Consider the following 57671-nt stretch of genomic DNA (forward strand, 5'->3'; position numbering starts at 1 on the left):
AAACTACCTAGGTAGTTTTCTTTTATTATTGATAACATATTGGTACACATTCTTCTGTACCTATGTCTGTTAATATTGCCTTTCCTTGATTCGTTGGCATAGTCCATCTCTGTGTTAAATATCTTATTCCTGCTGATAATTCACCATCTGGTCCTCCAAATTGTTCTAATATCATTGCAGCTAGTGCTGGATTAGTTGTATCCACCCTTACCGGATATTGTAATTTTTTTTCATATACCCACATAGTTATCCTCCTTTAAAAATTAGTAAAGTTTATTTCCCAAGGCCAAGGTCCATCAATATAACCCCAAGGATATTTACTCATACCTGTATTTCTTAGAGGACCATATTTTGATTGATACATAGTTTCTAATTCATTATATCTTTGAGATGCATTATTATGAAGTCTCAAAGCTTTTTCATCATTGGGATGAGTATCTAAATATAAAGCTGTCTCTACTAAAACAAAAGATACTTCCATTAGTTCTACAAGAAAATCCATTTGTGTCCTATCCATAATATCTACACCCGCCTTCTCTATCATCCTTTATTACATATGGCTGATATAATTCTGGAAACAATGTTCCCTTCTGTAGTGCCTCCTTAGGGCTGAATACTTGATCCATAATTTGAAAAGGAACACAAGCCCTCGCCAATGCACCAGGACAACATGGTCTTTCTTCTATATCATACTCTCTATACATCTTATCTCCCTCCTAAAAAACTGTTCATTATATATTACGTAAAAAAGAAAATATGGTTACAAGTGAAAACCTTATATATGTACAAAAAAAACCCCCAAAAACTGCAGGGATTTTCTTTTATATCTATGTGAAAAGGAGGATAAGCTGTTTTTAAAAATTTGATGTTTATGGTAGAACTGGAAGCTAAATTCAATAATACATAATATTACATGATTATTAAATTATTTTCTACACATAATACTACTACACCAAAGTTTTACAAAATCAAGATTGAAAGGAGATAAAAAAATGACTACAAATACTAACAGTAACAAAATAGCTGTTCCAGGAGCACGTCAAGCTCTTGACCAAATGAAATTAGAAATCGCTTCTGAACTAGGTATGGCAAACTATGATTCTCTAGATAAAGGTAATTTACCATCAAGACAAAATGGTTATGTTGGTGGATATATGACTAAAAAATTAGTTGAAATGGCTCAACAAAATTTAAGTGGAAAATAATAAGTTCTAAAAAAGATAGGTCAATATGACCTATCTTTTTATATTCCTCTTACTGTCTTGCTCCTAACTCCTTATCTAATAGATATAGTCCTTGGAAATTATCTTTAATTCCTTCCAACTTAAATATTATATCTTTCATGCTATTTTCTTCCTCTAATTGTTCTTCAACAAACCATTGTAAGAATTGAATAGTTGGATATGATTTTTCTGCTTCCGCTATTTCTAATAGATTGTGGATTTTTGAAGTAACTAATTTTTCATGTTTTAATGCTTCCTCAAATACTTCTAAGAATGAATTATAATCATTTTTTGGCTCACCTATAGCTTGAGTTCTAACTCTTCCATCCATATCATATATAAATTCATAGAACTTCATAGCATGTGAATATTCTTCTTTAGCTTGTGCTACAAAAAAATTAGCAAAGCCATTCATATTCTTATCAGAGCAATATGCTGCCATTCCCATGTAATAATACGCTGATAATATTTCAAAATTAAACTGATCATTTAGTTCTTTTAATAATTTTTCTGATGCCATAATAAACCTCCTATAATTTTACTATTTAATTTTTATATTTATTAATTTTTATTTAACTTCATTACAATATTATAATACCCAAAGATTTTCCATTTAATCACAAATATATTATTCCATTAAAATAATATCTAAAATATTATATACTTTATAGTCTATCTTATCAGTAAGCATAATATCATTATCCTTTAAATATCTGATTAATGATGCTTTCATACCTTCTCCATAAATTCCATCTAGACTTCCTTCATAATATCCTTTCTGTGCTAATCTCTTTTGGACTTCTAAGACATCTGCGCCTCTATCTCCAGGTCTTATTTCTCTAAATCCTTGACCAAAAGGTCCATATATTCCATTAGTTATAATAACTTTTGTATTATGCTTTACCATGGAATAAAGTTCTTCTACATCACTATTTCTCATACGAATACATCCTGCCGATAAATTTCCACCAATAGAGCCTGGTTTATTTGTACCATGAATTCCATATTTACCCCATGGTACATTAAGTCCCATCCATCTAGTCCCAAATCCCTCACCCCATTGTGCCTTTTCTATTATTTCAAATGTACCTAGAGGAGTTGGTGAATTGGGTCTTCCAGTTGCTATTGGATAAACTTTTATTATACTTTCATTTTCTATATCTATTAATTTAAGTTGCTTTTTATCTACTTCAACTAATATTGTATAACTTTGGGTTTTATCCTTGAAATATACATCCTCTAAATTAAACTTTTTAATAGTTGAATATCTGTGTATATGATTTCCTAAAATTAAAAAAATAGTTAATAATAAAATTATTAAAATAAGCATTACAAGATCTTTATTCATCGTATCCCCCCTTCTAACATTAATATGCTATAATTTTATAAATTAAACTTATAACTTAATTTCAATCTAATAAAATTATAATAAAATTTTAGGGGAGAATTTATTAGCTATTTGAATATAATTGTAATCTTTTTAAATCCCATTCCTTCTAATAAAGAAGTAATTATTTCCTTACCATTTTTTTCTGCATCATTTAGAATTCCCTTATCTATTACTTCATCTTTCATTTTTTCTTTTTCTTGTATAAGAACTACATAAAGATCCTTAAAGCTTAGCTTATTAAATACAGAATCTCTTTCATCATAAAAATAAACTTCCTCTTCTGGAATTACATTTTCAAATATTTTTGCTTTATCCATTTTTATTTCTATAGTTTCCTTATCTTTCAAATTAACCTCTATAGAATCTAATTCTATGCCAGCTTTAATATATCCACTATATTTTAAAATGAATTTTTTATTAGTAAAAGGTATACTTATACCACTTAATTCTATTTTATCTTCATACTCCACTATATTAGTATAATTATATTTTACAGTTGATAATTCAACTAATCTAAGAATATTTTCTTCAACCTTATTTGATAGAAGATTTGTCTTTCGTGTCGTTGAAATTTTAGCATATCCAATGATTCCTAATACCATGATTATAACTATTGCTATTAATATTAATTTCCATTTAATATGTTCAAAACGTTTCATCCTATCACCTCGTTAGTCCCCCTACAATTTAGAAGGATAATATGCTATAAATCCGGATTGTAAAACTGATAAATACTATATATGGAAATGTTCTCATTACACAAAAGCCTTACTATACTTGGTATTTGCTGTGTTGTAATATTCAATTCTATTCCGTTATATTTTAAAACTATATCATTTAATCCTATTAGTCCCGATTTATGTAAAACATCAATAATCTTATTTTCAATAGTAGGTATATTCATTCCGCCTAATGAAAAAAATATTTTTTTCTTTTCCTCTGTATAATCTTGAGGATTTAATTTGCTAATTAACATAATCTTATTCATTACAATAGCTCCTTTTTGATTTTATAAAAAACATTGTAAAATATAAAACAGGAAAAACTCTCTAAGTCATAGATAAACCTCCTAAGGGCTTCTATTATCATATATTTTATATAACAATAGACAAATACTTTTATTCTAATTGTATTTACCCATTTTTTAATAAAAAATTCATTTATAATCAATTTTTTATTATTTATTTTATTTATATACTCTAGTGAAATTATCTTTGTTTTTATTTTTCATTTTCTTTAGTATATAATATAATCAAAACTTAAATAATTTATATATAATGACTTAGAAAGGATGTTTTTATGAATAAATATCTAGAGAGTTTAAATAAATCTATATTATTTAGAAGTTTAAGTAAGGATGAAATAAATCATTTAATATCTACAGTTCCTTATAATATAAGTAATTATAAAAAGGATGATGTAATTGCAATAGAAGAAGATGATTGTAACAGTTTAGGAATAATATTATCTGGAACTATTGAAATTCATAAACCCTTTCCCTCTGGAAAAATTGTTACAATAAATAATTTCGAGGCTGGAAATGTCTTTGGTGAAGCCCTTGTTTTTTCTGGCAGACATAAATATCCTGCTACCATAATTTCTTCTAACGATTCAGAAATAATGTATATAAAAAAAGAAGATATTATTAAACTAATGAGTTCTGATGATAGAGTACTAAATAACTTTGTATCTGTATTGTCAAATAGAATATTAATGTTAAATGATAGAATAACCAACCTCTCTTATGATACTGTTAGAAAGAAAATAGCTAATATCATTTTAGCTGAATATAGTAAGCAAAAAACCAAAATGATAACTTTACCAGTATGTAGGAAAAAGATGGCAGAACTCCTAAATATTCCACGACCATCTTTATCTAGAGAATTAATTAAAATGAAAGAAGATGGTATTATTGATTACCATAAAAATAAACTAAAAATTATTGATATTGATTTATTAGAAGAATGTTTATTGAAATAATAAATATCTATAACCAAAATTTGGTTATAGATATTTATTATTTTTCTATCTGAGAATAATTATATATAATCTATTTAGATTGATAATTATTTTTCAAAGGAGGTTTTATAAATGAGTAGTAAACGTAAAATGTTTATCTATGGTGGTATTATTGGTCTTATAGGTGCTATTCTTATGAAACTTGGAAATCCTGGCAATATGGGAATATGCATTGCATGCTTCTGGAGAGATATTGCAGGTGCCTTAGGACTTCATAGGGCAGAAGTAGTACAATATATACGACCAGAAATAATTGGTATTATATTTGGTTCTTTTATTGTTTCCTATATGACTGGAGACTTTAAGGTAAAAGGTGGCTCTTCTCCTTTAATAAGATTTGTTTTAGGTTTCTTTTTAATGATTGGTGCTCTTGTATTTTTAGGTTGTCCCCTTAGAATGCTTCTAAGATTAGGAAATGGCGATTTAAATGCCATAATAGGATTAATTGGATATGTGGCAGGAATCTATATTGGTGTACAATTTCTCAAAAAAGGTTATACACTTGGCAGAAATATAGATCAACCTAAATTTGTAGGATTTATTTTTCCGATTATAGCCGTTATTTTACTTATTTTCTTGGTTGTTAAGCCTGCATTTATACTATTTAGCACAGAAGGTCCTGGCTCTATGGCAGCACCTATCATTGCAGCATTAGTAGCAGGTGCTGTAGTAGGAGTTGCTCTTCAAAGAAGTAGAATATGTACTGCTGGTGGATTTCGAGATGCTATTCTAATTAAGGATTATCATTTTTTATGGGGATTAATTGGTATTTTTGTATTTAATTTAATTGGTAATCTTGTATTAAATTTTAGTACTTTTAAATTAGGTTTTGAAGGTCAACCGGTAGCTCATGCTAATCATATTTGGAACTTCCTGGGTATGACTCTTGTAGGGCTTTGCTCTGTTTTACTTGGTGGCTGCCCTATTAGGCAAACGGTATTAGCAAGTCAAGGAGATGGTGATGCTGGAGTTACTGTATTAGGTCTTATAATTGGTGCTGCATTTGCACATAATTTTAGCTTAGCATCTAGTCCTAAAGGTGTTACTTCTAATGGTAAAATTGCTGTTATCGTTGGTATTTTGTTTGTATTATTTTTAGCTTACAGTGTCGTAATAAATAATAAAGAATCCAAATCTCAATCTAAGGAGGTAAAAATCAATGGCTAACATTATTGATGCTAGAGGTAGATCTTGTCCTGAACCTGTTATTATGACAAAAAATGAAATTGATAAAAATTCTAACAAAGATTTACAGGTTTTAGTTGATACTCATGTTGCAGTTGAAAATATTACTAGATTTGTAACTGGAAAAGGGTATAATGTAAATGTAGAAGAAAACAACGGAGAATATAAAATTAATATTAAAAAATAGGTGATTTAATGGAAAACTTTTACTGTGTAATTACATTTCATGTTACCCAACATGCATTAATTTTTGAAAAGTTTATGAATAATAAAGGTATTCCTGTAAAACTAATGCCCGTACCAAGACAAGTTAGTTCAAGCTGTGGAACTGCAGCAAAGGTGCCTTGTGAATTAGAATATAATATAAAAAAATGGTGTATTGATGAAAATATACCTATAGATGATTTTCACAAGGTTGAAAATAAAAAGGGAAATAATTGGTTTTCTAAATATATTAATAAATAATAAAACAAATAAACAATTTATTAAATTTAATAAATTGTTTATTTGTTTCTTAATTTAAGTTTATTATTTTACAAAAATAACTTGATTTTTCTAAATTTTAATATATAATTGAATTATTGGTAAATATAAGAAAGGAGGTCGTGAAGATGATGAACATGAATTTTGTACTTAAAAATAATGAAAACTTAATAATCTTAGCAACACGACCTAGGTACAGATTCTAATTTTTTGTCGCTGATTTTTAAACCATAGGTGTGTTCACCTGTGGTTTTTTTATATTTTTATAATCCTCACTAGGATATCCGTGTCTCTATATAAACATAATTAACCATAGGTATATGCCTATGGTTTTTTTAATTAAGGAGGGAGAGAATGAAAGATTTTAAAAAACTACTAAAATTTATGGAAGGGTACAGAATTATTTATTTATTTGGAATGATATCAATTCTTATATCTCAAATACTTACTACTGTTACTCCTCTAATACTAAGAACAACTATTGATAGTATAATTGGTGATGAAGTAATAGAATCTTCAATTATTCAAAGGATTGTTTACTTCTTAGGAGATAAAGAATTTTTAAAACAGCATATATGGCTTATAGGACTTTTGCTTGTTTTTATAGCTGTTTTAAGAGGTTTGTTTTTATATCTAAAAAATGCTTTATCTAGCCAATCTGCTGAAAATACTACCAAGAAAATAAGGGATAAACTATATGACCATATACAAAGACTTCCCTATGAATATCATGTAAAAGCAGAAACTGGTGAACTTATACAAAAATGTACATCTGATGTAGACACAATAAGAAGATTTTTAGCTATACAGCTTGTAGAGGTTGTAGGGTCAATATTTATGTTGGTATTCATAATTTTTGTGATGTTTACTATGAATATAAAGATGACCATGGTATCTATTATAATATTACCTATAACATTTTTATTCTCATTTATATTTTTTACTAAAATTAAAAAAGCATTTGAAGCCTCTGATGAAGCAGAGGCAAAAATGACCACTACCCTTCAAGAAAATTTAACAGGAGTAAGAGTTGTAAAAGCTTTTTCCAGACAAAGATATGAAGTTGATAAATTTGATAAAAAAAATTTAGAATATCAAAATTTAACTTATAAGCTAATAAAAAACTTATCAGCCTATTGGGCTATATCTGATTTTCTTAGTATGTGTCAAGTTGGTTTTGTTGTTATAATTGGTAGCTATCTTGCGTATAAAGGTGAATTATCCCTTGGATCTTTTGTAGCCTTTATTAGCTATATTAATATGATAATCTGGCCAGTTAGACAAATGGGCAGAACCTTGACAGATATGGGTAAAGCTTTTGTTTCTTTACAAAGAATAGAAAAAATATTTGAAGAACCTATAGAATTATTAGATGAAAATAATAACAAACCTGAAATTAAAGGAAATATAAAGTTTGAGAAGGTTTACTTTGAATATGAAGAAAACAAACCTGTTTTATCAGATCTTTCATTTGAGGTTAAAGTTGGAGAAACAATCGCTTTAATTGGACCTACAGGTTCTGGTAAATCTTCTTTAGTACATTTGTTACCAAGACTATATGAATACAATAAGGGATCTATTAAAATTGATAATGTTGAATTAAATATAATAGATAAATCTTGGATTAGAAAAAATGTTGGATTAGTGCTTCAGGAACCTTTTCTCTATGCTAAAACAATAAAAGAAAATATTAAACTTGCTAATCCATCAATGAAAGATGCTAGGGTTTTTAACGCTGCAAAAATTGCTTCAATTCATGAAGATATAGAAACCTTTGAAAATGGATATGAAACTCTTGTAGGAGAACGTGGCGTTTCCCTGTCTGGTGGTCAAAAACAAAGAATGGCAATTGCAAGAACTATTATTAATGACTGTCCAATTGTTATATTTGATGACTCTCTATCTGCTGTAGATACAGAAACTGATATCTCAATTAGAAAGGCTCTTAACAATAGAAAAAATAAATCTACTACATTTATTATTTCTCATAGAATTTCAACTGTAGCAGAAGCAGATTTAATATTGGTAATAGATAAGGGAAAGATTGTACAAAGAGGTACTCATAGTAATCTAATCTCTAAAGAAGGACTATATAAAAGAATATATACCTTACAGAACTCTTTAGATAATGAAATAATAAATGCATAATAGGAGGTGTTAGTTTGATACAAACAAATAATAATCAAGATAAAATAGAAATCAGTACATGGAAAAACTTTTTTAAATATCTAAAACCATATAGAAAGCAGTTTTTTATTCTATCTATAATGATGATATTTCTAGGAATACTAGATTCCATTTTTCCATTAATGACAAAATATGCTATAGATAACTTTATAGAAAAGAATACTTTAGTTGGTATAGAAAGATTTGGTATAGTATATTTTTCTGCAGTAATTATGCTAGCTCTCACAGTCTATTTATTTATATACTTAGCTGGAAAACTAGAAACAAAAATGGCCTATGACATTAGAAGAATTGGGTTTGAAAAACTTCAATTATTACCTCTGTCTTATTATGATAATAAAGCTATAGGATGGTTAATGGCAAGGATGACTTCTGATATTAGCAGACTATCTGAAACCATATCTTGGTCATTAGTAGACCTTGCATGGGGTTTTTCTATGATGCTTTTTATAACTATTGCAATGATTAGATTAAATTTTAAACTAGCTTTAATTACATTATCTGTGATACCTATTTTAGCCTTTGTTAGCTTTTATTTTCAAAATAGAATATTAAAAGCTCAAAGAGATGTAAGAAAGATAAACTCCAAGATTACAGCTGCATATAATGAGGATATTCAAGGAGCTAAAACCACAAAAACATTAGTTAGAGAAGATATAAATCTTCAAGAATTCTCAGAAATAACAAAATCCATGAAAGATAAGTCCATAAGGGCAGCTATCATTTCTTCAATTTACTTACCTATTATACTTACCTTAGCTAGTGTAGGTACTGCCTTAGCATTAAATTACGGTGGTAAAGGAGTATTGTTAGGTACTATATCTTATGGAACCTTAGTAGTATTTATATCATATACTGCTCAATTCTACGAGCCAGTGCGTCAAATAGCCGTAATATTTGCAGAGTTATTGGCAGCTCAAGCTTCAGCTGAAAGAGTCTTTTCTTTGCTAAATGAAATACCTGAAATAGTAGATAGTGGGGAAGTTGTAGCTAAATATGGGGATTTATTGAATCCTAAAAAAGAACTTTGGCCTGAAATTAAAGGAGCTGTAGAATTTAAGAATGTATCCTTTTCTTATAAAGATGGAGAAACTATACTAGATAATTTCAACCTAAAGGTTAACCCTGGTGAGACCATAGCCTTAGTTGGGGAAACTGGCTCAGGAAAATCAACTATTGTAAATCTATTTTGTAGATTCTATGAACCAACAGATGGTGAAATTTTAATTGATAACATAAATTATAAAAATATGCCTCAAAACTGGATTCATGAAAATCTTGGATATGTACTGCAAGCCCCTCATCTATTCAGTGGTACAATAAAAGAAAATATTAGATATGGTAATTTAGAGGCTACAGATGAAGAAATCATAGCTGCAAGCAAATTAGTCGATGCCCATGATTTTATTATGGATACTGAAAAAGGATATGATACAGAAGTTGGCGAAGGCGGAGGATTACTTTCTACTGGACAAAAGCAACTTATATCTTTTGCAAGAGCAGTTGTCCGTAATCCAAAACTATTTGTACTAGACGAAGCTACTTCATCTATAGATACTGAAACTGAAAAGATTATTCAAGATGCTATTCACAAGGTACTAAATGGCAGAACTTCCTTCGTTATAGCTCATAGATTGTCTACTATAAGAAACGCAGATAGGATTTTAGTTATAAGAGATGGTAAAGTCCAAGAATCAGGAAATCATAAGGAATTAATTAAAAAGAAGGGTTATTACTATAATCTATATACTAATCAATTTATTGAAGAAAAAAGTATGGATATATTTAGGTAATAATAAAAATAGATGTTTCTGGTGTCTGATAAACATTAGAAACATCCCTTTTATTTTCAAACTATTAAACCATTAATTCCCTTTTTATTCCTTCCCTTAATTTAATCTTATTTTCTTTATTTCCATTTAACTCTATTATCTTCTTTACTTTAGTAGGCTTTTCCGTTAGAATTATAATTCTATCTCCTAAGGTTAAAGCTTCTTCTATATCATGGGTTACTATGATACATGTTTTGTTTTCAATTATCTTTAATCTTTTAAAAAAGTCTATTAATATCTGTTTGCTATTAATATCCAGGGATTTAAAGGGCTCGTCCATTATAAGTAATTTTGATGGATAAGAAAAGGCTCTTAATATACTTATTTTCTGTCTCATTCCACCACTTAGTTCTTTAGGATAATAGTATTTATATTCCTCTAATTTAACTAATTTTAAATATTTATCTATGGTAGCTTCAATTTGCTCTTTATCCATTTTCTTTTTTAAGACAAAAGATATATTTTCCTTTATATTCTTCCACTCAATAAGTCTATCCTCTTGAAAAACAAAAGATATATCTTCCTTAAATCCAATTATTTCTCCTGAATTTTTCTTTATTATACCCACTATTATATTTAATAAAGTTGTTTTTCCACAGCCAGAAGGTCCTAAAATACATGTTGTTTTATTTTTAGGAAAATCAATACTAATGTTCTCTAATACTTTTAACTCACTAAAGTTTTTATTTATATTCTTGATTTGATACATATAAATTTTACCCCTTCTAATATATAATGAACTATCTTAGCAATAAGAAGAATTATTATTATCCAAGCAAAAACTCCTGAGGTGTTTAAATACATTTTCTGCAATTGAAGATTACTTCCTATGGCATATTTAGGCTGTGACAAGACTTCTCCTGCAATTACCATCTTTAAATTAATTCCTAATGTAGAAGAAAAAACATTACTTAAATTTATAAAGATACTTGGTATATAGATATCCTTTATAATAGTCAATTTATCTGCCTTGTATATTTGTGCCATGGCTATAATATCTTTATCTATATTTAATATCCCCTTTAAAACAGTTTCATATAATATAGGAAACACCATAATAAACCCTACAAATATTGGTACAAACTCGTTATTTAACCATATAAGGGCTAATATAATAATAGCCATAGTTGGTACTGAACTTAAAAAGTTTATTATAGGAATCATTAAATAATATATAGTTTTCGAAATACTGGAAAAAATCCCTATTATAAACGCTAAAACTAATGAAATTATAAATCCAATCAAATTCCTAAGTACAGAATAACTAATAATAGTTATAAAATTTGGATTTTTAATTATCTGTATAAAATTAGCAAAGGTATCCTTTATGGTAGGGAATATTATTTCATTATCTATAAGCTTTGATAACAATATCCATACGGATATTATTAAAATCTTTGAAATAATAGATGGTTTTCTATCTTTCAAAATATATTCCTTCATCAGGTATTTTTCCTCCTATAAAATCTGGTGCAAAATCTAATATAGCATTGTAATATGCCTTATATTCTTCTTTACTATCTTTAATATTAAAAGATTCTATATTTATCCATATAATCCCTTTTTCTAAGGTTTCTTTCTTCACACTAATCTCTAATACTTCAGCATATTCACCTAGCTCTTTTGGATTATCAGCTGCCCATTTTCTACTTTCTTCATATGATTTAATGAACTCTTCTACAAAATCTCTATTATTATCTATTAAATCTTTTTTGATTATTAAACTCGCTTGAGGATAACCCTTTTCAGTTCCTGCTGCTTTAGCCCATTCTTCATTTAAGTCCAAAATTACCTTAGCATCTGATTTTTTCATCATTGCTGTGGTTAACAGAGGTTCTGCTAAAACTGCTAAATTGGTTTTTCCTCCTATAAATGCTGGGCCAACTTCTGATGCTGCATTTAAATATGTAATCTTTACGTCTTTATTTAAATCAATACCATTTTTTGATAAAATAAAATTAAGAACTAAATCTGGAGTAAGTCCTTTACCAAAAGTATATATTTCCTTCCCCTTTAATTCTTCAAATCCTTTTATATCCCCTGTACTAGCTAAATAAAGGGAACCCCATATAGAAGTACCTGCTATTTCATATGAAATATCTTTATTAAAGGCTTGAGCTGCTAAATTAGATGGAACTATTGCGATATCTGCTTCCTCTTTTAATATCTTTGAAACTAATAAATCTGGAGATTTTTGTATTTCATATTCAATTGTTATATTTTCATCTATAATTGGATTTTCTTTAGCTAACTTGGCAACTGTTAAAGCTGGTGTTACATCTTGATAGTAAAATTTAATAGTCTTGGACTCCTTTTGCTGATCATTGTTCTTGCTGCATCCAGTAGTTCCAAATAATACAATAGTCAATACTATAAATAATATTAAGACCTTTTTCACTGTCCTACCTCCTATAATTTTAATTTTGTTCAATAATATATTATACCATATAACATATTATTGAATATCCTCTTTATATTCAAATATAAAAAAGGCTGGATTTTTAGAATAAATAAAAATCCAGCCTTTTAATTACATTATGAACATTGCAACTATTGTAGTTACAACTAAACCTATAGCTACAGGTTTAAAATTTCTTCTTGTTAATTCAAATGGGTCTACACCACAAATAGCTGCTGCTGGGATTACTGCCCAGGGTATTAAAGTTCCTCCTCCTACCCATATGCCAGCCACCTGACCTAAAGCAGTAAGAGTGGCCGTACCTTTGCCTATAGCTGCCCCAAATAATCTAGCTATAGACCCAGCTAAAGATATGCCTGAAAACCCTGAACCGTCTAATCCAGTTATTGCTCCTACTGTTGTCAATGTAACTGCTCCTACTCCAGCATTTAATGGTACAGTATTAGCTAAAGCAATACCCAAATCATTTACCAAACCTTCAGAACCATATGGTAGAAATTCACCAATAACCTTGAAAAATCCATCATCTCCCAAATAGAAGAAGGCTGCTATTGGGATTACTGGTCCAAATACTTCAAATCCAAATTTAAATCCTGAGACTAGATATTTTGTTATTTCTTCTAAAGCTTTTCCTTTATGAGTCAATAAGGAAACCATAATGAGTATAAATATAGCAGTTCCCCCTATTAAAGCCGTAGCATCTCCTCCTTGTAGTTTTGCTACAGACATAATTAAAATATCTATGGCAAATAACACTGGAATAAATAATGCTAGATTTTTTTTAGTCTTATAACTTAAAATATTCTTTATACTTTCATCTTCCTCCATTAATCTCTTGCTTTTCCTTTCATTATTAGCTTTAAGTTTTCCAGTTTTTAAATCCTTTTTCAATATTATAAATGCAATTACAGTTGTAACTATTCCCATTACAGCCACCAATGGAATACTTGCAGAAATAACTTCTGAAACTGGAATGCCAGCTGCATCTGCCGTAAGCTTTGGTGCTCCTTGAATGATGAAATCTCCTGATAATGCTATTCCATGACCAAATAAGTTCATTGCCATAGCTACACCTATTGCAGGTAACCCTACACTTACTGCTATTGGTAACATAACTGCACCTATTAAGGCAACTGCTGGTGATGGCCAAAAAAACCAAGATATTATCATCATAAGTATTCCTATAACCCAATAAGCTAGAGCTGGGCTTTTTATTAATTTAGTAAAAGGTGAAATCATTATCTCATTTACTCCTGTTTTAGTTAGAATTGTACTCATTCCTACTATTACTGAAATAATTAAAATTGTTCCCATTAATTCAATTATTGCATAGATAAAAGAATTAAATACTCCAATTAAGGCTTGCGATAATGAAGATGTTGCCATAATCCCTAATATAAATATTCCCAAAATACAAACTAAGGAAGTATCTCTCTTTCTAAGCATTACTCCAAGTATCAAAAGAGTAAATAGTAGGTATACATAATGTAAAGCATTTAATTGAATATCCATAAAACCCCTCCCTACATTTCCTTTGGTACTTTAGAATATGCAAAGAAGGGTATCTATGGTTCCCATTATTTATATTTCTTTAAATATATCTATTTCCTTTTCCCACCCTTTAGATGTCCATCAAATCCAAATAATAGTTGACCTTCACCATAAATATTAGATGAAAATAATATTTGAGTAAAGTGAACCCGATTATATAGACTTGATAAATAGTCTATTTACTTAGGTTCAGTTTCTTATATTCTATTATTTAGTGAGCTATTTTTCTTTCTCTTAAACTAATAAATTCTTTTTTTAACATAACTATAGTAAATAAAACTATAATTATATCAATTCCAAGAGTTCCAAAATAAACTCCCGACACTCCAATTTTCTTTGGCAAAATTAACATTACAGGTATAAAGAAAACAAGTTGCCTTATAATACCAATTATAGCTGCCGGCTTTCCTTTATCAATTGAAGGGAAAAATGTCATAGCTGTAAAAATCAATGATAGTATAGGTAGTGCTGCCATATATATTCGAAAATACATTATTTGGGTTCCTGTAAATAGTTGTTCCGTTAACATTAATCCTAAAATTGCTTTGGGAAATATCATTGAATCAATCCAGAAAGGCAATGTTAATATCATAGAAGCTAAAGTAAATATCTTATATGAACTAATTGTACGATCATATTTTTTTGCACCGTAATTGATTCCTGCCACAGGTTGCAATGCACGCATCAAACCAAATATTGGTGTAAGAAGGAAAGTAAATACACGATATACCGCCCCATAAAAAGCCACATCTTCCATTGTGCCATATTTAGATAATGTATTGAAAATAATCACTGCTTGTACTAAACTCATAATACTCATAATAAGAGAAGACATACCAAGATCTATAATAGATTTTATTATATTCTTATCTCGATACAATACAAAAATCTTAGTTTTAAATGAAGCAAATCCTTTCCCAAAATATATCCAAGCAAGTAAGGTATAGACAAACATTCCTATATTCGTTCCCCATGCAGCGCCTTCTACTCCCAAATCAAAAACTACTATGAGAATATAGTTAGCAATGCAATTTACTACTAAACCTGTTCCCATCATTATTGCTGCTGATTTCATTTTTCCTTCAGATCGTATCATCATATTCCCTGCTAATCCATATATCCAAAAAAACGAACCTAAAATAGTAATTCTAAAGTAGTTATTTCCTAAAACTAAAGCCTCTCCTTTACCTCCCATAACTTTCATTAAGTGGATTGAAAAGAGTAACCCTAATATCATATAAACAACTGTTATTACAAGAGAAAGCCAATTAACATTACCTAATAGACGCTCCTGTGTTTTTTTATCTTGTTTCCCTAATGAAATACTTAAAACTGAGCCAGCACCAACACCAATTAATGAACCAAAGGCTACACTAATTTGAGAAAGAGGATAGGCAACTGAAACTCCTGCCAGAGCAGTCTCTCCTATATATTTGCCGACAAAAATAGCATCTAAAACTGAATTAAATCCGTATAAAACCATGGCTATAACTGCTGGCCACGACAGTTGAACCATAACCTTCCATAAGTTGTTTGACAATATAAATTGTTTTTGTTTCTCCTTTTCATCTATTATAGCTTGTTTCATATAAAATCCTCCCTAAATTTTGTCTATTAATTTGAATGTCCTAAATTTATATGGCCCATGACTTTGCCCTTTCCATCTCTTGAAGCATATTATAATATCTCTTCTTATTTTTCATTAACTCCTCATGATTACCTTTTTCTTCGATTTCACCTTCGTCTAACACTATTATTTGCTCCGCATCTTTAATAGTATTTAATCTATGTGCTATTACAATTACAGTTTTATTCTCTGTAAGTTTATCTATAGATTTTCTTATTTCCATTTCATTATCTGCATCTAGAGAAGCTGTGGCCTCATCTAATAAAATAATTTCAGCATCTTTAAGTATTGCCCTAGCAATGGATATTCTCTGCTTTTCTCCTCCTGATAATGTAGAACCTCCTTCTCCTACCATGGTTTCATACCCCTGTGGAAGTTTTTTTATAAACTCATGGCAATTTGCTATTTTTGCAGCTTCTATTACTTCATCATAACTGGCATCTTGATTTCCTATTTTTATATTATTATATATAGTATCATTTAAAAGATATACATCTTGAAATACCATGCTTATGTGGTTTAAAAGAGTTTCTGGATTTACATCTTTTATATCCTTATCACCTACTGTGATTTCTCCCTTATTTACATCCCAAAATCTTGCTATAAGGCTTGTAATCGTAGTCTTACCTGAGCCTGATGGTCCTATCAGAGCTGTCATAGTACCTTCTTTTGCAGTAAAGTTTATATTTTTTAATATGCTTTCCCCTTCTTCATATTCAAAACTTAAATCTTTAAACTCAATATCATAATTCTTAAAATCAATATTCTCATATTTATAATTTATTTTAGATTGACTATAGGTATTATTTAGCTTCTGGGCTGCTAATTTAAAAAATTTAAATTCAGCATAAACTCTGGAAAATGCCTTGAGAACATTTGTTAAAGTTAAACTTATTATCATAAAAGTTAAAAAGGACTTACTACCTATAGTTCCGGCTAAAAGCCTTTTGGTTGCCAAAAATAATACTATTGGGAAACTTATGTCTATAACTATCATATATGCAAATATAAAAGGAACTACTCTGATTTCAAACTTTATACTCTCTTTCTTCAAACTTCTGAATGAACTTTCCAGTCTTTCAAACCTTTCTCCAACTAGATTATATGCCTTAAATAGTTTTATTCCATTTAGATACTCTACCATTCTGGAAATGACCTCATTCATTGCTGCTTTTTTCTTTTTTCCTATACTATTAGCCTTAAGTCCTGCCATATATAATAAAGGTGCTCCAGTTATTAAAATTGTTAATTGAGTCAATGCTAATCCCCTATCAATTACAAAAGAAATAAGTATTATATAGATACTTAAAGACATTGTCTTAATTAAATCTCCAACATTGTGAGTTATAACCTTCTCAAAGTCTTGAATATCATTAGTCATTATATTACTTAAATCTCCAATACTATTTTTATTAAAATATCCAAGGTTTAAATGTCTTAGATGATCTCCCAAGTTTAATCGCATATTCTTTATAATCTTTGCACCTTCAATATTAAATTCACTATATGATAAACTAACTACTGTAGCCCTGGCTAAAAAGCCTATTATCATAATCAATCCATAGATTTTAATTTTCTCTAAAGATAATTTTCTATCCATTAAGTCCATTAGCACTTTATATAACATCCCATAAATAAACATATTGAAAAAAGAATCCAATATTGTAAAATATATAGGTCTTCTTAATTTTTTTCTATCTTCTCCCAATAAAGCTTTCACTTCTTTAAACATGTTGTACACCTGCCTCTACTCTTATGGCTTGATTCCCTTCAAGCTCATACATATCCCATAAATGTCTATATAAATTTCTATTTTTCAATAATCTCTCATGTGTTCCTTGCTCTACGATTTTCCCATCATTTAACACAATTATATTGTCTGAATTTTTTATAGTATATAATCTATGGGCTATTATTATAGTTGTCTTATCCTTTAACAAATTTTTTAATGCCTCTTGAATCTTAGATTCATTCTCTATATCTGAATAAGATGTTACCTCATCTAATAACACTATTGGGCTATCCTTTAGAATTGCTCTTGCTATGGATATCCTCTGCTTTTCTCCGCCACTTAATTTAGTTCCATGCTCTCCCAGCTTGGTTTCATATCTATGGGGCAATGTCATAATAAATTCATGAATTTGTGCCTTTTTTGCTGCATTTATAACTTCTTCTAAAGAAGCATTGCTACCCATCCTTATATTTTCTAAAATCGTATCATGGAGCATAAATACATCTTGAAACACAAAAGACATATTATCCATTAAGTTATCTATGGAAATATTCCTTATATCTATTCCATCTATAAGTATTTGTCCTCTATTTACATCCCAAAACCTGCCTATTAATTGGGTTAATGTAGTTTTACCACTACCAGAAGGTCCTACTAATGCTATGGTTGTATTAGGTTTTATCTTCAAACTAAAATCTTTAAAAATTTCATTATTGTCATATTTAAAATCCACATCTCTAAATTCGATTCCTTTTTCAAACCTTCCATTTAGCTGTAAATTTCCATTTAATTGAACAGGTTCTTCTAATATTTCCCTTACCTTACCAGCACCTTCTAATAAATATGCAAAACTAGAACCAAGATCTAATAACAGTCTAAAGGAATCTAGAAAGTTCATACTCAATATCAAAAATAGTAAATAAGTAGCTATATTCATATTTCCATTAAGATATAAAACTCCACCTGCTGGAATCATAAATATTAATCCAGAATCTATTACAACTGTAAATATTCCATATGGTGCTCCCATTTGTTTAGCTACTTTTTGCCAGTATTTTTCATACTCTTCTGTCGCATTTTTATACTGTTCAAAGGATTTAGTTGATAAATTAAAGGCCTTTATAACTGGCATTCCATTAATATATTGAATAATTGTAGAGTTAAGAGTTTTAAGTACTTCATGATACTCTGTCATTCTTTTATTAAATCCTGAAATCATAATCCATTGAAGTGATAATCCTAACAGTACAGGAATCAATAATATTAAAGCTAATTTCCAATTTAAAAATAATAAATAACTAAAAACCACTAAAGGAGTAACAGCCGCAGCGGATAAATCTGGTATTTGATGAGCTATAAAATTTTCTAACTTTTCTATATCCTCATTTATAGTCTTTTTAAGTTCTCCAGTAGTATGACTAGTGAAAAAACCCATATTAAGTTTTGAAATATGTTCTATAGATTTCATCCTTACTTCATAAAGAATAGTAAAAGCTGCTATATGAGAAAGCGTTCCTGATGTTAAGAAAAGTGCAAACCTTATTATAAGAGTTATAATAGTTGTAATTACCAAGTGCTTAACCCTATTTAAATCCATGGCATCTTTAAATAATTCTAATATAATATTATACATCAGAACATAAGGTACTATTGCTAGTATAGAACTTAAAATGCTAAATAAAGCGGAAATATATAATTTATTCTTTTCAGTTCCTGATAATTCCATCAAGAACTTAAAGTTTGATTTCCTTTTCATCTAAATCATCCCTGCTTTCTTGAAATGTTTGTTCAATATTTTTTTACCCATTGTTTGAAATTTTGTTGATTCTATTGCTTTCATTACCTATTCCTCCCTCATTTTTAATTTTCTATTGTTCGTTTTTATCTTTAATCATATCCTCAAAAGAATCCTTTAGTTTTGTTATCATTACTATATCAATGATAACTGATAACGATTATCATTATCAACTCTGAGAAATACTTTATTTAATCCAAAAAACAAAAAAAGATTATTTTATTTAAAAATAATCTTTTTTATAAAGCACACCTCCAAATATTAGTTTTTTGTCTAACATTTTGGGTGTGCATCACAACAAGTCCCAAAGAAAGCTGCCTTATAATGTTTCTATAGAAACATCTTTTACTATTTAATCTCTATACTTTTTATTTCTATATTCTGTTGGAGTCATATTAGTATAACTTTTGAATGCATTGGAAAATTTACTGGGGTTTTCATACCCTATTTTGTTGGCGATACAAATAATAGGAATATCCGTATCCTTTAAAAGTATCTTGCTCCTTTCTATCCTTGCTCTTCTAATATATTCATATACAGTGCTTCCCATTATTTCTTTAAATCCTTTTTGTAACTTATAAATTGTGATATTTAAATCTTTAGAAAGTCCCTGTAAAGATGGAGGTTCCTGTAAGTTCTCTAATATTATAGATTCTGCCCTATATATTATATCTACTTCTTCTTTAGTAAAGTTATCAATATTATAATTTCTGCCTACTTTAAATTGTAAGCATAGCATAAATAATTCCAATGCTTTAAATTTAATTTTTATATAATCCATCATATTAACTATCTTCATATCCCTTATTTCTTTTGCAGCTAATTTTATATTATAAGGTGCCTTCTCTATATTTAAAATATCCTTGGAATATATATTATCTATAAGTTCTTCCCACTCCAATATAACTTTTGCTCCCCATATAGGATTTAGAGAGCCTTTTATTTTATTTAAATCTATATGCATAGAAATAGCCCCAAAGTCTTCATAAGAAAATTTAAACTTTTCTATATAATTTTCCATTCTGTAAAAAGCCATATCACCATTTTCTAAAAAATATTTCTTTTTATTGGGAAATGTTTCAATTTCCACTTTACCTTTATAACAATATGATATTTCTATAATATTTGATCCATATTTTTCATTGTTAAATGACCATTCCATTGTAGCATTATTATCCCAATATGCAATTTCTAACCCTTCATCAATTATTATTCTTGTTATTGTACCTTTCCCAATGTTTTTAGATATACTATATTTAGTACCAATCAATTCATCCGATAATTTACATGCACATTTTTTCTCCATCTGCTTAAAGTATGTATCTATTATATTAATTCCATTTCTCATAGTACCCCACCTTATTGATAGTCATTATCACTATAATTATATCAGATTGCAACTTAAATAACACAATCTTCTAATGTTTATTTTTTATAATACATCAATAAGGATATATAAATTCATTCTCTGGTTTATCTACCCCTTTTATACTCTGAATATCTATCACAGGAATTCTATCATCATCATTATCTATGATATTTATTTCTCCATTAATTTTTATCCATGAGCCTTCTTCTAATTGAGAAGTATTTTCATAATTACATAAAAAACCTATGGCCTGTGTATCAGCAGCACAGCATACCATCATAGATCTAGCAATTACAAATTCATTTTGCTTAAATTCATTATTCTTTAATACAAACCCTATTAATTCAATTGTGTTCCCTTCATACCTATCGGAATTTATATATAGTTCATCAATCCAATTTATAAAATTATCTTCATTAAGAATTATTTTTCCATCTTCTAAATAAATAGAACTTTCTTTGTCATCGATTATATCACTATATATGCTAAATATTTCCGAAGATGTACTCTTATCAGTTTCATTTTCTTCATATGTTTTTGAAATCTTTCTATCTACTGACTTAATATTACTTAATTTATCTGATGAAAAAACTATGGACTTAGGTGGTAATATAAATGCTGTCAGTACTGGTAACAAAAAAATAATATATCTGCCTATTTGAGTATTCTTTTTTCTAATTCTAAAAATTTCACTTACCATAAATAAAGCAATAAACAAAAAACTAATCATAGCAAAGCACATATATGGTATTATTCTCGGGTGAACATAGTTACTTACTGTGTTTTCTTTAATTGTAATAAAATAAAATGCAGTAAATCCAAATAAAAACACCAACTTCAAAATAATTTCTAAATTTATTCTATGGTTTATTTTAATCCTCATATCTAATCATCCTATAAATTTAATATGGTGAAAAAGCAAATAACTGAAAATGTTATATTAAATACAATAAAAGTTAATTTTATGATGAATCTTTTACTAAAGCTATCTGATAACATAATTAAATTTTTCATATCTATCATAGGTCCTAAGACCATAAAACTCATTATACTGCCTATTGGAAATTGGTTTAGAAAGCTTCTTGCAATAAAAGCATCTGATGATGAACATAATGAAAAAAGAAATGCTATAAGCATCATAATTAAAATGGATATTACATTATCTCCACTTAGTTTTACAAGTAAATCTTTAGAAATCATAACTTGAAAGAAGCTTGTTAACAATGCACCTAGTATCAAAAATCTTCCAACATCAAAAAATTCTTCACCTGCATGTTTAAATATCATACTTATCTTACCTTTTATACCTATATCTTTTATATTGTTACAATAAATACAACTGCAAACCTCATCTAATTCATTGTTTTTAATAGATATTTCTTTTTCTGGAAATATCAAAAATAAAATACCTGATATTATTGCAACTATAATCCCTATTATTATTCTAAATATCATAATTTGAGGCTGGTTAGGAAATGCATAGTATGTAGAAATTATCACTATTGGATTTACAATAGGTGCTGACAACATAAAAGTTACTGCCACATATAGGGGAACTCCCTTTTTCACTAACCTAGATACAACTGGAACTATGGCACAGTCACAAACCGGGAAAAATATTCCTCCTACTATGGCAAATAAAAAGGATATGATTTTGTTTTGAGGAAAATACTTAACTACCATCTCTCTTGTTATAAAGACTTGAATAATAGACGATATAAACACTCCAAGAATTAAAAATGGAAAGGATTCCATCAATATACTTATAAAAATTGTATTTAAAATATATAATTTAGTAAAATCTATATTTAACTTCCCAAAGTCTATTGCCATAAAAATATTTAATGATAAATATATGGCTACAGTTATTAAAAATAACATGGTTAATTTATCATAGATTTTTCCCTCCAATTTCTTATTTCCATTTTTAAATTGAAAATAATCGGAAAAACCTTCGCCTTCATCAATCTCTATAATTGCTCCTGTTTTATTTCTACTTCTAACCTTTTTATTTATATCTTCTAATTCATTAGGGGATACCTTGTCTACATTGTTTAGAATAATTAAATCACTATATGCTATTTTATTAATGAGATTATTCCCTAATATCCCCATGAGCATATTAAAATTCCTACAATCAATTATGTTTGTAATCCTCTCAATCATTATATATCTTCTTGAAATTTTATTATCTAAATTATTTAATAATTCCTCAATGGAGTCCATTCCATTTTGTTCAATAATTATCTTATCTGGAGAATATTTTTCAATTATCTCTTTTATATAATTGGATTTCAAAAGACTGAGATTTGAAATGCTTTCTTTAATTATATTTTGATGTAAATACTCATCTTTTATTTTTTCTTCTCCTAATTCACATTGAATTATAACTATTCTTTTATTTTCATCCTTTTCTCCTCTTAAAATAGAGTTAATCATTGATGTTTTTCCTGAACTCAAAAAACCAGTAATTATTTCTACTTTTGTTCTCATAAGGCATGTCCTCTTATTCTATAATAGAAAATATTTTATTTAATTCATCCCTATTAAGATTGGTTCCTATTACAGAAAGTTTACCGTTATAATTTGGTGATACTTCTGATATTCTAAGATCTCCTGGGACATAATTAAACTGAATCCATTTATTATCTTGAATTTCTACAACACCCTTAGCCCTCAGAATATTGCCATATTCTTGGGAATCATTAAATTGTTTTATGATGTTTTTTATTTTATCTATTGTAAATATTTTTGGAGTTTCTATGCCCCAAGATTGAAATACTTTATGGGAATTTAGTTTTTTTATCTTTTCTCTTACTACCTTAACACTCTTTATTTTTCTATTAATATGATTTACACTATTTTTTTCTGCTAAAGAGATTATTGAGCTTAAATCAAGTTCCTTCCAAGGTGTTGAAACTATATTGCATCTAATATTAATCTTCTGTATTTCTTTTGTTACAAATTCTATATTTTCTCTGCTAATGCCATTTGTTCTACTAAGTAAAATAGTTTTAGCACTTTTAATTTGATCTTTATAAAATTCACCAAAATTTGAAATATATAAATTAAATCTTTCTACATCAACTACTGTTATTAACATATTGATTTGAATTAAATTTTTTAAAGTTTCTGTCTTGCATGCTTTAATTATTTCAGATAGTTGTCCGACTCCCGAAGGCTCTATTATAATTCTACTTGGATTAATTTTTTCAATTATTTCCTCAATTGATTTTTCAAAATCTCCAGTTAAAGAGCAACATATACATCCTGAATTTATCTCTTTAACTTCTAATCCAGATTCCTTTATTAATTCACCATCTATACCTACTTCACCAAATTCATTTTCTATAATCACTACCTTTTCATTATAAAGTCTTTGACTGATCATTTCTTTTATCAAGGTAGTTTTACCTGCTCCTAAAAATCCTGCTATAATATCAACTTTGGTTTTCATTGATATTCTCCTTCCCTATCTTTGTTTTCTGCACATTCAGGACAATAACCATATATCTCAAGTTTATGTCCTGTTATATGAAATTTAGTATTTTTTTGTATTTGATTTTCATATTCTTCTAAGGGACAATGTCCAATTTTTATCATCCTTTTACAAGAATTACAAATCAAATAATGACTATGTTCCTCCTTATTTAGTTCATACATATTTTTATCCTCTTCACCAATACTTGATTTTATAACTATATCCTTTGAAACAAATGTATTTAGTATTCTATATACAGTTGAAAAATTCATAGATATATTAGAACCTTGGGTTTCTATAAATATTTCTTCCGCGGTCATAGGTGCATCGCTACTTTTCAATATATCTAAAACTACATTTCTCTGTTTTGTATTTTTTATTCTATACTTACTAAATATCTCTTTATTATCTATTTTTATCATTTTGCCATCTCCTTTTAATTACCCTAGCTTAAATCTATCTTCTTTATAAACAAAGATATCATAAAACAGATAGCATTTACAATGACTATTGTAGCACCAGTAGGAAGATCATAAACAAATGAAATAAACAAACCTACTATTACTGATAAAATAGATATTATTTCAGATATAATTATAGTATTCTTAAAACTAGTAGATATCTGTAATGCTGTTACTGTAGGAAAAATAATCATACTAGAAATCAACATTGTACCTACTATTCTAATGCCAAGAACTACAGTTATTCCTGTTAATATTGATATTAAATAATTTAATTTCTTCACATTTATTCCCATTGCTGTGGCAAAACTTTCATCATAAGTAATAGCAAATAGACTATTATAAAATAATATAATTATAGACAAAATAATTATAGATAATATTACAGAAAGTATTAATTCAAAATCACTAATTACTAAAATACTTCCAAATAGATAACTAAATAAATCAATATTAGATCCCTTAGATAATGAAGAAATCAATATTCCTACTGCTACGGAAAAAGATGAAATCAGACCTATGGAAGCATCACCGTTTAAATTATCTATTTCACTTAATTTTAGTATAAGGACTGAAGCCAGTACTACTATTGGTATGGATATCAATATTGGTGATTGTTTTAATAGCAATGCAATTGCAACTGTTGCAAAGCTTACATGGGCTAATCCATCTCCAATCATAGAATGTTTTCTAAGGACAATAAATATACCCAAGAAAGATGAGGAAATTGCTATTAATATACCTGCAACTATTGCCTTTATCATAAAATCGTAGTGAAACGCATCTTTAATTATAAAAATTATGTTCTCCAATTATATCCCCCCATCTATCTCATCAATATCTATAGGATTTAGATATCTTCTTATTTCTTTTGAATGAAGGAATAATTTATAATCTCCATAAAAAATAAGTTCTGTTTCTAGATATAATACTTTATTTATATATTTTCCCATAGTTTTTAAATCATGGGACACCACTATTATTGTTACTTTCTCCTCTGTATTTAACTCCTTAAGAATCCTATATAGTTCTTCTCTAGTACTGGTATCCAAATAATTAGTAGGTTCATCCAATAATATTACATTAGGAGAAGAAACCATAGCACGTGCTAAAAATACTCTTTGCTGTTGCCCCCCAGATAACTCTCCTATCTTTTTATACTTTAAATCATAAATGTTTAATCTTTTAAGAATATTATCTATTTTTTCATAATCTTCTTCTGTATAAAATTTAAACATCCCCTTATTAGATAATAATCCTGTTGCAACTATTTCTTTTACCTTTGCAGGAAATAATTTATCAGTTTTAATAGTTCTTTGAGGAAGATATCCTATTTGAGCTTCTTTATTAAAGTTTATACTCCCTTTTGCAGGCTCTAATAACCCTAATATTACATTTAATAACGTTGTTTTACCTGAACCATTAGGCCCTATTATACCTAAGTAATCCCCCTTTTCTATGATACAACTAATATTTCTAATTGCATCATTTCTGCCGTATTTAAACGTTAAGTTTTCCACTGTTAATACTCTATTCTTCATATCCAAGTCCTTCTTTTAATCTTTCCAAATTCCCCTTCATAATATCAATATAATTTATATTAGATTCCATTTCTTCCTTAGATAAATTATGTGCACCATGAAGTAATAGCATTTTTGCTCCAGTCTCTTTTGATAATATTCTAGTCACCTTAGGATCAATTAATTCTTCATAATATATTGCCTTTACTCCTGCGTCTTCTATATTTTTAATTAGCTCAATAATCATCTTAGGTGTAGGCTCTGCATCTGGAGAAAATCCTTTATATGGTGTAATATATTCTAAATTATATCTACTTGCAAAATAGCCAAATGCAAAATGTCCCCCATAAATAATCTTATTTGATTTAGTGTTTTTTAAAGTTTTTATAATCTCTTGATCCAATAGGTCTAATTGCTTTTTATATTCTTCTGCATTGGTTATATAAAAATCTTTATTTTCTTCATCTGCTTTTATCATATCCTCTACAATATTATCCACCATTTTTTTTGCATTTATAGGATCTAACCAAATATGAGGATCTTTGCTACCATGAGAATGTCCCTCATGCTCTTCGTGCTCTTCGTGTTCTTCATGTTCTTCATGTTCTTCATGTTCTTCATGTTCCCCATGTTCCTCATGATCTTCGTGATCTTCGTGGTCTAGTAAAGTTATTCCTTTACTAACATCAGTTATTATTAAATTATTTCCATTAATACTATCAGCAATCTTTTTTGCCCAAGGCTCCATATACTCTCCAGTATAAATAAACAAATCTGATTTTTTTATTCTAGCTATATCCTTTGGAGTAGGCTCATAAGAGTGAGATTCTACTCCTGGTGGAAGTAATAAACTTACATCTACTTTATCTTTTCCAATTTCCCTAATAAAATCATATTGAGGAAATAGAGTTGTTATAATCTTTAGTTTCCCATGATTTGCCTCGTCATGATTTTGTTTTTCACTACATCCTGAAATTAATAATACTGCAAAAATAGCAAACATTATCCTCCAAATTTTTCTTTTCATCATCTTTAACTCCTCCTTAATTTAATCTTATTATATCTAATTTTATATGCTAATGCAAACTAATTGCATTTACTTTTTTGTATAAAAAAGCTCTTAACTTAAAAGCTAAGAGTAATTTTATTTACATTTATTATATATAGATATATATTCTTTGTCAATAATATATAAGATAATTTTAAATAAATTACTTTATATATTATTTTTATTCTTTAATCAGTTTAATACTTAGATAATAAAATATATACCCTGCTAAGTAACCACCTATAATATCTGTTGGCCAATGAACCCCTAAGTAAACTCTGCTTATCCCCATTAATAATATCATAATAAAAGCTAAAATATGTATCCATGCCTTTTTCCTATGATTATATGTATTTTTAGCTAATAAAAAAGCTATTGTAGAGTAAAGAGTCATAGTTACCATAGAATGTCCGCTTGGAAAACTAAAACCTCCTTGTTCTACTAGAAAATATTTTAAGGGCCTTGTTCTTTGAAATAACTGTTTTAATAAGTGATTTAATGAATATGAACCTAAAGTCGATATTAACAATAGTTTAGATTCATAATATTTTCTCTTAATTATTGTATATGATATTATCATAGCCATTATAGGGAGTAAAAATCCACTTGAACCTATAAATGATATAAATCTCATTAAAGATAATAATAATGGATTAGTATTAGTATGCATATAATCCATTACCCACACATCAAATAATATACCTTCACTACTTCCCTTTACCATAAACCCCAGAATAAAAAATATTATTATCATTAAACTTAAAGTCATTATTTTTTTATACTTAGCCATCTATTCACCCTATTTCTTATTTTATTAAATCAATTATATCAAATATCCTATAAAATATAAAATAATTAGGTTGATTTCCTTATATAATTTCAACCTAATTAAATCTTATATTTATTCTTCTATATTTTTAAAGCCGTCTCCCAATACTTCATAAACATTACTTACTGTAATAAAAGCATTCTTATCTATTCTCTTTATATAATTTTTTAGTTTTATAAAATCCCTTCTATCTACAACTGTAACTACTATATCCTTTTTATTGCCTGTATAAGCTCCTTTAGCACTATATAGAGTTGCCCCTCTTTCTAAATTGTTTATTATATATTCCTTAATATCATTACTATATTCGCTTATTATATTTACTTCCTTACATAAACTTATCCCTTCAATTGTCCAATCTATTACCATGCCATTTAATATAACTCCCAATAGAGAATACATTCCTAATTTAGGACCAAATGTAAATCCAGCCATTATTGTTATTGCAAAGTCTGAGATAAGTACTCCTTTACCAAGTTCTATTCCAAAAAATTTATTCATTATCTTAGCTATTACATCGGTTCCTCCTGTAGATGCATTTTGATTAAAGACAATCCCTATACCTATAGCAGATATAAAAACTCCAAAAATAAGCTGCAATATAATATCCTCTACTAAAGGCTGGCGAATAGGAATAGTTTTCTCAAGGAAAGAAACAATTACAGAAGTTCCTATACTAGCATAAATAGTCTTAAATCCAAAGCTAGTTCCAACAATTAGAAAACCGATTGCAAATAAAATTATATTAACTATTATCATAATAGTTCCTATGGATAAGATTGGAATCCAATTATTAATCACAATGGCAAGGCCGTTAGCACCTCCTATGGCTAATTTCTCTGGCATAAGAAAGAAATATAGTCCTAAAGCCACCATTATCATTCCAATAGTTATAAATACATACTCTTTTAATTTTTCTCTCAAAAATATTCCTCCCTTATTAATAATATAAAAAATATCCATCAACGAATCAAAATTAGTTTTTCACCTACATCTTAGGGAATCAAAGATTCCCACAGCCTGTCAGTATTCATATAAATCAAGTTTTAAAATAAAGAGGTAAAAATAAAACTTTCTATTCATTATAAAAAACCTCCCAAATCTAAAATATTTTGGGAGGCATGAAAAATAGACGGATCATAATACAATTCGTCATATACTAAAAATCCGCTTTAACACCCCCCTATTCACCGTAGAGTTTCCTAGTGCATAAGTAAAGGCAGGTCTTCTGACTCTGGTTCATAAAAATTTAAAGTCTTCCCAAATAATCAGTGACATTAATTTTAAATCTCTCCCCATTACAGCGGCGGGACCGTATAGGATTTTAACCTATTTCCCTTTTAAGTAGATAATATTTTATTCTACACCTTTACATAAATATTTAATTATAATTCTAAGTATATAATATAATTACAGTATAGTCAATATTGACACAATGTCTAATAGTATCTATCTTTTTTAACAATTTCTCTATTTTCATTATCATATCTTTCAATACAAATTTTTCCTTATTCATACTTTATCCTTATCTCACCCTCTGAGAAAACTCCTATAATATTATTTGCCATTATAAACATATAAGTTAAATAATCATCTATCAATATCTCTAAGATCTTTTATGTTTTACTTTAATGTCTATATATATCTTTTCCATACAATCCCCCATATTTATCAGATATCATCTACATATACAATAAATATCTAGATTTGGTTTCATATTATAGCATAAAATAAATTATAACATATAAATTTTCTTATATTAATATAAAAACTCCCTATAGAACCATATCTATAGAGAGTTTTTAATTTTTTTCCTAATAATTATTTAAAGGATTCTCCCATCTTTATTAATTCATCTTTCGCAATACCTCTTCCATTTAACATATAAATAACACCATTATCTTCCCAGTCAAGATTATTATCATATAGTAAAGCATCTACACCATTAATATTTATCTTTTCAACCTTTTTTGCTCCAGTTTCATATGCAGTTTCTTCATCAGCAAATCTCTGCTGCATATATATATATTCTCCAGTTTTATCATTGGTAAAAAACATAGAAATATATTTAGTATTTTCTACCATATCATTCTCATTTTCTCTAAAAAATTCAGCCCTATCAAATTTATATCCTTCTGGCAAATAACTAGGAAGTTTAACATCGAAACAAGTATAATTATTTAATTCACTAGGATTTTTAACTATTAAGTCTTTTATTTCTCTTCTCTTTTCTTTTTCATCAGCTGTTACTATCTCTATATTACCACTCTCATCAGCACTAAAGCCGCCAATCTTTTCTCCATCAGCTGTATACATTTTTTGAGTTTTATCTCCTAAAAATACTTCTATTGGTTTCCCATGTTTATCAAAGATTTTGCCTTTAAGTTCCTCTGGAACTGGAAGGGATTCTACAGATTCTTCCTCTATTACTGTTACATGTCCAAGAGTTATAGTTCGTACTACTTTATCTACTAATTCTTGTGCAAAGGATGTTCTCATAGTAGAAACACCTAGTATACATACTAAAGCAACTGAAGCCACCTTCACCATTGGATGTTTAAATTTACTTGATTTTTTCATATTATCTTTTCCTCCATATTCATTAATATTTTTTAAAGTCTTATTAAATATTTCCTCTTTGTTACTATTCTTACTAAAGTCCTTATGAGATAATAATTTTCCCAATTGCAAAAGTTCTTTATATTCCCCTTCAAAATAGTTTGGAGGTTCTTTACCATTGAGATAATCATCTATATCTATGGAAAGTCTATCTTCAATGTTCTTTTTGTTCAAATTCATCCCCTCTTTCCAATTTTCTTTTTAACTTTTTCATTGTACGATAGAGAATTACACCAACATTACTTTCAGTTATATCTAATACCTCTGCAATTTCTACATTTTTTAAATTTGCACCAAATTTAAGTGCTACAATATTTCTTTCTCTTTCATCTAAAATTTTTAATGCTTCTAAAAGTTCATTATTTGTTTCTTCTATCTCAATTATGTTTTCTGGTGTTCCTATATTAGATATTAAGTCTTTAATTTTATCAATTGAAAATAATTTGCATTTTTTTAACTCTCTAAAATAATCATTTACCACATTTCTAGCTATGGCAAATAGCCATACCTCAAATTGTGCCTTTTCTTCGGAGTAAGTATCTATCTTAACCATTGCCTTCTCAAAAATCTGACTTGTTAAATCTTCTGCTGCATGATAAGCATTGATGCGATAATATACATAGTTATATACTCTTTTATAATATGTTTCAAAAATATAACCAAAATCTCTTTCCTTATAAAGATGTTTTTCTGATTGTTTTTTATCTAAAATATCTATTAATGCAACTTGTTGCAATTTTTTAAAACCTCCTTCCTTCACTTAGCTAAGTAAAACTAATCTCATATGTTAATACGGTAACTTTTCGATTCCATTACATATTATTTTAAATTTTATCATAAAAAGATGGAAAAATTTATTTATAGTATTACAAATATCCAATGACCTTTTATTTCAAATCTTATTATAGAAAAGCAAAAGACCCTAGTATGGTAATAATGATCCCCTTATAATGAATAAAGCAATTTATCTCACTAGAGTCTTTGTAATATTAAATTTTCCTAATACATTTTAAGTCTTTTAATTCTTAAATAAAGCTTTTTAATAAGTATAAATAAATCCAATGATAATTTTAATATATAATATTTATTTTTAACTAAACCATTAGATAGAAAAAGAAGATAGCATAAGCTATCTTCTTTTTCTTGGTGGTGCTATATGAATCGCTTGATTTTCTAATCCTAATGTCGCTTCATAAAATGTTTCTGAAAGAGTTGGATGGGCATGAATTGTTCTCATTATACTATGGATATCTAAATCATTAGCTATTGCTAATGCTCCCTCAGCAATTAAATCATTTGCATGAGGCCCAAGTATATGAACTCCTAGAACCTTTTTATCTTCTTCCCCAGCAAGTATTTTTATTATTCCTTCTCCTTCTCCTAAGGATAAAGCTTTTCCATTGGCTGCAAACATAAACTTACTTGCTTTATAAGCTATCCCTTTTTCCTTGAGTTCTTCTTCAGTATAACCTACATGGGCTACTTCATTCATTGTAAATACACAGTTTGGATAGATATCTAAGTTAATATCTGGTGTATGTCCCATTATTTTTTCCATTACATATACACCTTGAGCTGATGCTACATGAGCTAATTGAACTCCTCTATTTACGTCTCCTATAGCATATATACCTTCTATATTGGTCTCAAACTCATTATTTACAAAAACACCTTTATTATCATATTTAATTCCTAGTCCATCAAGATTTAGTCCTTCCATTACAGGACCTCTACCTGACGCAATAAGTACTTTATCACCTATCACTTCTATTTCTTCATCTTTTTCTTTATATTTAGCCAATACCCTAAGCTTGTCCCCTTCTTTGGTAATTTCCTTAGCTCTAATATCAACATAGGTTTCAATTCCTTGTTTCTTTAACATTGGAACAAGTCTTCTTGAAATCTCCTTATCTGCATCCTTTAAAATCCTAGACGCTAAGAGAATTACTTTGGAACCTAATTCCTGATAAATACTTGCAAATTCTAGCCCTATTACTCCACCACCTACTACAATTAAAGTTTCTGGAATTTCATCCATCTCTAGAAGTTCATCCGATGTAATTACACCTTCTAAATCTACTCCTTTTGTTTCAGTCATTTGAGGTTTAGAGCCCGTAGCTATAACTATATTATCTACTGTTATTTCCTTTGTACTTCCATCCTTTAAATCTATAGAAATATTATTTTTATCTTTTATATTAGCTGTTCCACGTAAAAATTCTATGTTTTTATAAGAGGATATAAGTTGTTCAATACCTCCTACTAAAGTATCTACAACTTTGTTTTTTCTCTCTTGCAGTGCTTTTCCATCCATTTTAAATTCACCTGCTGTAATTCCAAATTCAGCAGCTCTTCTAAAATTGGACATAATCTCCGCATTTCTAAAATAAGTTTTAGTAGGGATACAGCCTCGGTTAAGGCATGTACCCCCTACTTCTCTATTCTCTATTAAGATTATATCAGCACCAAGTTGAGCTCCTCTTATTGCTGCTACATAGCCTCCTGGACCAGCTCCTATAACGGCAATAGTTTTAGTCAAATGGTACACCTACCCTTCGTATTTAAGCACAGGATTTCTTGCTGCTTTTGTTTCATCTGGTCTGCTTACAATAGTATTAAGAGGCGCATCCTTCAACAATTGTGGGTTTTCACTTGCCTCTTTAGAAATCTCAATCATAGCATCTATAAATTCATCAAGTGTTTCTTTAGATTCAGTTTCTGTTGGTTCAATCATAATTGCTTGGTTAATGATTAATGGGAAGTATACTGTTGGTGGATGATAGCCTTTATCAAGTAATCTCTTAGCTATATCCAGTGTAGTCACTTCTGATAATGTATCCTTTAATCCACCCAACACAAATTCATGTTTGAATATAGTATCTATTGGTAAATAGTAATATTCTTTTAATTTATTAGCCATGTAGTTAGCATTTAATACAGCTATTTCACTAGCTTTCTTCAATCCATCACTACCCATTGTTAGGATATAAGTATATGCTCTAACTAATATTCCAAAATGTCCAAAGAAATCTTTAACCTTACCTATAGTATGTGGTACATTATAATCTAGATAGTATCTATCTCCATCTTTTTGTACCACTGGAACCGGTAAGAATTCTTCAAGATGCTTTTTAACTCCTATTGGTCCTGAACCTGGTCCTCCACCACCATGAGGTGTTGAGAAAGTTTTATGGATATTGAAGTGAACTACGTCAAATCCCATATCTCCTGGCCTTGCATGACCTAAGATAGCATTAGCATTGGCTCCATCATAGTATAATTGTCCTCCTGCATCATGAACAATTTTAGCAATTTCTTTAATATGCTTATCGAATATACCAAGAGTATTTGGATTTGTAAGCATTAATCCTGCTGTATCATCTCCTACTACAGCTTTAAGTGCTTCTAAATCTACCAATCCATCTTTAGTTGACTTAACTTCTACTATTTTATATCCAGCCATTGCTGCTGTAGCTGGGTTTGTACCATGAGCTGAATCCGGAACTATGATTTTATTTCTCTTAAAATCTCCATTCTTTTCATGATATGCCTTAATAACCATAATACCAGTTAACTCACCATGAGCACCAGCTGCTGGTTGTAAGCTCATTTTATCCATACCAGCTATTTCAGATAAGGATTTATCTAGTTCGTACATTAATTGTAATGCACCTTGAGTACAGCATTCCGATTGATATGGATGAAGATTTGCAAATCCATTATACCTACATGTATCTTCATTGATTTTTGGATTATATTTCATGGTACATGAGCCTAATGGGTAAAATCCAGTATCTACACCATAATTTTTATTTGATAAATTTGTATAGTGTCTAATTACATCAACCTCAGACAACTCTGGAAAATCAAGTTCAGTCTCAGATAAAAATTCTTGTGGAATAAAATCATTTATGTCTTTATCTTCTACATCTAGTGCTGGAAGATTATATGCCCTTCTTCCTGGTTTAGATAATTCAAATATTAGTTTATCATACTTTCTCATTTTATCCCCTCCAATACACTACTTAATCTATCTATTTCTTCCTTTGTCCTCTTTTCTGTTACTGCATATAGGATAGAATTTTTAAATTGGGGATAATCTTTACCTAGGTGATATCCACCTATTATTTTTTCCTTTATTAATTCTTGATTTATATTATCAGCATCTATATCAGATGTAATAGCAAATTCTTTAAAGAATGGCTTATCAAAAAGTGGTTTATATTTACCAGATTTAGTAAGCTTTTCAAAAGCATAATGAGCTTTCTTTGTACTTTGAAGTGCAACTTCTCTTAACCCTTCTTTTCCTAGAGTTACCATATAGATAGTTGCTGCTAATACATTTAAGCCTTGATTAGAACAGATATTAGAAGTAGCTTTTTCTCTTCTTATATGTTGTTCTCTAGCTGTAAGTGTTAGAACAAAAGATCTTTTGCCATCTTTATCTTCTGTCTGTCCTACTATTCTACCAGGTAATTTTCTCATATATTCAGATTTAGTAGCTATAAAGCCTAAATATGGTCCACCAAATGATAAAGGTATGCCCATACCTTGAGCTTCTCCCACTACTACATCAACACCTAATTCACCTGGTTTCTTTAAAATAGCAAGAGATATTGGATCAACAGATGCTATAAAACTAGCTTTCTTAACCTTGTGAGTAATTTCTCCTGTAGCCTTTAAATCTTCGATTATACCAAAGAAATTTGGACTTTGAACTATAACGGCTGCAGTATTATCATTTACCTTACTTTCTAATTCTTCTAAATCAGTAACTCCATCTTTCATATCAACTTCTATAACCTTTAGTCCTTGCACATGTGCATAAGTTTTTAGAACCTGTATGGACTCTGGTCTTACTGTCTTAGATATTATAATCTCATCTTTTCTTGAAGTTGCTGCAGCCATTAAAGCCGCTTCAGTAATAGCAGTACCGCCATCATATAATGAAGCATTTGCAACATCCATTCCAGTTAAATTACATATAAGTGTCTGGAATTCAAATATATATTGAAGTGTTCCTTGACTTATTTCTGGTTGATATGGAGTATATGATGTATAAAATTCTGATCTTGAAATAATATGATTTATTATTGAAGGAATATAATGATCATATGCTCCTGCACCAATGAAACAAGGCATTTCACTAGTTGAACAGTTCTTTTTTGCTAATGAGGTTAAATATGAACTAACTTCAAGTTCACTCTTTGCCTTAGGTAAGTTTAATTCTCTATTTAATCTCATATCCTCAGGAATATCACTGAATAAATCTCCTAAAGAATTAAATCCTATAGATTTTAGCATTTCCTGCTCGTCTTCGTGAGTAGTTGCTATATATGGAAACATATTTTATTCCTCCTCAGCTAAAAACTTTTCATATTCCTCACTTGTCATTAATTCTTCTAATTCATCTTTATTAGTCATCTCTACTTTAATCATCCAGTTTTCATATGGATCTGCATTTAAAAGAGCAGGGTCATCTATTAGTTCTTCATTCACTTCTACTACTTTTCCACTTACTGGCATATAAATATCTGCAGCTGCTTTAACTGATTCCACAGCTGAAAAAGCTTCTTCTTTTTCAATTTCATCATCAACTTCTGGAAGCTCTACATATACTATATCTCCTAGGTGATGTTGTGCATAGTCAGCAACACCTATAGTCCCTAAATTTCCTTCTAATTTTACCCATTCATGATCCTTAGTATAATGTAATCCTTTTACAACCTTCATCTTTTAACCCTCCTAATTTATTATTATATTTATTATTTATTTAAGAACTTTTTACTAATTATTTTTGCTTTAGCTGGCTTATTTCTTATCATAATATCAATTTCTGTTCCTAACTCTGTATATTCAGGTGAAATAAGTGCATTACCAATATTTCTCTTAAGAGTTGGTGACATATATCCTGTAGTAACATGTCCTATTACCTTGCCGTCTTTTTGTATTTCATATCCTTCTCTTGGAATTCCTCTGTCAATCATTTCAAATCCTGCTAATTTTCTCTTAAGCCCTTCTTTCCATTGTTTGTTAAGAGCTTCCTTACCTATAAAATCTGATGCTTTGTCAAGCTTTACAAAATATTTAAATCCACCCTCTAAAGGATTTATCTCAGCTGAAATTTCATGACCATATAATGGCAATGAAGCCTCAAATCTAAGTGTATCTCTACATCCTAATCCACAAGGTTTAATGCCTTCTTCCTTTCCTGCTTCAAGCATATCTTTCCATACCTTTACTATACCTTCATTAGTTGTATAAACCTCAAAACCATCCTCTCCAGTATAGCCAGTTCTGGAAACCATACATTCTACTCCATTGATATCTACTTTTCTATTTAATGTAAAGAAAGTAATTGTATTTAAATCAGTTTTTGTTAATTTTTGTAGTACTTTTTGTGCTAGAGGTCCTTGTATTGCTACTTCTCCAACAGTATCGGAAATATTAGTGATTTCTACGTCAAAATTACCTTTTTGCTCTAATATCCATTTGTAATCCTTTGCCGTATTTGAAGCATTTACTACTAGGTAATAATCATCATGAGCTAATCTATATACTAATAGGTCATCTACTACTCCTCCATCAGGTGCACACATAAAAGTATAGACTATTTGGTTATCTACAACTTTAGATATATCATTTGTCATAAGATAATCCACAAATGCTAAAGCGTCCTTTCCTTTAATAGTGATTTCACCCATATGGGATACATCAAATAAACCTACAGCATTTCTAACAGCTTCATGTTCTGCAATTAAACCCTCATATTGTACTGGAAGATACCATCCTGCATAATCAACAACTTTTCCTCCTAATTCTACATGCTCATCATATAATGGGGTTTTCTTTGCTTCCATTTAACCACTCCTTCCCTTATTTTTTCATATCTACAAATATCTTACCCTATTATCTAAAATTTAAACTGATTTTATTCATAGATAAGTAGTTGTTATGATATTGTAGTATGCCTTAATTATACAAGAGGAGTTAAAAATATGCAATACCGTTATTAAGTTGAAATTACTTAATTTAAATCTTGTAAATGAGGTGTTTCCAATGTTAAATGGCATTTTATATAATTGACAAAAATTTAGCAACTTATTTTTAATTCACTTTATCCACATTATCCACAATCATCCGTGGATAATTTATGTAAACTCTTTATTCTCTCCTAAGTATTAATTTCTCTAATATCCATAAATCTCCATTATCAATTATTCACAATTGTTAAGCTTATCCACAATTTTTATCAACATCTTAAAATTCATGATTTATATCTATGTTATTAAAATAATTCATTACCCCTACATATATTGACCAAGCTATTTTTTCCTGATATGATTCATCTACTAATAACTTTTCTTCTATTGTATTTGATAGAAAGCCACACTCAACTAGTGCAGTGGGAATACTAACTTCATTTAATATATATACATCATCTCTTTTTTGTGGCTGCCTTTTATTATTTTTATCCAATACATTTCTCAATTCTTCTTGTATTATAGATGCTAATTTTTCTCCTTCTAAAGAACCATTTTTATAAAATGTCTGAGCTCCATAGTAAGATGATCTGGTGAAACTGTTTAAATGTATGGATATAAGTATTTCACTACCACTATTCTCTATAATTTCTTTTCTCTTTTTTAAATCTTCTGTCTTCATTTGCCTAAGAGTCTTAGACTCCGATGTATACAAAGCCTTATCTGTTGTCCTAGTCATAAAAACTATTCCACCACTCTGTTCAATCAGCCGTTTTAATTTTAATGATATAGCTAAATTTATCTCGTCTTCTTTAATTCCATTTTTACTTACTGCCCCTGGATCCACACCTCCATGACCTGGATCTATAGCGATAATCTTATTTGATATTGGCAAATAACTTACTGGCATGGTTCTAAATTGCTTTAATAAACTATAGATTAAGATTAAAGTTATAAAGAGTACCAATATCAATATTCTAATATATCTTTTTTTGATAATAAGTAATTTCATCTTTTCTTATCCCCTCCTATAGAAATATATTGTAATTATACAAAGTATATTCCAAGGAAAAACAGATAAATTATTTAGGCATATTACGCAGTTTCACAACTCAAATTTATTTGCTCCCTATCGGTCGCATAAATTTGGTGCTCATTGCGTTTGACCTACATCAGCTTACTAACGTTCGCTGTATTAGGTCATAAAAAAAGCACTGGCTATCCAGTGCTTCCAACTATCTCTTACTAAATTGTGGTGATCTTCTTGCTTTCTTAAGACCGTATTTCTTTCTTTCCTTCATTCTTGAATCTCTTGTTAAATGTCCTGCCTTTTTAAGTATAGGTCTTAACTCTTCATCTGATTCAATTAGTGCTCTTGCTATACCATGTCTAATTGCACCAGCTTGACCTGTGAATCCACCGCCTTCAACATTTACTAAAACATCATATTTATCCATAGTTTCAGTGATAACAAGTGGTTCTTTTGCAACTACTCTCAAAGTTTCATAATCAAAATATTCATCTATATCTCTTTTATTTATAGTAATATTACCATTTCCTGGTACCAATCTAACTCTTGCTACAGAAGTCTTTCTTCTTCCTGTTCCCAAAAATTGTATATTAGCCACTTACAGTCCTCCTTTCTCGTGAGCATTAAAATTCATATATCTCAGGTTGTTGAGCTTCGTGATTATGTTCTGCTCCACTATAAACTTTTAACTTTTTAATCATCTTTCTTCCTAGACTATTTTTAGGAAGCATACCTTTTACTGCTAATTCAATAGCCATTTCTGGTTTCTCTTCCATCATTCTTTTATATGATATTTCTCTCCCGCCTCCTGGATATCCAGTATGGTAGAAATGACTTTTTTGTTCTAATTTTTTACCAGTTAATTTAATTTTATCTGCATTTATTATAATAACAAAGTCACCAGTGTCTACATGAGGAGTATATATTGGCTTATTTTTTCCACTCAATATTGTAGCTACCTCTGTAGCTAATCTTCCTAATACTTTGCCTTCTGCATCTATCACATACCATTTTCTATCAACTTCGTTTGTTTTAGCCATAAAGCTTTTCATCATTTTCCCTCCTTATACCGACGTTGAGTAGTCAAAATTAAAAAAGTTCCGGGGCTTTTTTAAACACTCTAATATATTCTAATACAAGTAATTATCTATGTCAAGACGTTTTTTAAGAGTAATATACTTTTTCTAAAAATAATCCTTGTGGTGGAGCTGTAGGTCCTGCTCCTTTTCTTTTCTTATCTAGAATTATCTTAGGTAATTTATCCCCATCAATTTTCCCAAATCCAATGTAAAGTAATGTACCCACAATTATCCTTACCATATTTCTTAAAAAACTATTTCCTTCTATACTAAACTCTATTAGCTCTTTATTCTTTTTTATAGATACATCATAGATTGTTCTAATGGTACTATTAACTTCTGAATCAGCAGCCATAAATGAGGAAAAATCATGAGTTCCTATTAGATGCTGTGAAGCTTCTATCATTTTATTTATATCAATATCATAGGGTACATGATAGGAGAAATTTCTATATATAGCTCTTGGTAATTCTCCATTATATACTATATATTTATATCTCTTTTTTATAGCATCAAATCTTGAATGAAATTTTAAATCTACTTCCTCTGATTCTATAATAGTAATATCATCAGGTAATAAAAACTTTAGGGCATATTTATACTTCTCCCCTGGAATACTTGATGTGGTTAAAAAGTTTGCAACCTGTCCTAATGCATGAACCTTACCGTCAGTTCTCCCAGAACCAATAAGCTTTATTTTTTCTCCTACTAATATTTCTATAGCATCTTCTAATTTTTCTTGTATTGTTATAGCATTTTCTTGTTTCTGCCATCCAGAATAATTTGTCCCTTCATATTCAATAATAAGCTTAATATTTTTCATAATTACCCCTATATATATTTAATACTTATAATAAATCCAAAAAATATAATCATAGATATTAATATTATTATATCTGTTTTTTCTAGCTTTAACTCATTTAACCTAGTCCTATTATCTCCACCTCTATAACACCTTGCTTCCATTGCTGTAGCAAGTTCATCAGCCCTTCTAAAAGCATTTATAAATAAAGGAACTAATAATGGAACTAAATTTTTTGCTCTGCTCAATATATTCCCAGATTCAAAGTCAGCACCTCTTGCCATTTGAGCTTTCATTATTTTATCAGTTTCCTCTAATAGAGTGGGAATAAATCTTAGAGCTATGGTCATCATCATAGCTAATTCATGAGCTGGTAATCCAATTTTCTTTAATGGTATCAATAGTTTTTCTATTCCATCAGTCAATGCTATGGGCGATGTTGTAAGGGTAAGAAGGGAAGTTCCCGTAATTAAAAAGATTAATCTTAATGCCATAAAAACAGCTAAATATAATCCCTCTTTAGTTACAACTAAAGGTCCTATTTCAAATAATACTTCTCCCTTGGTCATAAAAATATTGATAGAAAAAGTTATTAGTATTATGAATAAAAGTGGTCTTATTCCCTTTAAAATAAATTTTAATGGCACATTTGATATCTTAACTACAATAAGGATAAAACTCAATATAAATATATATGGAATAAAGGTATTAATGAAAAACAGAGATGCTATAAATAATGAGATTATAATTATCTTCACTCTTGGGTCTAATTTGTGAATTATAGTATTCCCAGGAAAATATTGACCTATTGTTATATCTTTAAGCATCTTTTTTTCTCCTTAAAAACTCTAATATTTCTTCCTTAGCTTCATCTACTGTTAATACATCGTCCTTAACGTCATTTCCCTTTTCCTTAAATCTTTTCATAAACTTGGTTATTTGTGGAACCCCTAGACCTATACTTTCTAATTCTTCTGCTTTTCTAAAGATTTCTCTAGTACTGCCATCCATTTGTAATTTACCTTTATGCATTACAAGTATCCTGCCTACTAATTTTGCCACATCTTCCATACTATGAGATACTAATATTATTGTAATGCCACCTTTTTGATAAAGTTTCTGAATTTCACCTAAGATTTCATCTCTACCTCTAGGATCCAATCCTGCTGTTGGCTCATCTAAAACCAATATCTTAGGTTTCATAGCTATTACTCCTGCTATGGCTACTCTTCTCTTTTGTCCACCACTTAATTCAAATGGAGATCTATCTTTCAGTTCCTCAAAATCCAAACCTACTAACTCCATAGATTCTTTTACCCTATCATAGATTTCTTCTTCACTAAGACTTAAATTTTTTGGACCAAAGGCAATATCCTTATATATAGTTTCCTCAAATAATTGGTGCTCTGGATATTGAAATACAAGACCTACTTTTTGTCTAACTTCCTTTAGATTGGCATCCTTTGTAGTTATATTTATATTATCTATTATAATATTGCCTGAGGTAGGTTTTATCAGTCCATTCAAATGTTGTACAAATGTAGATTTGCCAGAACCTGTATGACCTATTAATCCTATAAATTCTCCTTCATCTATTTCTAGATTTATATTGTCAAGAGCCTTTTTTTCAAAGGGAGTATTTGGATTATATATATAATTTAAATTATTTATTTTCATCATCATAATAATTCCACCAGTTCTTCTATAGATAGTATGTCTTCTTTTATATCTAATCCTTCTTTTCTTAATTCATATACTAATTCAGTTACCTGTGGTACATCTAGGCCTAATTCTTTAACTTTATCTACTTGTTTAAATACTTCTTTTGGTGTTCCTTCCATGACTATTTCTCCTTGCTCCATTACAAGGATTCTATCAGCCTCTACAGCTTCATCCATATAGTGAGTAATTAAAACTATTGTCTTCTTTTCATCTTTATTTAACTTCTTTATGGTGTTCATTACTTCTATTCTACCTATGGGGTCTAACATGGCTGTTGGTTCATCTAAAATAATACAGTCCGGCTCCATAGCCAAAATTCCAGCGATAGCAATCCTTTGTTTTTGCCCCCCTGATAAAAGATGAGGTGCATGTTTTTTATACTCTGTCATTTCAACTACTTCTAAAGCTTCATCTACCCTAGTTCTTATTTCTAATGGAGATATGCCTAAGTTTTCTGGTCCAAAGGCCACATCTTCTTCTACTATTGTGGCAACTATTTGGTTATCTGGATTTTGGAATACCATCCCTGCTTTTTCTCTTATTTCCCATATTCTTTCTGTATCTTTAGTATTCATACCCATTACATAAACATTTCCATTTGTAGGCATTAAAAGTCCATTCATAAGCTTAGCTAAAGTAGATTTACCCGAGCCATTATGACCTAGAATTACTAAAAATTCTCCATTCTTAACCTCTAAGTTAAGTTCTTTTACAGCCTTTTGTATACTATCGTCTATTAATGATTTATATTCATAGGTAACCTCTTCGATTTTTATCATTGTATTGTTCATAGTTATACCTCTAATTATTTATTATTTCCATTATCTAATATAACATAAGGATACCCTTAATTCAATCTACAATTCACAATCTTACAGTTTTATAGCTTAAATTTGATTAACATTTCACAGTTTCGCAACTCAAGTTTATTTACTCGCTATGCTCATATGAATTTGGTTCTCGTTGCCTTTGACCTATATCAGGTTTAGATGGCTTCAATTAACTCTGTTGGTTAATGCTGGGTTGTTTACGCAGTTTCGCAACTCAAATCTATTTGCTCGCTTCGCTCACATAGATTTGGTGCTCATTGCGTTTGACCTACCATCGATTTGCAAAAAACGCAAATCGGGTTAGGTCATAAAATAAAGGGACTAAGCTTAAACTTAATCCCCTACCCTTTATACTAGTTCTAATATAGCCATTTCTGCTCCGTCTCCACGACGAGGTCCAACTTTTAATACTCTTGTGTAGCCACCGTTTCTCTCTTGATACTTTGGTCCTATTTCATCAAATAGTTTTTTTACTACATCTTCATCATATACATAAGCTAAAACTTGACGTCTAGCATGTAAATCTCCTCTTTTTGCTAAGGTTATCATTTTATCTGCCATTCTTTTTGTTTCCTTAGCTCTAGTAACTGTTGTTTCTATTTTTCCGGTTCTCAACAAGGATGTTACTAGATTTCTAAGCATTGCTTTTCTTTGATCTGTAGGGCGACCAAGTTTTCTTAACGTTGTCACATTTATCCCTCCTTCATGCCTTGTTACTCATCAGATTTCTTTAGACTCAATCCTAATTCAGCAAGTTTTCTTTGTACTTCCTCAAGGGATTTCTTACCAAGATTTCTTACTTTCATCATGTCTTCCTCTGTTTTTTGTGTTAATTCTTCTACTGTATTTATAGCTGCTCTCTTCAAACAGTTATAACTACGTACTGAAAGATCTAACTCTTCAACAGTCATTTCAAGAACTTTTTCTTTCTTGTCCTCTTCTTTTTCCACCATTATTTCAACTTCACTAACATGTTCAGTTAGCCCAATAAAAAGATTTAAGTGTTCTGTAAGTATTTTTGCTCCTAAAGAAGTGGCTTCATCAGGATCCATAGTTCCATTTGTCCATACTTCTAGAATCAATCTATCATAGTCAGTAATCTGACCTACTCTTGTATTTTCTACTGCAAAGTTTACCTTCTTCACTGGAGTAAATGCAGAGTCAACGGGTATAACGCCTACTGGTTGACCTTCTTTTTTATTTCTCTCGGCTACTACATAGCCTCTACCCTTTACTAATTCAAGTTCCATGTATAGATTACCATCTTCATTCACGGTAGCAATATGATGATCCTTATTTATGATCTCCACATCTGGACCTGTAATAATATCTCCTGCTGTTACAACCTGAGACCCCTGTGCCTCAATCCTCAAGGTTACAGGTTCATCAGTGTATATTTTAGCTGCAAGACCCTTTATATTTAATATTATTTCTGGTACATCTTCCAATACACCTGGTATAGTTGAAAATTCATGTAGCACTCCTTGAATTTTTATTGAAGATACCGCTGCACCTGGTAATGAAGATAACAACACTCTTCTCAATGAATTTCCTAAGGTTGTACCATAGCCCCTCTCTAGTGGCTCTACCATAAACTTTCCATAACTCTCATCATCACTCAACTCTAGAATTTCAATTCTTGGTTTTTCAATTTCTATCATTAACATTAACCCTCCTTAAAATTTGGTTTGTTAAAGTACGAGGGCAACTGATTTTGTTATGAATACTATTATTTAGAATATAACTCAACGATTAAGTGTTCTTCTACTGGTATATCTATATCCTCTCTAGTTGGTTCAGCTACTATGCTACCCTTTAATTGATCAATATCCACACTTATCCATTTAACAGTGTTGCCATTATGATTTTCTACTAAACTCTTAATTTTTTCGCTTCCTCTAGTTCTTTCTTTTATCTCAACAACATCTCCAACAGAAAGAATTACAGATGGTATATCTACTTTAGAACCATTAACTAAGAAATGACCATGTGTAACTAATTGTCTTGCTTCTGCTCTTGATGATGCAAAACCCATTCTATATACAACATTATCTAATCTTAGCTCAAGTATTTTAAGTAGATTTTCACCTGTTATTCCTCTCATTTTATCTGCCATTATAAAATATTTAACCATTTGAGACTCAGAAATTCCATAGAATCTACGAACTTTTTGTTTTTCTCTAAGCTGCATTCCATATTCTGTTACTTTCTTTCTTGATTGTCCGTGCTGTCCTGGTGCATAGTTTCTCTTAGCTACTGCACATTGGTCTGTATAGCATCTATCTCCCTTAAGAAATAGTTTCATACCTTCTCTACGACACAGTCTGCAAACTGGACCTGTATATCTTGCCATCTACTACACCTCCTATTAAACTCTTCTACGTTTTGGTGGTCTACATCCATTATGAGGAATAGGAGTAACATCTTTAATCATATTTACTTCTAATCCCGTTGCTTGTAAAGACCTAATTGCTGCTTCTCTTCCTGAACCTGGTCCCTTAACGTATACTTCTACACTCTTTAATCCGTGTTCCATAGCTTTTTTAGCTGCTTCTTCAGCTGCCTGCTGTGCTGCATAAGGAGTAGATTTCCTTGAACCTCTAAAACCTAATTGTCCAGCACTAGCCCATGACAATACATTACCTTGTAAATCTGTTAGGGTAACCATAGTATTGTTGAATGTTGATGAGATATGTGCTTGACCTCTCTCTATATTCTTACGTTCTCTTCTTCTAACACGAGTTACTTTGCCTTTTTTAGCTGCCACTTAATTTCCCTCCTTTACCTACTTCTTCTTAGATACCAATCTCTTTGGACCTTTTCTTGTTCTAGCATTAGTCTTAGTTCTTTGGCCTCTTACTGGAAGTCCTCTTTTATGTCTCATACCTCTATAACAATTTATTTCTCTAAGTCTTTTTATATTTAGAGCAACTTCTCTTCTCAAGTCACCTTCTACATGATAACCATCTATAACAGCTCTAAGGCTTGCTACTTCAGACTCTGTTAAATCTTTTACCCTAGTGTCTGGATTTACCCCAGCCTTTGCCAATATCTCATTTGCTCTTGGTCTACCAATACCAAATATATATGTTAAACCAACTTCAACTCTCTTGTCTCTTGGTAAGTCAACACCTGCTATTCTTGCCATTAATGTTTACACCTCCTAAAATAAATACATTCGCAAAATAGTGACCTCTCTATTAACCTTGTTTTTGCTTATGTCTTGGATTTTCACAAATAACCATGACCTTTCCGTGTCTTTTGATTATTTTGCATTTTTCACATATCTTCTTAACTGATGGTCTTACTTTCATTTAAATCCCTCCTATGCTACTTGTTTCGCCAGGTTATTCTGCCTCTAGTCAAATCATAGGGTGACAGTTCAACTGTTACCTTATCTCCAGGAAGTATCCTTATATAATTCATTCTCAATTTTCCAGAAATATGGGCTAATATTTCATGACCATTTTCTAGCTTTACTTTAAAAATAGCATTAGGTAAAGCATCTACTACCGTACCTTCAACTTCAATAACATCAGATTTAGACATTAGGTTTTCGAACCTCCTGTTCAAACAAATTTAGAAACTCTTATTGAAAGGTTCTAATAATTTTCTTATATATGCATTATTAATTTTAATTTTATTATCTAATTTATACTGTAGTTCGGATAAAACAGTATTATAAATAATCAAATGTTTTAACTTTTTCTGTTTTGGATTGTCAAGTTTTCTTAAACTGCCATCTACAATCAATACATTTTGACTGTCTATAATGTCCAGTACTAAGAAAACTTTTCCTTTATCCCTTCCAGCTCTCGACTTAACCACCTGACCGACGGCTATGTCGTCACTTAAATCCATTATAAATTCACCTCTTTATAATAGCTTATTAAAAACGCTGGTTCCTTTACGAAAGGTATTACCTTCCTCATTATTTATCTTCCAAAGCTTTCACTATAGTTTCAAAGACTTCGTTTATTGGTTTAGTCCCATCTACATTAAGTATTATCCCTTTTTCTTGATAATAATCAATTAGTGGCTGTGTTTGATTAAGATATACTTCTATCCTAGTAGCCACTGTTTCATGAGTATCATCATCTCTTTGAAATAATTCTCCCTTATCTATATCACATAAATTTTCAACCTTAGGTGGATTAAATTTAATATGATAAGATGAGCCACATGTTTTACAAATCCTTCTACCAACAGCTCTTTCAATTAAAATTTCCTTGTCTGCATCAATATTAACAACTTTATCAAGTTTTATACCCATTTTTATAAGTTCCTTGTCTAAAGCCTCCGCTTGATTTATAGTTCTTGGAAATCCATCTAAAAGAAACCCGTGGACGCAGTCTTCTCTAGTCAATCTATCCTTCACAATTGAAACCACAAGTTCATCTGGTACTAAAAGACCTTTATCCATATATTCTTTGGCCTTTTTTCCTAATTCAGTTCCATCTTTGATATTGGCTCTGAATATATCTCCAGTTGAAATATGTGGTACGTTATATTTTTTTACTATAGCTGATGCTTGAGTTCCTTTACCTACACCAGGTGGCCCTAATAAGATTAGTCTCAAAATAATCATCTCCTATAGCTTAATTTAAAAATCCTTTATAATGTCTCATCAACATTTGTGCTTCCATTTGTTTAACAGTTTCTAATGCAACCCCTACAACTATTATTATACTTGTTCCTCCAAAGCTAACATGCATATGGAATATCTTAGATAAAATAATTGGTAAAGATGCTAAAACCGCTAAAGATAATCCGCCAACAAATGTAATTCTAGTTACAACTCTATTTAAATGTTCAGATGTTGGTCTTCCTGGTCTAATACCTGGAATAAAACCACCATTTTGCTGTAAATTCTTTGCATATTCTACAGTATTAAATTGAATAGCCGTATAAAAATACGTAAAGAACATAATCAACAGAATATTTAATATAGAATATATCCAAACACCTACATTGCCTTGTGGTGTTAGATATTTAGTTATCCATGCTGAAGGAGAACCCTTAGTAAATAATGCAATTGTCTGTGGGAAGGCAAGCAAAGATGACGCAAAGATTACAGGCATTACTCCTGCCATTGACACCTTTACAGGTATATGAGTGGACTGTCCACCATACATTTTTCTTCCAACTACTCTCTTAGCATATTGTACTGGAATTCTTCTTTCTCCCTCTTGTAATGCAACTACAAATGCAATGATAACTAAAAATACTATAGCAAAAATAGCTACCTTTATTGCACTTAATTCACCTATACTTATTAGGTTAAATGTATTTATTAAATCTTTAGGTAATCTAGATATAATCCCTATAAATATTATAAGTGATATACCATTACCGATTCCTTTTTCAGTTATCATGTCTCCTATCCACATTAAAAATGCAGTACCTGCTACCATAGTAATTATAACTATTGTAGTTTGCAAAGCATTAATAGTCTCTAATGCTGAACTAAAAAATCCAAAAGTATATCCTATGGCTTGAATTAATGCTAATCCCATAGCTGTATATCTAGTATATTTTGTTATTTTCTTTTTTCCTTCTTCTCCCTCTTTAGCTAATTCTTCCAATCTAGGAATAGCTATAGTAAGAAGTTGAATTACTATTGATGCTGTAATATATGGATATATATTAGTAGCAAATATGCTAAAGTTACTTAAGGTTCCACCGCCCATTAAATCAAGGAATTGTAATATTCCACCCTTAGTCTTTTCGAATATATCAGCTATAATATCCTTATTCATATATGGAACAGGTATGCTTGAGCCTAATCTAAAAACCAATAGCATTAATAACGTGAATATAATTTTCTTTCTAATCTCGGGTATCCTCCAGGCATTCCTTAAGGTCGAAAGCATTTATATCACCTCTACCTTTCCTCCTGCAGCCTCGATCTTTTCAGCGGCAGTTTTACTAAATTTTTGTGCCTGTACAGTAAGCTTGATGTTAATTTCTCCATCTCCAAGTATCTTCACTCCATCTTTTGCTTTTCCTTTTTTTACTATTCCTTCATTGAATAAAAGTTCTGGAGTAACAACTGTGTTTTCTGGGAATCTATTTAATTCTTCAATATTTACTATGGCATATTCTTTTGCAAATATATTAGTAAAGCCACGTTTTGGCATTCTTCTAAATAATGGCATTTGGCCACCTTCAAACCCTGGTCTAACTCCACCGCCTGATCTTGAGTTTTGACCTTTATGACCTTTACCAGATGTCTTTCCAAGACCAGAACCAATACCTCTTCCTAGTCTTTTTTTAGCTTTAGTTCCTCCGCCAACATTTGGTCTTAAATCATTTAGTTTCATAGTTACACCTCCTTAAATCTAATCTAGTATTTCAACCATGTAGTCTACTTGATGTATCATACCTCTAATTTGAGGGGTATCATTCTTTTCCACTACTTGACCAATCTTTTTGAATCCAAGAGCCTCTACTGTTTTCCTATGAGCTTCTGGTTTTCCAATAGGGCTTTTAACCAACTTAATTTTGATCATAGCCATCCTAAAATCCCCCCTAGCCTAATATTTCTTCTACAGTTTTTCCTCTTAATTTTGCAACATCTTCTGCTCTTTTAAGTCCCCTTAGAGCTTCTACTGTAGCATTAACAACATTTCTTGGGTTATTTGTTCCTAAGCATTTTGTTCTTATATCTCTTATACCAGCTAATTCACATACAGCACGAACTGCTCCACCAGCAATAACTCCTGTACCTTCTTTAGATGGTTTTAATAATACTCTTCCTGCTCCAAATTCTCCAATAACTTCATGTGGTATTGTAGTTCCAACAAGAGGAACTGATATTATATGTTTCTTAGCATCTTGAATAGCTTTTCTAATAGCTTCAGGTACTTCTAAGGCTTTAGCCATTCCTACTCCAACGTTTCCGTTTTCATCTCCTACTACAACTAAGGCACTAAATCTAAAGTTCCTACCACCTTTTACAACTTTAGTAACACGGTTGATGCTAACAACTCTTTCTTTTAATTCTAATTCACTTCCGTCTTTATATGAACGTTCCATTAATTCCCCTCCTTCTATTAGAACTTAAGTCCAGCTTCTCTTGCAGATTCAGCAAGTTCTTTTATTCTTCCGTGATAAATATATCCACCTCTATCAAATACTACTTCTTCTATACCTTTTTCTAATGCCTTTTTGGCAACAATTTCTCCAACATGTTTTGCAGCTTCTTTATTGCTAGTAGAAGTAAGGTTAAGAGATTTATCTAATGTGGAAGCTGAAACTAATGTATGACCTACTGAATCATCGATTATTTGAGCATATATATGATTTCCACTCCTATAGATATTAAGTCTTGGTCTATCAGGAGTTCCATTGATTTTCTTTCTTACTCTTGAATGTCTTGCTTTTCTATTTTCATTTTTATTTATCTTTTTAAACAATGTTTTTCACTCCCTTCTACTTACCAGTCTTACCAACCTTACGTCTTATTATTTCGCCAGCATATTTAATACCTTTACCCTTATAAGGTTCTGGTTTTCTAAATGCTCTTATATTAGCTGCGTAGTTTCCTACAAGTTGTTTATCTATACCCTTAACAATAATTTTATTTGCTGCTGGCACCTCTACTTCGATTCCTTTAGGATCCTCTAACTCTACTGGATGGGAATATCCTAATGTTAACACTAGTTTATTTCCTTGTTTTGCAGCTCTATATCCAGTACCTTCTATTTCTAAAGTTTTTGAATATCCTTCTGTAACTCCCATTATCATGTTTGAAATCAAAGTTCTTGACAAACCATGTAAAGATTTATGCTTTTTATTTTCAGTTGGTCTAGCAACTGTTAGCACACCATCTTCTATCTTTATTTCCATATCAGTATTTATATTCTCAGATAATTGTCCTTTAGGACCCTTTACCTCAACTAAATTATTATCATTTATTTTAATCTCCACGCCATTTGGGATAGTAATTGGTTTTAATCCTATTCTTGACATGAGTGCACCTCCTTCACATAATTTAGCTATTTATTACCAAACATAACAAATAACTTCTCCGCCTACTCCTTCTTTTCTAGCAACTTTATCAGTCATAATACCACTAGAAGTGGAAAGTATTGCTATTCCAAGGCCACCTAGTACTCTTGGAACTTCATCAGATTTTACATATACTCTAAGACCTGGTTTTGAAATTCTCTTAATTCCAGATATAACCTTTTCGTTATGTTTACCATATTTTAAATCTACTCTTATAATCCCTTGTTTCCCATCATCTATTACATCATAGCCTTTTATAAATCCTTCATCTAGTAGGATTTGAGCTAATTGTTTTTTTATGTTTGAAGCAGGAATATCAACAGAATCATGCTTCGCATTGTTTCCATTTCTTATTCTCGTTAACATATCTGCAATTGGGTCTGTCATCATAATTTAGCTACCTCCTTTCATAAGCTTGTTGCTACCAGCTTGCTTTTCTAACTCCAGGTATTTGACCTTTGTATGCTAATTCTCTAAAACAAATACGGCATACTCCATATTTTCTTAAATAAGCATGAGGCCTTCCACATATTTTACATCTATTATATTCTCTACTGCTGAATTTTTGTTTTCTTTGTTGTTTAACAACCATAGATTTCTTTGCCAAAAAAAATTCCCTCCTTCTCTACTTTTTAAAGGGCATACCCATTAGTCCTAAAAACGCCTTTGCCTCTTCGTCAGTTTTTGCTGTAGTTACGATTATGATATCTAATCCTCTAATAGATTCAACCTTATCATATTCAATTTCAGGGAATATTAACTGTTCTTTAATTCCTAATGCATAGTTTCCTCTACCATCAAAAGAAGTATCACTTACTCCTCTAAAGTCTCTAACTCTTGGTAATGCAATATTCATTAATTTATCTAAAAAGTGGTACATTTTGTCTCCTCTAAGAGTAACCTTAGTACCTACATTCATACCTTCACGTAGCTTAAAATTCGCTATTGATTTTTTAGCCTTAGTTATAACAGGTTTTTGTCCTGCAATCATTTCTAATTCTTTTACTGCTGATTCAAGTAGTTTTGGGTTATCTCTCGCCTCTCCAATACCCATATTGATTACTACTTTTTCAAGTCTTGGTACTTCCATTATGTTTCCATATTGAAATTTTTCCATTAATGCATTTACTACTTCATTTGTATATTTTTCTTTTAATCTGGAAGCCATTCCTATTACCTCCTTTCCACATTAGACTATTTATCTAGAACTTCTCCACATTTTTTACACACTCTTACTTTGCTTCCATCAGCTAGTAAGTTATGGCCAACTCTTACTCCAGTTTTATCTTTCTCACAATAATACATCACATTTGATGCATTTATCGCACCTTCCATCTTAACTATTCCGCCTGGGACTGTTGGACCTTGTGCTTTTTTATGTTTTGTAAGCATGTTTACGCCTTCAACTATTACTCTATTTTCATTAGGAAATACTCTTAGCACTTTCCCTTTTTTTCCTTTATCTTTTCCAGCAATAACAACTACTGTGTCTCCACTCTTTACATGCATGCTTTACACCTCCTCCTATAGTACTTCCGGTGCCAAGGATATTATTTTCATAAAGTTTCCTCTTCTAAGCTCCCTAGTAACAGGTCCGAATATACGAGTACCTACTGGGTTCTTATCGTCTTTTATAATAACAGCGGCATTATCATCGAATTTGATGTAAGAGCCATCATTTCTTCTAACTCCATGCTTAGTTCTTACAACAACAGCTTTTACTACCTCACCTTTTTTAACAACTCCACCAGGTGTTGCTGTTTTAACAGTACAAATTACTATGTCTCCAACTCTAGCATATTTTTTATTTGTTCCACCTAATACTCTAATAACTAATACTTCTTTAGCACCTGAATTATCAGCTATTCTCATACGGCTTTCCGTTTGAATCATCCGAATACCTCCCTTCCAAGTTAAAAGGACTATTTAGCCTTCTCTACTATATTTACTACTCTCCATCTTTTATCCTTACTAAGTGGTCTGGTTTCCATTATTTTAACGATATCGCCAACGCCACACTCATTATTCTCATCATGAGCTTTAAACTTAGTGGTTTTTCTTATTTGTTTCTTATATAAAGGATGTGTTACGAAAGTTTCAACAGCAACAACTACTGTCTTATCCATTTTATCGCTTACAACATTACCTATTCTAACCTTACGATTTCCTCTTTCCATCTAAGATTAAACCTCCTTTCCTATACCTAATTCTCGTTCTCTCACTATTGTTTTAACACGAGCTATATCTTTTCTAACTGCCTTTATTCTTAATGGATTATCTAATTGACCAGTAGCCAATTGAAATCTTAAGTTGAATAATTCAGCTTTTAACTCTGTTAGCTTGTTATTTAACTCTACTTCTGATAATTGGCGTACTTCCTTAATCTTCATTAGCTTCACCACCCTTTTCTTGCGTTTCCTCGCGAGTAACAAACTTTGTCTTTATTGACAATTTATGTGCAGCTAGTCTCATTGCTTCCCTAGCATCTTCTTCTGATACTCCGCCCATTTCAAATAAGATTCTACCTGGTTTAACTACTGCTACCCAATACTCAGGTGAACCTTTTCCAGAACCCATACGTGTTTCAGCAGGCTTTTCTGTTACTGGCTTATCTGGAAATACTTTAATCCAAACATTACCGCCTCTCTTAACATATCTTGTCATAGCACGTCTTGCAGCCTCTATTTGATTAGAAGTAATCCAAGTTGGCTCTAATGCTTGCAAACCAAATTCTCCATAAGTAATCGTATTTCCACGAGTAGCCTTTCCCTTCATTCTTCCTCTATGAACTCTACGATATTTTACTCTTTTAGGCATTAACATCTTATTTTCCTCCTTCCTACGGAATTTTTTCTATTCTTCTACAGTTTTCTCTACTTTTTCTACCTTTTTAGTAGGAAGAACTTCACCTTTATATAACCATACTTTTACTCCAAGCTTTCCATAAGTAGTATCCGCTTCAGCAAAACCATAATCTATGTCAGCTCTTAACGTTTGTAGAGGTATTGTTCCTTCACTATATCCTTCTGTTCTAGCCATATCTGCTCCACCAAGTCTTCCTGATACTGAAGTTTTAATTCCTTTTCCTCCAGATCTCATAGTTCTTTGGATTGCTTGTTTCATTGCTCTTCTAAATGAAACCCTTCTCTCAAGTTGTGAAGCAATGTTTTCAGCAACTAATTGAGCATCTAGCTCCGGAATTTTAATTTCTTCAACATTTACAACTACAGACTTTTTAGTCATTTTTTCAATATCTAATCTTAGTTCTTCTACTCCAGAACCACCTTTACCTATAACCATTCCTGGTTTAGCTGTATATACTGTAAGTTTAATTCTATTAGCAGCTCTTTCAATTTCAATTTTAGAAATACCAGAGATGAATAGTTTTTTCTTAACAAATTCACGTATCTTATTGTCTTCAACTAAATATTCATTAAAAGTCTTTTTATCAGCATACCATTTTGAATCCCAATCTTTAATTATTCCGACCCTTAAACCATGTGGGTTAACCTTTTGACCCATTAACTATCCCTCCTTTTCTAGTCTCTTTCTTTTACGACTACTCCTATATGACTACTTCTCTTTAATATTGGATAAGCCATACCTCTTGCTTTAGGTCTAAATCTTTTCATATGTGGACCATCATTTGCATAGGCATCAGCTACAAAAAGATTATCTCTATCCATATTGAAGTTGTTTTCAGCATTAGCAATTGCAGATGTTAAAACTTTTTCAAGAACTCTCGCACCTTGTTTAGGTGTAAATCTTAAAATTGATAAAGCTTCATCTACTTGTTTGCCTCTAATTTCTTTACATATGAAATTTACCTTTAGTGGTGAAATTCGTATATATTTGGCTATAGCTCTAGCTTCCACTATATTTCCCTCCTTCTCCTTTATCTTACACCAGATGACCTTTCATTTTTATCAACATGAGATCTAAATGTTCTCGTTGGAACAAACTCACCTAGTTTGTGCCCTACCATATCTTCTGTAACATATATAGGCACGTGTTTTCTTCCATCATGTACTGCTATTGTATGACCAACCATTTCTGGAAATATAGTTGAACGGCGTGACCATGTTTTAATAACTTTTTTATCATTATTTTTATTTAACTCTTCTACTTTTTTAAGAAGATGGTCATCACAAAAGGGTCCTTTTTTAAGAGATCTACCCATGATTACTCCTCCTTTCAGATATTTAACTACTTAGTTCTTCTTCTCACGATATATTTGTCTGATTTTTTACTTTTCTTTCTAGTTTTTAGTCCCATCGCAGGTTTACCCCATGGAGTCAATGGTGCAGGCATACCTATTGGAGCTCTACCTTCTCCACCACCATGTGGATGGTCTACAGGGTTCATTGCGCTACCTCTAACCGTTGGTCTAATACCCATATGTCTAGTTCTACCAGCCTTACCTATTGTAATAAGCTCGTGAGATATATTACCTACTTGACCAATTGTTGCACGGCAATTAAGTCTAACTAATCTAAATTCTCCTGAAGGTAATCTCAATTGTGCAAACTCTCCTTCTTTTGCCATTAATTGAGCTGATGCACCTGCTGATCTAACAAGCTGACCACCTTTTCCTGGTTGCAACTCTACGTTATGAACATTTGTACCCACTGGAATATCTTTTAATTTTAACGCATTACCTATTTTAATGTCCGCATTTTCACCAGATTCTATTAAATCTCCAACTTTTAAATTATGTGGTGCTAAAATATATCTTTTTTCACCATCAACATAATTAATAAGCGCTATATTAGCTGTTCTATTTGGATCATATTCAATAGCAGCAACACGACCTGGTATACCATCTTTATCTCTTTTAAAATCTATTATTCTATATTTTCTCTTAGCTCCACCACCCCTATGGCGAATAGTGATTCTACCTTGTGAGTTTCTTCCACCACTCCTATTCAAGTTAATAAGTAGTGATTTTTCTGGTTCTTTTTTTGTTATCTCTTCAAATGTAGAAACTGTCATCTGTCTAAGTGCAGGGGAAGTTGCTTTAAATTTTCTAACGCTCATCGTTTTCCCTCCTTCTATGAAATTTCTATTCCATTCCTTCGAAGAATTCTATTCTCTTAGAATCTTCCGTTAATTTTACTATAGCTTTCTTCCAATCTGGTCTTTTACCTGAATGAATTCCTTGTCTTTTAACTTTACCAAGCATATTCATTACACTAACCTTCTCAACTTTTACATCAAATATAGTTTCTATAGCTTTTTTTACTTCGGCCTTGTTTGTTCTTTTATCAACAACAAAAGTATATTTACCATATGCCATATCATCCATACTTCTCTCAGTTATTATTGGTCTGATGATAATATCGTGTGGATTACGCATTATGCATACACCTCCTCCACTTTTCTTACTGCATCTTTAGTTATAATAAATGAATTATATTTTAATATATCATAAACATTTAATGTATTAACAAGAGCAGTTTGTACATTCGGAATGTTATTTGCTGATTTTATAACATTTACATTCTTTTCTCCCATAACTATTAAAGCTTTCTTATCTGCATTTATTTTAGTTAAGAAATTAGCCATATCCTTAGTTTTTGGAGCATCAAAGTTTATTTCATCTATTACTATTATTTCATTATTTAAAACCTTTGAAGTTAGTGCAGATTTCATTGCAAGTCTTCTAACTTTCTTAGGTACACTGTAGCTGTAATCTCTTGGTTTTGGTGCAAATGTAACTCCACCACCTGTGAAATGTGGGGCTCTAATGCTTCCTTGACGAGCTCTACCTGTACCCTTTTGTCTCCAAGGCTTTCTGCCACCGCCTCTTACTTCTGCTCTAGTTTTAGCAGATTGTGTTCCCTGTCTTTTATTAGCAAGTTGGTTTTTTACAACTTCATAAACTACATGTTGGTTTACTTCAATACCAAATATATTCTCATCTAACTCAATTTCTCCTACTTGTTCTCCTAACATGTTATAAACATTTACCTTAGGCATTTTGCATCCTCCTTTCCGCCTTAATTATTACTTTTTAACCGTTTCTTTTATAGTTACTATCCCTTTTTTCGGTCCTGGAATTGCACCTTTTATAAGGATTAGATTCTTATCAGCATCTACTCTAACTACTTCTAGATTTTGTACAGTTACTCTTTCATTTCCCATTCTTCCAGCCATTCTATGGCCTTTGAATACTCTTCCTGGGTAAGTACCTGCTGACATACCACCTGGAGCTCTATGGAATTTAGAACCGTGGGATTCTCTTCCTCTACCAAATCCATGTCTCTTTATAACGCCTTGTGTTCCTTTACCTTTAGAAACACCAATAACATCAACTAAATCACCTTCAGCAAATACATCTGCTTTTATTTCCTGACCTATTTCATATTCATCTGGATTTTCCACTTTAAATTCTTTTAAGTATTTCTTATACGCTACATTGCCTTTATTAAAATGACCTTTC

The 57671-nt window shown here is 30.3% G+C and carries 76 protein-coding genes and 1 riboswitch (1 of these 77 only partly in view); of the genes, 7 read left to right on the forward strand and 69 right to left on the reverse strand.

All coding sequences use genetic code 11. The annotated features are described in order from the left end of the window. Positions 1-25: 25 nt before the first annotated feature. The 3 genes from RT714_RS03445 to RT714_RS03455 are packed head-to-tail and all read right to left on the reverse strand — an operon-like array spanning position 26 to position 704. The gene (locus RT714_RS03445) at positions 26-244 is read right to left on the reverse strand and encodes a manganese catalase family protein (RefSeq protein ID WP_313756214.1); all 219 of its coding nucleotides are present in this window, start codon (positions 242-244) and stop codon (positions 26-28) included. 12 nt (positions 245-256) lie between these two features. Continuing rightward, entirely contained in the window at positions 257-517 is a 261-nt protein-coding gene (locus tag RT714_RS03450) for a spore coat protein CotJB (protein ID WP_313756215.1), read from the reverse strand. Next, entirely contained in the window at positions 510-704 is a 195-nt protein-coding gene (locus tag RT714_RS03455; protein ID WP_313756216.1) for a spore coat associated protein CotJA, read from the reverse strand. Before RT714_RS03455 ends, RT714_RS03450 begins: the two co-directional genes overlap by 8 nt. 288 nt (positions 705-992) lie before the next feature. Between RT714_RS03455 and RT714_RS03460 the strand changes: the two genes are divergently transcribed. Next, a complete protein-coding gene (locus RT714_RS03460; RefSeq protein WP_313756217.1) occupies positions 993-1205 on the forward strand; it encodes an alpha/beta-type small acid-soluble spore protein in 213 nt (70 codons plus the stop codon). 49 nt (positions 1206-1254) lie between these two features. Here RT714_RS03460 and RT714_RS03465 read toward each other — a convergent pair whose 3' ends face one another. The 4 genes from RT714_RS03465 to RT714_RS03480 form a co-directional block, all read right to left on the reverse strand. After that, positions 1255-1743, reverse strand: coding sequence for a ferritin (locus tag RT714_RS03465; RefSeq protein ID WP_313756218.1), 489 nt, complete (start codon positions 1741-1743; stop codon positions 1255-1257). Positions 1744-1851: 108 nt separating this feature from the next. After that, on the reverse strand, positions 1852-2571 hold the full coding sequence (locus RT714_RS03470) for a L,D-transpeptidase family protein (RefSeq protein ID WP_313756219.1): 720 nt from the start codon (positions 2569-2571) through the stop codon (positions 1852-1854). Positions 2572-2678: 107 nt separating this feature from the next. Beyond that, on the reverse strand, positions 2679-3272 hold the full coding sequence (locus RT714_RS03475) for a DUF4230 domain-containing protein (RefSeq protein WP_313756220.1): 594 nt from the start codon (positions 3270-3272) through the stop codon (positions 2679-2681). A 44-nt stretch (positions 3273-3316) separates the two neighbouring features. Continuing rightward, a complete protein-coding gene (locus tag RT714_RS03480) occupies positions 3317-3601 on the reverse strand; it encodes a hypothetical protein (protein ID WP_313756221.1) in 285 nt (94 codons plus the stop codon). 311 nt (positions 3602-3912) lie between these two features. Between RT714_RS03480 and RT714_RS03485 the strand changes: the two genes are divergently transcribed. The 6 genes from RT714_RS03485 (at position 3913) to RT714_RS03510 (ending at position 10280) form a co-directional block, all read left to right on the forward strand. Next, positions 3913-4593 carry a Crp/Fnr family transcriptional regulator gene (locus tag RT714_RS03485; RefSeq protein ID WP_313756222.1) on the forward strand — a complete coding sequence of 227 codons (681 nt, stop codon included), beginning with the start codon at positions 3913-3915 and terminating at the stop codon, positions 4591-4593. A 111-nt stretch (positions 4594-4704) separates the two neighbouring features. Continuing rightward, a complete protein-coding gene (gene yedE / locus RT714_RS03490; protein ID WP_313756223.1) occupies positions 4705-5799 on the forward strand; it encodes a YedE family putative selenium transporter in 1095 nt (364 codons plus the stop codon). Next, positions 5792-6004, forward strand: a complete 213-nt coding sequence (locus RT714_RS03495; RefSeq protein WP_313756224.1) for a sulfurtransferase TusA family protein — start codon at positions 5792-5794, stop codon at positions 6002-6004. Before yedE ends, RT714_RS03495 begins: the two co-directional genes overlap by 8 nt. Positions 6005-6012: 8 nt before the next feature. Beyond that, positions 6013-6282 carry a DUF3343 domain-containing protein gene (locus RT714_RS03500; RefSeq protein ID WP_313756225.1) on the forward strand — a complete coding sequence of 90 codons (270 nt, stop codon included), beginning with the start codon at positions 6013-6015 and terminating at the stop codon, positions 6280-6282. 372 nt (positions 6283-6654) lie between these two features. Further along, entirely contained in the window at positions 6655-8448 is a 1794-nt protein-coding gene (locus RT714_RS03505; protein WP_313756226.1) for an ABC transporter ATP-binding protein, read from the forward strand. Between the two features lie 14 nt (positions 8449-8462). Further along, entirely contained in the window at positions 8463-10280 is a 1818-nt protein-coding gene (locus RT714_RS03510; RefSeq protein WP_313756227.1) for an ABC transporter ATP-binding protein, read from the forward strand. 64 nt (positions 10281-10344) lie between these two features. Here RT714_RS03510 and RT714_RS03515 read toward each other — a convergent pair whose 3' ends face one another. From RT714_RS03515 to rplC, 62 genes are all read right to left on the reverse strand, one after another. Further along, positions 10345-11028: an ABC transporter ATP-binding protein gene (locus RT714_RS03515; RefSeq protein WP_313756228.1), complete on the reverse strand. Its 684-nt coding sequence runs from the start codon at positions 11026-11028 to the stop codon at positions 10345-10347. Next, a complete protein-coding gene (locus tag RT714_RS03520; RefSeq protein ID WP_313756229.1) occupies positions 11007-11762 on the reverse strand; it encodes an ABC transporter permease subunit in 756 nt (251 codons plus the stop codon). Before RT714_RS03520 ends, RT714_RS03515 begins: the two co-directional genes overlap by 22 nt. After that, positions 11737-12717 (reverse strand): MqnA/MqnD/SBP family protein, encoded by a 981-nt coding sequence (locus RT714_RS03525; RefSeq protein WP_313756230.1) that lies wholly within the window; start codon positions 12715-12717, stop codon positions 11737-11739. The genes RT714_RS03520 and RT714_RS03525 overlap by 26 nt, the downstream gene beginning before the upstream one ends. Before the next feature lie 132 nt (positions 12718-12849). Beyond that, on the reverse strand, positions 12850-14250 hold the full coding sequence (locus tag RT714_RS03530) for a hypothetical protein (RefSeq protein ID WP_313756231.1): 1401 nt from the start codon (positions 14248-14250) through the stop codon (positions 12850-12852). Positions 14251-14500: 250 nt separating this feature from the next. Further along, on the reverse strand, positions 14501-15877 hold the full coding sequence (locus tag RT714_RS03535) for an MATE family efflux transporter (RefSeq protein ID WP_313756232.1): 1377 nt from the start codon (positions 15875-15877) through the stop codon (positions 14501-14503). A 46-nt stretch (positions 15878-15923) separates the two neighbouring features. After that, positions 15924-17648 (reverse strand): ABC transporter ATP-binding protein, encoded by a 1725-nt coding sequence (locus tag RT714_RS03540; protein ID WP_313756233.1) that lies wholly within the window; start codon positions 17646-17648, stop codon positions 15924-15926. After that, entirely contained in the window at positions 17641-19404 is a 1764-nt protein-coding gene (locus tag RT714_RS03545; RefSeq protein WP_313756234.1) for an ABC transporter ATP-binding protein, read from the reverse strand. The genes RT714_RS03540 and RT714_RS03545 overlap by 8 nt, the downstream gene beginning before the upstream one ends. Positions 19405-19795: 391 nt before the next feature. Beyond that, complete coding sequence (locus RT714_RS03550; protein ID WP_313756235.1) at positions 19796-20791, reverse strand: AraC family transcriptional regulator; 996 nt, start codon at positions 20789-20791, stop codon at positions 19796-19798. A gap of 94 nt (positions 20792-20885) precedes the next feature. After that, positions 20886-21695, reverse strand: coding sequence for a TIGR03943 family putative permease subunit (locus RT714_RS03555; protein ID WP_313756236.1), 810 nt, complete (start codon positions 21693-21695; stop codon positions 20886-20888). A gap of 11 nt (positions 21696-21706) precedes the next feature. Next, positions 21707-23305 (reverse strand): permease, encoded by a 1599-nt coding sequence (locus RT714_RS03560; RefSeq protein WP_313756237.1) that lies wholly within the window; start codon positions 23303-23305, stop codon positions 21707-21709. 13 nt (positions 23306-23318) lie between these two features. Then, positions 23319-24269 carry a GTP-binding protein gene (locus RT714_RS03565; RefSeq protein WP_313756238.1) on the reverse strand — a complete coding sequence of 317 codons (951 nt, stop codon included), beginning with the start codon at positions 24267-24269 and terminating at the stop codon, positions 23319-23321. Then, the gene (locus RT714_RS03570; protein ID WP_072976981.1) at positions 24266-24715 is read right to left on the reverse strand and encodes a Fur family transcriptional regulator; all 450 of its coding nucleotides are present in this window, start codon (positions 24713-24715) and stop codon (positions 24266-24268) included. Before RT714_RS03570 ends, RT714_RS03565 begins: the two co-directional genes overlap by 4 nt. 23 nt (positions 24716-24738) lie before the next feature. Then, a complete protein-coding gene (locus tag RT714_RS03575) occupies positions 24739-25566 on the reverse strand; it encodes a metal ABC transporter permease (protein ID WP_313756239.1) in 828 nt (275 codons plus the stop codon). Beyond that, on the reverse strand, positions 25567-26295 hold the full coding sequence (locus tag RT714_RS03580) for an ABC transporter ATP-binding protein (RefSeq protein ID WP_313756240.1): 729 nt from the start codon (positions 26293-26295) through the stop codon (positions 25567-25569). Continuing rightward, positions 26285-27304: a metal ABC transporter solute-binding protein, Zn/Mn family gene (locus RT714_RS03585; RefSeq protein ID WP_313756241.1), complete on the reverse strand. Its 1020-nt coding sequence runs from the start codon at positions 27302-27304 to the stop codon at positions 26285-26287. The genes RT714_RS03580 and RT714_RS03585 overlap by 11 nt, the downstream gene beginning before the upstream one ends. 199 nt (positions 27305-27503) lie before the next feature. Further along, on the reverse strand, positions 27504-28112 hold the full coding sequence (locus RT714_RS03590) for a phosphatase PAP2 family protein (RefSeq protein WP_313756242.1): 609 nt from the start codon (positions 28110-28112) through the stop codon (positions 27504-27506). A gap of 111 nt (positions 28113-28223) precedes the next feature. Next, positions 28224-29075, reverse strand: a complete 852-nt coding sequence (locus tag RT714_RS03595; RefSeq protein WP_313756243.1) for a YitT family protein — start codon at positions 29073-29075, stop codon at positions 28224-28226. 276 nt (positions 29076-29351) lie between these two features. After that, positions 29352-29537: riboswitch (cobalamin riboswitch) on the reverse strand. Between the two features lie 7 nt (positions 29538-29544). Next, positions 29545-29667, reverse strand: a complete 123-nt coding sequence (locus RT714_RS03600) for a hypothetical protein (RefSeq protein WP_313756244.1) — start codon at positions 29665-29667, stop codon at positions 29545-29547. Positions 29668-29972: 305 nt separating this feature from the next. After that, positions 29973-30944 (reverse strand): DUF4367 domain-containing protein, encoded by a 972-nt coding sequence (locus RT714_RS03605; RefSeq protein ID WP_313756245.1) that lies wholly within the window; start codon positions 30942-30944, stop codon positions 29973-29975. Then, a complete protein-coding gene (locus RT714_RS03610; RefSeq protein WP_313756246.1) occupies positions 30925-31506 on the reverse strand; it encodes a sigma-70 family RNA polymerase sigma factor in 582 nt (193 codons plus the stop codon). The genes RT714_RS03605 and RT714_RS03610 overlap by 20 nt, the downstream gene beginning before the upstream one ends. Before the next feature lie 393 nt (positions 31507-31899). After that, positions 31900-33318 carry a dihydrolipoyl dehydrogenase gene (lpdA, locus tag RT714_RS03615; RefSeq protein ID WP_313756247.1) on the reverse strand — a complete coding sequence of 473 codons (1419 nt, stop codon included), beginning with the start codon at positions 33316-33318 and terminating at the stop codon, positions 31900-31902. Beyond that, entirely contained in the window at positions 33319-34773 is a 1455-nt protein-coding gene (gcvPB, locus tag RT714_RS03620; RefSeq protein WP_313756248.1) for an aminomethyl-transferring glycine dehydrogenase subunit GcvPB, read from the reverse strand. It lies immediately after the preceding gene. Then, entirely contained in the window at positions 34770-36116 is a 1347-nt protein-coding gene (gene gcvPA, locus RT714_RS03625) for an aminomethyl-transferring glycine dehydrogenase subunit GcvPA (protein WP_313756249.1), read from the reverse strand. Before gcvPA ends, gcvPB begins: the two co-directional genes overlap by 4 nt. Before the next feature lie 3 nt (positions 36117-36119). Next, on the reverse strand, positions 36120-36503 hold the full coding sequence (gcvH, locus tag RT714_RS03630) for a glycine cleavage system protein GcvH (protein WP_313756250.1): 384 nt from the start codon (positions 36501-36503) through the stop codon (positions 36120-36122). 32 nt (positions 36504-36535) lie between these two features. Next, entirely contained in the window at positions 36536-37630 is a 1095-nt protein-coding gene (gene gcvT / locus RT714_RS03635) for a glycine cleavage system aminomethyltransferase GcvT (protein ID WP_313756251.1), read from the reverse strand. A gap of 400 nt (positions 37631-38030) precedes the next feature. Next, positions 38031-38765: an N-acetylmuramoyl-L-alanine amidase CwlD gene (cwlD, locus tag RT714_RS03640; RefSeq protein ID WP_313756252.1), complete on the reverse strand. Its 735-nt coding sequence runs from the start codon at positions 38763-38765 to the stop codon at positions 38031-38033. A gap of 223 nt (positions 38766-38988) precedes the next feature. Further along, a complete protein-coding gene (gene rpsI, locus RT714_RS03645) occupies positions 38989-39381 on the reverse strand; it encodes a 30S ribosomal protein S9 (protein ID WP_313756253.1) in 393 nt (130 codons plus the stop codon). A 25-nt stretch (positions 39382-39406) separates the two neighbouring features. Beyond that, on the reverse strand, positions 39407-39835 hold the full coding sequence (rplM, locus tag RT714_RS03650; protein ID WP_313756254.1) for a 50S ribosomal protein L13: 429 nt from the start codon (positions 39833-39835) through the stop codon (positions 39407-39409). Between the two features lie 112 nt (positions 39836-39947). Then, positions 39948-40685: a tRNA pseudouridine(38-40) synthase TruA gene (gene truA / locus RT714_RS03655; protein WP_313756255.1), complete on the reverse strand. Its 738-nt coding sequence runs from the start codon at positions 40683-40685 to the stop codon at positions 39948-39950. Between the two features lie 8 nt (positions 40686-40693). Continuing rightward, entirely contained in the window at positions 40694-41491 is a 798-nt protein-coding gene (locus tag RT714_RS03660; protein WP_313756256.1) for an energy-coupling factor transporter transmembrane component T, read from the reverse strand. Beyond that, complete coding sequence (locus tag RT714_RS03665) at positions 41484-42347, reverse strand: energy-coupling factor transporter ATPase (protein ID WP_313756257.1); 864 nt, start codon at positions 42345-42347, stop codon at positions 41484-41486. The genes RT714_RS03660 and RT714_RS03665 overlap by 8 nt, the downstream gene beginning before the upstream one ends. Then, complete coding sequence (locus RT714_RS03670) at positions 42344-43165, reverse strand: energy-coupling factor transporter ATPase (protein ID WP_313756278.1); 822 nt, start codon at positions 43163-43165, stop codon at positions 42344-42346. The genes RT714_RS03665 and RT714_RS03670 overlap by 4 nt, the downstream gene beginning before the upstream one ends. Before the next feature lie 399 nt (positions 43166-43564). Further along, a complete protein-coding gene (gene rplQ / locus RT714_RS03675) occupies positions 43565-43906 on the reverse strand; it encodes a 50S ribosomal protein L17 (RefSeq protein ID WP_216557440.1) in 342 nt (113 codons plus the stop codon). Between the two features lie 23 nt (positions 43907-43929). Next, positions 43930-44877, reverse strand: a complete 948-nt coding sequence (locus tag RT714_RS03680) for a DNA-directed RNA polymerase subunit alpha (RefSeq protein WP_313756258.1) — start codon at positions 44875-44877, stop codon at positions 43930-43932. A 68-nt stretch (positions 44878-44945) separates the two neighbouring features. Beyond that, a complete protein-coding gene (gene rpsD, locus RT714_RS03685; RefSeq protein ID WP_313756259.1) occupies positions 44946-45569 on the reverse strand; it encodes a 30S ribosomal protein S4 in 624 nt (207 codons plus the stop codon). Between the two features lie 15 nt (positions 45570-45584). After that, positions 45585-45983, reverse strand: coding sequence for a 30S ribosomal protein S11 (rpsK, locus tag RT714_RS03690; protein WP_072976924.1), 399 nt, complete (start codon positions 45981-45983; stop codon positions 45585-45587). A gap of 18 nt (positions 45984-46001) precedes the next feature. Further along, entirely contained in the window at positions 46002-46364 is a 363-nt protein-coding gene (gene rpsM / locus RT714_RS03695; protein ID WP_072976922.1) for a 30S ribosomal protein S13, read from the reverse strand. A gap of 52 nt (positions 46365-46416) precedes the next feature. Continuing rightward, positions 46417-46530, reverse strand: coding sequence for a 50S ribosomal protein L36 (gene rpmJ, locus RT714_RS03700; protein WP_072976919.1), 114 nt, complete (start codon positions 46528-46530; stop codon positions 46417-46419). 16 nt (positions 46531-46546) lie between these two features. Then, entirely contained in the window at positions 46547-46765 is a 219-nt protein-coding gene (gene infA / locus RT714_RS03705; RefSeq protein ID WP_072976916.1) for a translation initiation factor IF-1, read from the reverse strand. Between the two features lie 30 nt (positions 46766-46795). Continuing rightward, positions 46796-47077 carry a KOW domain-containing RNA-binding protein gene (locus RT714_RS03710; protein ID WP_313756260.1) on the reverse strand — a complete coding sequence of 94 codons (282 nt, stop codon included), beginning with the start codon at positions 47075-47077 and terminating at the stop codon, positions 46796-46798. A 70-nt stretch (positions 47078-47147) separates the two neighbouring features. Next, the gene (locus RT714_RS03715) at positions 47148-47795 is read right to left on the reverse strand and encodes an adenylate kinase (RefSeq protein WP_313756261.1); all 648 of its coding nucleotides are present in this window, start codon (positions 47793-47795) and stop codon (positions 47148-47150) included. Positions 47796-47814: 19 nt separating this feature from the next. Further along, positions 47815-49089 carry a preprotein translocase subunit SecY gene (gene secY / locus RT714_RS03720; protein ID WP_313756262.1) on the reverse strand — a complete coding sequence of 425 codons (1275 nt, stop codon included), beginning with the start codon at positions 49087-49089 and terminating at the stop codon, positions 47815-47817. Beyond that, positions 49090-49539: a 50S ribosomal protein L15 gene (rplO, locus tag RT714_RS03725; RefSeq protein ID WP_072976908.1), complete on the reverse strand. Its 450-nt coding sequence runs from the start codon at positions 49537-49539 to the stop codon at positions 49090-49092. An 18-nt stretch (positions 49540-49557) separates the two neighbouring features. Further along, positions 49558-49734 (reverse strand): 50S ribosomal protein L30, encoded by a 177-nt coding sequence (gene rpmD, locus RT714_RS03730; protein WP_313756263.1) that lies wholly within the window; start codon positions 49732-49734, stop codon positions 49558-49560. A gap of 13 nt (positions 49735-49747) precedes the next feature. Beyond that, positions 49748-50254 (reverse strand): 30S ribosomal protein S5, encoded by a 507-nt coding sequence (gene rpsE / locus RT714_RS03735; RefSeq protein WP_132984115.1) that lies wholly within the window; start codon positions 50252-50254, stop codon positions 49748-49750. A 17-nt stretch (positions 50255-50271) separates the two neighbouring features. Next, positions 50272-50634, reverse strand: coding sequence for a 50S ribosomal protein L18 (gene rplR, locus RT714_RS03740; protein ID WP_313756264.1), 363 nt, complete (start codon positions 50632-50634; stop codon positions 50272-50274). Positions 50635-50650: 16 nt separating this feature from the next. Continuing rightward, positions 50651-51190 (reverse strand): 50S ribosomal protein L6, encoded by a 540-nt coding sequence (gene rplF / locus RT714_RS03745; protein ID WP_313756265.1) that lies wholly within the window; start codon positions 51188-51190, stop codon positions 50651-50653. A gap of 33 nt (positions 51191-51223) precedes the next feature. Then, complete coding sequence (gene rpsH, locus RT714_RS03750; protein WP_094901939.1) at positions 51224-51619, reverse strand: 30S ribosomal protein S8; 396 nt, start codon at positions 51617-51619, stop codon at positions 51224-51226. A 31-nt stretch (positions 51620-51650) separates the two neighbouring features. Then, positions 51651-51836 (reverse strand): type Z 30S ribosomal protein S14, encoded by a 186-nt coding sequence (locus RT714_RS03755; RefSeq protein ID WP_072976894.1) that lies wholly within the window; start codon positions 51834-51836, stop codon positions 51651-51653. An 18-nt stretch (positions 51837-51854) separates the two neighbouring features. Then, on the reverse strand, positions 51855-52397 hold the full coding sequence (gene rplE / locus RT714_RS03760) for a 50S ribosomal protein L5 (RefSeq protein ID WP_313756266.1): 543 nt from the start codon (positions 52395-52397) through the stop codon (positions 51855-51857). Between the two features lie 26 nt (positions 52398-52423). Next, complete coding sequence (gene rplX, locus RT714_RS03765) at positions 52424-52738, reverse strand: 50S ribosomal protein L24 (protein ID WP_313756267.1); 315 nt, start codon at positions 52736-52738, stop codon at positions 52424-52426. A 15-nt stretch (positions 52739-52753) separates the two neighbouring features. Then, positions 52754-53122, reverse strand: a complete 369-nt coding sequence (rplN, locus tag RT714_RS03770) for a 50S ribosomal protein L14 (protein WP_072976877.1) — start codon at positions 53120-53122, stop codon at positions 52754-52756. A 29-nt stretch (positions 53123-53151) separates the two neighbouring features. Further along, positions 53152-53406 carry a 30S ribosomal protein S17 gene (gene rpsQ / locus RT714_RS03775; RefSeq protein WP_072976875.1) on the reverse strand — a complete coding sequence of 85 codons (255 nt, stop codon included), beginning with the start codon at positions 53404-53406 and terminating at the stop codon, positions 53152-53154. A gap of 6 nt (positions 53407-53412) precedes the next feature. Then, entirely contained in the window at positions 53413-53619 is a 207-nt protein-coding gene (gene rpmC / locus RT714_RS03780; protein WP_072976872.1) for a 50S ribosomal protein L29, read from the reverse strand. After that, positions 53609-54052 (reverse strand): 50S ribosomal protein L16, encoded by a 444-nt coding sequence (gene rplP, locus RT714_RS03785; protein ID WP_072976869.1) that lies wholly within the window; start codon positions 54050-54052, stop codon positions 53609-53611. The genes rpmC and rplP overlap by 11 nt, the downstream gene beginning before the upstream one ends. A 30-nt stretch (positions 54053-54082) precedes the next feature. Beyond that, positions 54083-54751: a 30S ribosomal protein S3 gene (gene rpsC, locus RT714_RS03790; RefSeq protein ID WP_313756268.1), complete on the reverse strand. Its 669-nt coding sequence runs from the start codon at positions 54749-54751 to the stop codon at positions 54083-54085. 17 nt (positions 54752-54768) lie between these two features. Then, a complete protein-coding gene (gene rplV, locus RT714_RS03795) occupies positions 54769-55104 on the reverse strand; it encodes a 50S ribosomal protein L22 (RefSeq protein ID WP_313756269.1) in 336 nt (111 codons plus the stop codon). 20 nt (positions 55105-55124) lie between these two features. Further along, positions 55125-55409 (reverse strand): 30S ribosomal protein S19, encoded by a 285-nt coding sequence (rpsS, locus tag RT714_RS03800; protein WP_313756270.1) that lies wholly within the window; start codon positions 55407-55409, stop codon positions 55125-55127. A gap of 26 nt (positions 55410-55435) precedes the next feature. Beyond that, positions 55436-56266, reverse strand: a complete 831-nt coding sequence (gene rplB / locus RT714_RS03805; RefSeq protein WP_313756271.1) for a 50S ribosomal protein L2 — start codon at positions 56264-56266, stop codon at positions 55436-55438. A 25-nt stretch (positions 56267-56291) separates the two neighbouring features. Next, positions 56292-56585 carry a 50S ribosomal protein L23 gene (gene rplW / locus RT714_RS03810; protein WP_072976858.1) on the reverse strand — a complete coding sequence of 98 codons (294 nt, stop codon included), beginning with the start codon at positions 56583-56585 and terminating at the stop codon, positions 56292-56294. After that, complete coding sequence (gene rplD, locus RT714_RS03815; protein ID WP_313756272.1) at positions 56585-57208, reverse strand: 50S ribosomal protein L4; 624 nt, start codon at positions 57206-57208, stop codon at positions 56585-56587. Before rplD ends, rplW begins: the two co-directional genes overlap by 1 nt. A gap of 27 nt (positions 57209-57235) precedes the next feature. Beyond that, positions 57236-57671, reverse strand: the 3' portion of a protein-coding gene (gene rplC / locus RT714_RS03820) for a 50S ribosomal protein L3 (RefSeq protein WP_313756273.1). Its footprint extends 191 nt past the window's final position; 436 of the gene's 627 nt are visible here — the last part of the coding sequence; the start codon falls outside the window, past its right edge; it ends in the stop codon at positions 57236-57238.

The sequence above is a fragment of the Tissierella sp. genome, assembly GCF_032104385.1.
Taxonomy (GTDB): Bacteria; Bacillota; Clostridia; order Tissierellales; family Tissierellaceae; genus Tissierella.

Coding starts and splice junctions, on each gene's coding strand:
- RT714_RS03460 (WP_313756217.1), top strand. CDS start 993: ATGACTACAAATACTAACAGTAACAAAATAGCTGTTCCAGGAGCACGT.
- rplE (WP_313756266.1), bottom strand. CDS start 52,397: ATGGCTTCCAGATTAAAAGAAAAATATACAAATGAAGTAGTAAATGCA.
- RT714_RS03565 (WP_313756238.1), bottom strand. CDS start 24,269: ATGAAAACCAAAGTTGATATTATAGCAGGATTTTTAGGAGCAGGTAAA.
- RT714_RS03550 (WP_313756235.1), bottom strand. CDS start 20,791: ATGAGAAATGGAATTAATATAATAGATACATACTTTAAGCAGATGGAG.
- rpsC (WP_313756268.1), bottom strand. CDS start 54,751: ATGGGTCAAAAGGTTAACCCACATGGTTTAAGGGTCGGAATAATTAAA.
- RT714_RS03585 (WP_313756241.1), bottom strand. CDS start 27,304: ATGATGAAAAGAAAAATTTGGAGGATAATGTTTGCTATTTTTGCAGTA.
- rpmD (WP_313756263.1), bottom strand. CDS start 49,734: ATGGCTATGATCAAAATTAAGTTGGTTAAAAGCCCTATTGGAAAACCA.
- rpmC (WP_072976872.1), bottom strand. CDS start 53,619: ATGAAGATTAAGGAAGTACGCCAATTATCAGAAGTAGAGTTAAATAAC.
- rplX (WP_313756267.1), bottom strand. CDS start 52,738: ATGCATGTAAAGAGTGGAGACACAGTAGTTGTTATTGCTGGAAAAGAT.
- cwlD (WP_313756252.1), bottom strand. CDS start 38,765: ATGAAATTACTTATTATCAAAAAAAGATATATTAGAATATTGATATTG.
- RT714_RS03600 (WP_313756244.1), bottom strand. CDS start 29,667: ATGAATAAGGAAAAATTTGTATTGAAAGATATGATAATGAAAATAGAG.
- RT714_RS03475 (WP_313756220.1), bottom strand. CDS start 3,272: ATGAAACGTTTTGAACATATTAAATGGAAATTAATATTAATAGCAATA.
- RT714_RS03710 (WP_313756260.1), bottom strand. CDS start 47,077: ATGGATTTAAGTGACGACATAGCCGTCGGTCAGGTGGTTAAGTCGAGA.
- RT714_RS03500 (WP_313756225.1), top strand. CDS start 6,013: ATGGAAAACTTTTACTGTGTAATTACATTTCATGTTACCCAACATGCA.
- RT714_RS03530 (WP_313756231.1), bottom strand. CDS start 14,250: ATGGATATTCAATTAAATGCTTTACATTATGTATACCTACTATTTACT.
- rplM (WP_313756254.1), bottom strand. CDS start 39,835: ATGAAAAGCTTTATGGCTAAAACAAACGAAGTTGATAGAAAATGGTAT.
- gcvH (WP_313756250.1), bottom strand. CDS start 36,503: ATGAAGGTTGTAAAAGGATTACATTATACTAAGGATCATGAATGGGTA.
- rplW (WP_072976858.1), bottom strand. CDS start 56,585: ATGCGTAATCCACACGATATTATCATCAGACCAATAATAACTGAGAGA.
- truA (WP_313756255.1), bottom strand. CDS start 40,685: ATGAAAAATATTAAGCTTATTATTGAATATGAAGGGACAAATTATTCT.
- RT714_RS03560 (WP_313756237.1), bottom strand. CDS start 23,305: ATGAGAACAAAAGTAGAAATAATTACTGGTTTTTTGAGTTCAGGAAAA.
- secY (WP_313756262.1), bottom strand. CDS start 49,089: ATGCTTTCGACCTTAAGGAATGCCTGGAGGATACCCGAGATTAGAAAG.
- gcvPA (WP_313756249.1), bottom strand. CDS start 36,116: ATGTTTCCATATATAGCAACTACTCACGAAGACGAGCAGGAAATGCTA.
- RT714_RS03445 (WP_313756214.1), bottom strand. CDS start 244: ATGTGGGTATATGAAAAAAAATTACAATATCCGGTAAGGGTGGATACA.
- rpsE (WP_132984115.1), bottom strand. CDS start 50,254: ATGGAACGTTCATATAAAGACGGAAGTGAATTAGAATTAAAAGAAAGA.
- RT714_RS03680 (WP_313756258.1), bottom strand. CDS start 44,877: ATGATAGAAATTGAAAAACCAAGAATTGAAATTCTAGAGTTGAGTGAT.
- RT714_RS03505 (WP_313756226.1), top strand. CDS start 6,655: ATGAAAGATTTTAAAAAACTACTAAAATTTATGGAAGGGTACAGAATT.
- rplP (WP_072976869.1), bottom strand. CDS start 54,052: ATGTTAATGCCTAAAAGAGTAAAATATCGTAGAGTTCATAGAGGAAGA.
- rpsD (WP_313756259.1), bottom strand. CDS start 45,569: ATGGCAAGATATACAGGTCCAGTTTGCAGACTGTGTCGTAGAGAAGGT.
- RT714_RS03470 (WP_313756219.1), bottom strand. CDS start 2,571: ATGAATAAAGATCTTGTAATGCTTATTTTAATAATTTTATTATTAACT.
- yedE (WP_313756223.1), top strand. CDS start 4,705: ATGAGTAGTAAACGTAAAATGTTTATCTATGGTGGTATTATTGGTCTT.
- RT714_RS03545 (WP_313756234.1), bottom strand. CDS start 19,404: ATGAAAAGGAAATCAAACTTTAAGTTCTTGATGGAATTATCAGGAACT.
- rpsH (WP_094901939.1), bottom strand. CDS start 51,619: ATGATGACAGACCCAATTGCAGATATGTTAACGAGAATAAGAAATGGA.
- rplN (WP_072976877.1), bottom strand. CDS start 53,122: ATGATTCAAACGGAAAGCCGTATGAGAATAGCTGATAATTCAGGTGCT.
- gcvPB (WP_313756248.1), bottom strand. CDS start 34,773: ATGAGAAAGTATGATAAACTAATATTTGAATTATCTAAACCAGGAAGA.
- RT714_RS03480 (WP_313756221.1), bottom strand. CDS start 3,601: ATGAATAAGATTATGTTAATTAGCAAATTAAATCCTCAAGATTATACA.
- RT714_RS03580 (WP_313756240.1), bottom strand. CDS start 26,295: ATGAAGAATAGAGTATTAACAGTGGAAAACTTAACGTTTAAATACGGC.
- rpsS (WP_313756270.1), bottom strand. CDS start 55,409: ATGGGTAGATCTCTTAAAAAAGGACCCTTTTGTGATGACCATCTTCTT.
- rpsQ (WP_072976875.1), bottom strand. CDS start 53,406: ATGGAAAGAGGAAATCGTAAGGTTAGAATAGGTAATGTTGTAAGCGAT.
- RT714_RS03590 (WP_313756242.1), bottom strand. CDS start 28,112: ATGGCTAAGTATAAAAAAATAATGACTTTAAGTTTAATGATAATAATA.
- RT714_RS03495 (WP_313756224.1), top strand. CDS start 5,792: ATGGCTAACATTATTGATGCTAGAGGTAGATCTTGTCCTGAACCTGTT.
- RT714_RS03450 (WP_313756215.1), bottom strand. CDS start 517: ATGGATAGGACACAAATGGATTTTCTTGTAGAACTAATGGAAGTATCT.
- RT714_RS03455 (WP_313756216.1), bottom strand. CDS start 704: ATGTATAGAGAGTATGATATAGAAGAAAGACCATGTTGTCCTGGTGCA.
- RT714_RS03665 (WP_313756257.1), bottom strand. CDS start 42,347: ATGATGATGAAAATAAATAATTTAAATTATATATATAATCCAAATACT.
- RT714_RS03540 (WP_313756233.1), bottom strand. CDS start 17,648: ATGTTTAAAGAAGTGAAAGCTTTATTGGGAGAAGATAGAAAAAAATTA.
- rpmJ (WP_072976919.1), bottom strand. CDS start 46,530: ATGAAAGTAAGACCATCAGTTAAGAAGATATGTGAAAAATGCAAAATA.
- rplO (WP_072976908.1), bottom strand. CDS start 49,539: ATGAAACTAAATGATTTAAGACCAAATGTTGGCGGAGGAACTAAAGCT.
- RT714_RS03535 (WP_313756232.1), bottom strand. CDS start 15,877: ATGAAACAAGCTATAATAGATGAAAAGGAGAAACAAAAACAATTTATA.
- gcvT (WP_313756251.1), bottom strand. CDS start 37,630: ATGGAAGCAAAGAAAACCCCATTATATGATGAGCATGTAGAATTAGGA.
- rplF (WP_313756265.1), bottom strand. CDS start 51,190: ATGTCAAGAATAGGATTAAAACCAATTACTATCCCAAATGGCGTGGAG.
- RT714_RS03660 (WP_313756256.1), bottom strand. CDS start 41,491: ATGCTTAAAGATATAACAATAGGTCAATATTTTCCTGGGAATACTATA.
- infA (WP_072976916.1), bottom strand. CDS start 46,765: ATGTCTAAATCTGATGTTATTGAAGTTGAAGGTACGGTAGTAGATGCT.
- RT714_RS03485 (WP_313756222.1), top strand. CDS start 3,913: ATGAATAAATATCTAGAGAGTTTAAATAAATCTATATTATTTAGAAGT.
- RT714_RS03670 (WP_313756278.1), bottom strand. CDS start 43,165: ATGATAAAAATCGAAGAGGTTACCTATGAATATAAATCATTAATAGAC.
- RT714_RS03570 (WP_072976981.1), bottom strand. CDS start 24,715: ATGATAAAAATAGATAATAAAGAGATATTTAGTAAGTATAGAATAAAA.
- RT714_RS03465 (WP_313756218.1), bottom strand. CDS start 1,743: ATGGCATCAGAAAAATTATTAAAAGAACTAAATGATCAGTTTAATTTT.
- rpsM (WP_072976922.1), bottom strand. CDS start 46,364: ATGGCAAGAATAGCAGGTGTTGACTTACCAAGAGACAAGAGAGTTGAA.
- rplB (WP_313756271.1), bottom strand. CDS start 56,266: ATGAGCGTTAGAAAATTTAAAGCAACTTCCCCTGCACTTAGACAGATG.
- RT714_RS03515 (WP_313756228.1), bottom strand. CDS start 11,028: ATGTATCAAATCAAGAATATAAATAAAAACTTTAGTGAGTTAAAAGTA.
- rplD (WP_313756272.1), bottom strand. CDS start 57,208: ATGCCTAAGGTAAATGTTTATAACATGTTAGGAGAACAAGTAGGAGAA.
- RT714_RS03520 (WP_313756229.1), bottom strand. CDS start 11,762: ATGAAGGAATATATTTTGAAAGATAGAAAACCATCTATTATTTCAAAG.
- RT714_RS03555 (WP_313756236.1), bottom strand. CDS start 21,695: ATGAGGATTAAAATAAACCATAGAATAAATTTAGAAATTATTTTGAAG.